Source organism: Flavivirga rizhaonensis, assembly GCF_004791695.1.
In the GTDB taxonomy this organism is placed as follows: domain Bacteria; phylum Bacteroidota; class Bacteroidia; order Flavobacteriales; family Flavobacteriaceae; genus Flavivirga; species Flavivirga rizhaonensis.
Genome location: NZ_SRSO01000008.1, coordinates 57,672 through 115,342 on the forward strand (window position 1 = coordinate 57,672; position 57,671 = coordinate 115,342).

General features: G+C 32.2%; 52 protein-coding genes (2 of these 52 cut by a window edge). 18 read left to right on the forward strand and 34 right to left on the reverse strand.

Features of this window, described 5'->3' with window-relative positions; genetic code table 11:
- The 4 genes from EM932_RS07465 to EM932_RS07480 all read right to left on the reverse strand — a co-directional run.
- Positions 1 to 44 carry the start of a pyridoxamine 5'-phosphate oxidase family protein gene (locus EM932_RS07465; protein WP_135876559.1) on the reverse strand. 583 nt of this gene lie to the left of the window's left edge, so the window shows 44 of its 627 coding nt (coding positions 1-44); its start codon is at positions 42 to 44; its stop codon lies beyond the left edge, outside the window.
- Positions 45 to 129: 85 nt separating this feature from the next.
- Entirely contained in the window at positions 130 to 1,116 is a 987-nt protein-coding gene (locus EM932_RS07470) for an alpha/beta fold hydrolase (protein WP_135876560.1), read from the reverse strand.
- A 140-nt stretch (positions 1,117 to 1,256) separates the two neighbouring features.
- Positions 1,257 to 1,664 (reverse strand): nuclear transport factor 2 family protein, encoded by a 408-nt coding sequence (locus tag EM932_RS07475; protein ID WP_135876561.1) that lies wholly within the window; start codon positions 1,662 to 1,664, stop codon positions 1,257 to 1,259.
- A gap of 313 nt (positions 1,665 to 1,977) precedes the next feature.
- Positions 1,978 to 2,532, reverse strand: a complete 555-nt coding sequence (locus EM932_RS07480; protein ID WP_135876562.1) for a TetR/AcrR family transcriptional regulator — start codon at positions 2,530 to 2,532, stop codon at positions 1,978 to 1,980.
- A 164-nt stretch (positions 2,533 to 2,696) separates the two neighbouring features.
- On the opposite strand from EM932_RS07480, the gene EM932_RS07485 reads away from it, so the two are divergent.
- Complete coding sequence (locus EM932_RS07485) at positions 2,697 to 3,113, forward strand: CBS domain-containing protein (RefSeq protein ID WP_135876563.1); 417 nt, start codon at positions 2,697 to 2,699, stop codon at positions 3,111 to 3,113.
- On the opposite strand, the gene rpe is transcribed toward EM932_RS07485, so the two are convergent.
- The 4 genes from rpe to EM932_RS07505 form a co-directional block, all read right to left on the reverse strand.
- Complete coding sequence (rpe, locus tag EM932_RS07490; protein ID WP_135876564.1) at positions 3,110 to 3,772, reverse strand: ribulose-phosphate 3-epimerase; 663 nt, start codon at positions 3,770 to 3,772, stop codon at positions 3,110 to 3,112. The two genes, EM932_RS07485 and rpe, sit on opposite strands and share 4 nt — an antisense overlap.
- Positions 3,773 to 3,808: 36 nt before the next feature.
- Positions 3,809 to 4,228, reverse strand: coding sequence for a BLUF domain-containing protein (locus EM932_RS07495; RefSeq protein ID WP_135876565.1), 420 nt, complete (start codon positions 4,226 to 4,228; stop codon positions 3,809 to 3,811).
- A gap of 371 nt (positions 4,229 to 4,599) precedes the next feature.
- The gene (locus tag EM932_RS07500) at positions 4,600 to 5,463 is read right to left on the reverse strand and encodes a sigma-70 family RNA polymerase sigma factor (RefSeq protein WP_034041378.1); all 864 of its coding nucleotides are present in this window, start codon (positions 5,461 to 5,463) and stop codon (positions 4,600 to 4,602) included.
- A gap of 220 nt (positions 5,464 to 5,683) precedes the next feature.
- Positions 5,684 to 6,652 carry a helix-turn-helix domain-containing protein gene (locus EM932_RS07505; protein ID WP_135876566.1) on the reverse strand — a complete coding sequence of 323 codons (969 nt, stop codon included), beginning with the start codon at positions 6,650 to 6,652 and terminating at the stop codon, positions 5,684 to 5,686.
- A 117-nt stretch (positions 6,653 to 6,769) separates the two neighbouring features.
- On the opposite strand from EM932_RS07505, the gene EM932_RS07510 reads away from it, so the two are divergent.
- Positions 6,770 to 7,480: an LA_2272 family surface repeat-containing protein gene (locus tag EM932_RS07510; RefSeq protein ID WP_135876567.1), complete on the forward strand. Its 711-nt coding sequence runs from the start codon at positions 6,770 to 6,772 to the stop codon at positions 7,478 to 7,480.
- A 148-nt stretch (positions 7,481 to 7,628) separates the two neighbouring features.
- On the opposite strand, the gene EM932_RS07515 is transcribed toward EM932_RS07510, so the two are convergent.
- The 7 genes from EM932_RS07515 to EM932_RS07545 all read right to left on the reverse strand — a co-directional run bounded on the left by EM932_RS07515 (position 7,629) and on the right by EM932_RS07545 (position 16,842).
- Positions 7,629 to 9,029 (reverse strand): glycosyltransferase, encoded by a 1,401-nt coding sequence (locus tag EM932_RS07515; protein WP_135876568.1) that lies wholly within the window; start codon positions 9,027 to 9,029, stop codon positions 7,629 to 7,631.
- 296 nt (positions 9,030 to 9,325) lie between these two features.
- Complete coding sequence (locus tag EM932_RS07520; protein ID WP_135876569.1) at positions 9,326 to 12,229, reverse strand: glycoside hydrolase family 2 protein; 2,904 nt, start codon at positions 12,227 to 12,229, stop codon at positions 9,326 to 9,328.
- Positions 12,230 to 12,321: 92 nt separating this feature from the next.
- Positions 12,322 to 14,577 (reverse strand): polyribonucleotide nucleotidyltransferase, encoded by a 2,256-nt coding sequence (locus EM932_RS07525; RefSeq protein ID WP_135876570.1) that lies wholly within the window; start codon positions 14,575 to 14,577, stop codon positions 12,322 to 12,324.
- Positions 14,578 to 14,782: 205 nt separating this feature from the next.
- Positions 14,783 to 15,052 carry a 30S ribosomal protein S15 gene (gene rpsO / locus EM932_RS07530; RefSeq protein ID WP_135876689.1) on the reverse strand — a complete coding sequence of 90 codons (270 nt, stop codon included), beginning with the start codon at positions 15,050 to 15,052 and terminating at the stop codon, positions 14,783 to 14,785.
- A gap of 264 nt (positions 15,053 to 15,316) precedes the next feature.
- Positions 15,317 to 15,628 (reverse strand): hypothetical protein, encoded by a 312-nt coding sequence (locus EM932_RS07535; protein WP_135876571.1) that lies wholly within the window; start codon positions 15,626 to 15,628, stop codon positions 15,317 to 15,319.
- Between the two features lie 21 nt (positions 15,629 to 15,649).
- Positions 15,650 to 16,618, reverse strand: a complete 969-nt coding sequence (locus tag EM932_RS07540) for a sodium-dependent bicarbonate transport family permease (protein WP_135876572.1) — start codon at positions 16,616 to 16,618, stop codon at positions 15,650 to 15,652.
- A gap of 20 nt (positions 16,619 to 16,638) precedes the next feature.
- Entirely contained in the window at positions 16,639 to 16,842 is a 204-nt protein-coding gene (locus EM932_RS07545) for a hypothetical protein (RefSeq protein WP_135876573.1), read from the reverse strand.
- An 83-nt stretch (positions 16,843 to 16,925) separates the two neighbouring features.
- Here EM932_RS07545 and EM932_RS07550 point away from each other — a divergent pair, with 83 nt between their 5' ends.
- The gene (locus tag EM932_RS07550) at positions 16,926 to 17,849 is read left to right on the forward strand and encodes a LysR family transcriptional regulator (protein ID WP_135876574.1); all 924 of its coding nucleotides are present in this window, start codon (positions 16,926 to 16,928) and stop codon (positions 17,847 to 17,849) included.
- A 150-nt stretch (positions 17,850 to 17,999) separates the two neighbouring features.
- On the opposite strand, the gene accD is transcribed toward EM932_RS07550, so the two are convergent.
- The 3 genes from accD to tamL form a co-directional block, all read right to left on the reverse strand.
- Complete coding sequence (accD, locus tag EM932_RS07555) at positions 18,000 to 18,857, reverse strand: acetyl-CoA carboxylase, carboxyltransferase subunit beta (RefSeq protein WP_135876575.1); 858 nt, start codon at positions 18,855 to 18,857, stop codon at positions 18,000 to 18,002.
- A gap of 317 nt (positions 18,858 to 19,174) precedes the next feature.
- A complete protein-coding gene (gene fbaA, locus EM932_RS07560) occupies positions 19,175 to 20,242 on the reverse strand; it encodes a class II fructose-bisphosphate aldolase (protein ID WP_135876576.1) in 1,068 nt (355 codons plus the stop codon).
- Between the two features lie 130 nt (positions 20,243 to 20,372).
- A complete protein-coding gene (gene tamL, locus EM932_RS07565) occupies positions 20,373 to 22,901 on the reverse strand; it encodes a translocation and assembly module lipoprotein TamL (protein WP_135876577.1) in 2,529 nt (842 codons plus the stop codon).
- A gap of 247 nt (positions 22,902 to 23,148) precedes the next feature.
- Here tamL and EM932_RS07570 point away from each other — a divergent pair, with 247 nt between their 5' ends.
- Positions 23,149 to 23,868 carry a TrmH family RNA methyltransferase gene (locus EM932_RS07570; protein WP_135876578.1) on the forward strand — a complete coding sequence of 240 codons (720 nt, stop codon included), beginning with the start codon at positions 23,149 to 23,151 and terminating at the stop codon, positions 23,866 to 23,868.
- Between the two features lie 52 nt (positions 23,869 to 23,920).
- On the opposite strand, the gene EM932_RS07575 is transcribed toward EM932_RS07570, so the two are convergent.
- The 3 genes from EM932_RS07575 to ubiE all read right to left on the reverse strand — a co-directional run bounded on the left by EM932_RS07575 (position 23,921) and on the right by ubiE (position 26,045).
- Entirely contained in the window at positions 23,921 to 24,313 is a 393-nt protein-coding gene (locus EM932_RS07575) for a hypothetical protein (protein WP_135876579.1), read from the reverse strand.
- Positions 24,314 to 24,585: 272 nt separating this feature from the next.
- Positions 24,586 to 25,314, reverse strand: coding sequence for a type IX secretion/gliding motility protein PorT/SprT (gene porT, locus EM932_RS07580; RefSeq protein ID WP_135876580.1), 729 nt, complete (start codon positions 25,312 to 25,314; stop codon positions 24,586 to 24,588).
- 5 nt (positions 25,315 to 25,319) lie between these two features.
- Positions 25,320 to 26,045 (reverse strand): bifunctional demethylmenaquinone methyltransferase/2-methoxy-6-polyprenyl-1,4-benzoquinol methylase UbiE, encoded by a 726-nt coding sequence (gene ubiE / locus EM932_RS07585; protein ID WP_135876581.1) that lies wholly within the window; start codon positions 26,043 to 26,045, stop codon positions 25,320 to 25,322.
- Between the two features lie 238 nt (positions 26,046 to 26,283).
- Here ubiE and trkA point away from each other — a divergent pair, with 238 nt between their 5' ends.
- Positions 26,284 to 27,633 (forward strand): Trk system potassium transporter TrkA, encoded by a 1,350-nt coding sequence (trkA, locus tag EM932_RS07590; protein ID WP_135876582.1) that lies wholly within the window; start codon positions 26,284 to 26,286, stop codon positions 27,631 to 27,633.
- A gap of 14 nt (positions 27,634 to 27,647) precedes the next feature.
- The gene (locus EM932_RS07595; RefSeq protein WP_135876583.1) at positions 27,648 to 29,141 is read left to right on the forward strand and encodes a TrkH family potassium uptake protein; all 1,494 of its coding nucleotides are present in this window, start codon (positions 27,648 to 27,650) and stop codon (positions 29,139 to 29,141) included.
- Positions 29,142 to 29,147: 6 nt separating this feature from the next.
- Here the strand turns inward: EM932_RS07595 and EM932_RS07600 are convergent, their stop codons facing one another.
- Positions 29,148 to 29,804: a response regulator gene (locus EM932_RS07600; RefSeq protein WP_135876584.1), complete on the reverse strand. Its 657-nt coding sequence runs from the start codon at positions 29,802 to 29,804 to the stop codon at positions 29,148 to 29,150.
- Positions 29,805 to 30,160: 356 nt separating this feature from the next.
- Between EM932_RS07600 and EM932_RS07605 the strand changes: the two genes are divergently transcribed.
- Together EM932_RS07605 and EM932_RS07610 are read left to right on the forward strand one after the other, a co-directional pair.
- Positions 30,161 to 30,418, forward strand: a complete 258-nt coding sequence (locus EM932_RS07605; protein WP_135876585.1) for a hypothetical protein — start codon at positions 30,161 to 30,163, stop codon at positions 30,416 to 30,418.
- Between the two features lie 398 nt (positions 30,419 to 30,816).
- Positions 30,817 to 31,077, forward strand: coding sequence for a hypothetical protein (locus tag EM932_RS07610; RefSeq protein WP_135876586.1), 261 nt, complete (start codon positions 30,817 to 30,819; stop codon positions 31,075 to 31,077).
- Positions 31,078 to 31,154: 77 nt separating this feature from the next.
- Here EM932_RS07610 and EM932_RS07615 read toward each other — a convergent pair whose 3' ends face one another.
- From EM932_RS07615 to EM932_RS07625, 3 genes are all read right to left on the reverse strand, one after another.
- Complete coding sequence (locus tag EM932_RS07615) at positions 31,155 to 31,604, reverse strand: hypothetical protein (RefSeq protein WP_135876587.1); 450 nt, start codon at positions 31,602 to 31,604, stop codon at positions 31,155 to 31,157.
- A gap of 158 nt (positions 31,605 to 31,762) precedes the next feature.
- Positions 31,763 to 32,947 (reverse strand): pyridoxal phosphate-dependent aminotransferase, encoded by a 1,185-nt coding sequence (locus tag EM932_RS07620; RefSeq protein WP_135876588.1) that lies wholly within the window; start codon positions 32,945 to 32,947, stop codon positions 31,763 to 31,765.
- A 34-nt stretch (positions 32,948 to 32,981) separates the two neighbouring features.
- Positions 32,982 to 34,076, reverse strand: coding sequence for a fatty acid desaturase family protein (locus EM932_RS07625; RefSeq protein ID WP_135876589.1), 1,095 nt, complete (start codon positions 34,074 to 34,076; stop codon positions 32,982 to 32,984).
- Between the two features lie 142 nt (positions 34,077 to 34,218).
- Between EM932_RS07625 and rsmG the strand changes: the two genes are divergently transcribed.
- Complete coding sequence (rsmG, locus tag EM932_RS07630; protein ID WP_135876590.1) at positions 34,219 to 34,848, forward strand: 16S rRNA (guanine(527)-N(7))-methyltransferase RsmG; 630 nt, start codon at positions 34,219 to 34,221, stop codon at positions 34,846 to 34,848.
- A gap of 7 nt (positions 34,849 to 34,855) precedes the next feature.
- On the opposite strand, the gene EM932_RS07635 is transcribed toward rsmG, so the two are convergent.
- Positions 34,856 to 35,812 carry a tetratricopeptide repeat protein gene (locus EM932_RS07635; protein WP_135876591.1) on the reverse strand — a complete coding sequence of 319 codons (957 nt, stop codon included), beginning with the start codon at positions 35,810 to 35,812 and terminating at the stop codon, positions 34,856 to 34,858.
- A gap of 226 nt (positions 35,813 to 36,038) precedes the next feature.
- On the opposite strand from EM932_RS07635, the gene EM932_RS07640 reads away from it, so the two are divergent.
- A complete protein-coding gene (locus tag EM932_RS07640; RefSeq protein ID WP_135876592.1) occupies positions 36,039 to 40,952 on the forward strand; it encodes a LamG-like jellyroll fold domain-containing protein in 4,914 nt (1,637 codons plus the stop codon).
- A gap of 30 nt (positions 40,953 to 40,982) precedes the next feature.
- Here EM932_RS07640 and EM932_RS07645 read toward each other — a convergent pair whose 3' ends face one another.
- From EM932_RS07645 to uxuA, 3 genes are all read right to left on the reverse strand, one after another.
- The gene (locus tag EM932_RS07645; RefSeq protein ID WP_135876593.1) at positions 40,983 to 42,230 is read right to left on the reverse strand and encodes an RNA polymerase sigma factor; all 1,248 of its coding nucleotides are present in this window, start codon (positions 42,228 to 42,230) and stop codon (positions 40,983 to 40,985) included.
- Entirely contained in the window at positions 42,230 to 42,565 is a 336-nt protein-coding gene (locus EM932_RS07650; RefSeq protein ID WP_246040965.1) for a YciI family protein, read from the reverse strand. The genes EM932_RS07645 and EM932_RS07650 overlap by 1 nt, the downstream gene beginning before the upstream one ends.
- 114 nt (positions 42,566 to 42,679) lie before the next feature.
- On the reverse strand, positions 42,680 to 43,846 hold the full coding sequence (gene uxuA / locus EM932_RS07655; protein WP_135876595.1) for a mannonate dehydratase: 1,167 nt from the start codon (positions 43,844 to 43,846) through the stop codon (positions 42,680 to 42,682).
- Positions 43,847 to 44,479: 633 nt separating this feature from the next.
- On the opposite strand from uxuA, the gene EM932_RS20860 reads away from it, so the two are divergent.
- Positions 44,480 to 44,647, forward strand: coding sequence for a hypothetical protein (locus tag EM932_RS20860; RefSeq protein WP_170179757.1), 168 nt, complete (start codon positions 44,480 to 44,482; stop codon positions 44,645 to 44,647).
- Between the two features lie 88 nt (positions 44,648 to 44,735).
- Here EM932_RS20860 and EM932_RS07660 read toward each other — a convergent pair whose 3' ends face one another.
- Together EM932_RS07660 and pruA are read right to left on the reverse strand one after the other, a co-directional pair.
- Entirely contained in the window at positions 44,736 to 45,272 is a 537-nt protein-coding gene (locus EM932_RS07660) for a DUF4377 domain-containing protein (RefSeq protein WP_246040966.1), read from the reverse strand.
- A gap of 264 nt (positions 45,273 to 45,536) precedes the next feature.
- Positions 45,537 to 47,165 carry an L-glutamate gamma-semialdehyde dehydrogenase gene (gene pruA, locus EM932_RS07665; RefSeq protein WP_135876597.1) on the reverse strand — a complete coding sequence of 543 codons (1,629 nt, stop codon included), beginning with the start codon at positions 47,163 to 47,165 and terminating at the stop codon, positions 45,537 to 45,539.
- A gap of 151 nt (positions 47,166 to 47,316) precedes the next feature.
- On the opposite strand from pruA, the gene EM932_RS07670 reads away from it, so the two are divergent.
- Positions 47,317 to 48,042 carry an NRDE family protein gene (locus EM932_RS07670; protein WP_135876598.1) on the forward strand — a complete coding sequence of 242 codons (726 nt, stop codon included), beginning with the start codon at positions 47,317 to 47,319 and terminating at the stop codon, positions 48,040 to 48,042.
- On the forward strand, positions 48,035 to 49,030 hold the full coding sequence (locus EM932_RS07675; protein WP_135876599.1) for a DUF6695 family protein: 996 nt from the start codon (positions 48,035 to 48,037) through the stop codon (positions 49,028 to 49,030). Before EM932_RS07670 ends, EM932_RS07675 begins: the two co-directional genes overlap by 8 nt.
- Before the next feature lie 28 nt (positions 49,031 to 49,058).
- Here the strand turns inward: EM932_RS07675 and EM932_RS07680 are convergent, their stop codons facing one another.
- From EM932_RS07680 to EM932_RS07690, 3 genes are all read right to left on the reverse strand, one after another.
- Entirely contained in the window at positions 49,059 to 50,732 is a 1,674-nt protein-coding gene (locus EM932_RS07680; RefSeq protein ID WP_135876600.1) for a CotH kinase family protein, read from the reverse strand.
- Positions 50,733 to 50,908: 176 nt separating this feature from the next.
- Positions 50,909 to 51,295: a Co2+/Mg2+ efflux protein ApaG gene (gene apaG / locus EM932_RS07685; RefSeq protein WP_135876601.1), complete on the reverse strand. Its 387-nt coding sequence runs from the start codon at positions 51,293 to 51,295 to the stop codon at positions 50,909 to 50,911.
- Between the two features lie 111 nt (positions 51,296 to 51,406).
- Positions 51,407 to 52,657 carry a type IX secretion system plug protein gene (locus EM932_RS07690; RefSeq protein WP_135876602.1) on the reverse strand — a complete coding sequence of 417 codons (1,251 nt, stop codon included), beginning with the start codon at positions 52,655 to 52,657 and terminating at the stop codon, positions 51,407 to 51,409.
- Between the two features lie 153 nt (positions 52,658 to 52,810).
- Between EM932_RS07690 and EM932_RS07695 the strand changes: the two genes are divergently transcribed.
- From EM932_RS07695 to nqrE, 5 genes are all read left to right on the forward strand, one after another.
- A complete protein-coding gene (locus EM932_RS07695) occupies positions 52,811 to 54,166 on the forward strand; it encodes a Na(+)-translocating NADH-quinone reductase subunit A (RefSeq protein WP_135876603.1) in 1,356 nt (451 codons plus the stop codon).
- 107 nt (positions 54,167 to 54,273) lie between these two features.
- Positions 54,274 to 55,500 (forward strand): NADH:ubiquinone reductase (Na(+)-transporting) subunit B, encoded by a 1,227-nt coding sequence (locus tag EM932_RS07700; RefSeq protein WP_135876604.1) that lies wholly within the window; start codon positions 54,274 to 54,276, stop codon positions 55,498 to 55,500.
- A 2-nt stretch (positions 55,501 to 55,502) separates the two neighbouring features.
- Entirely contained in the window at positions 55,503 to 56,252 is a 750-nt protein-coding gene (locus EM932_RS07705; RefSeq protein WP_135876605.1) for a Na(+)-translocating NADH-quinone reductase subunit C, read from the forward strand.
- Positions 56,253 to 56,257: 5 nt separating this feature from the next.
- Positions 56,258 to 56,902 (forward strand): NADH:ubiquinone reductase (Na(+)-transporting) subunit D, encoded by a 645-nt coding sequence (locus EM932_RS07710; RefSeq protein ID WP_135876606.1) that lies wholly within the window; start codon positions 56,258 to 56,260, stop codon positions 56,900 to 56,902.
- 73 nt (positions 56,903 to 56,975) lie between these two features.
- Positions 56,976 to 57,671, forward strand: the 5' portion of a protein-coding gene (nqrE, locus tag EM932_RS07715; RefSeq protein WP_135876607.1) for an NADH:ubiquinone reductase (Na(+)-transporting) subunit E. The gene runs 72 nt beyond the window's last position; the window shows 696 of its 768 coding nt (coding positions 1-696); the start codon lies at positions 56,976 to 56,978; the stop codon falls past the right edge of the window.

The following is a 57,671-nucleotide window of genomic DNA, read 5'->3' on the forward strand; positions in this document are numbered from 1 at the left end:
TTTTTTACTGCTGGTGTAAATGCAATATCGCTTGTATATTTCATAGTGATTTGTTGTTGAATTATAGCTAGCCAATTCGAGAAGCTAATGGCTTTTTAATGTTAAAACTCGAACTGACTACTATGGTAATTATTTAATGTTATTTTTATTTAGAAAATTCAATATGTAATTTGCTATTTCTGTGCCTTTTTCTTCAAGTGCAAAATGACCGGTATCTAATAAGTGAGTTTCTAAATTTTTCAAATCTCTTTTGTATGGGTATGCTCCTTCTGCTGGGAATATATAATCATTTTTTCCCCAAACAATTAATGTTGGTGGTTGGTAGTCTTTAAAGTATTGTTGCCACTCTGGATATAATGGAACGTTGGTTCTATAATCATAAAACAAGGCTAATTGAATGTCATTATTTTCTAGTCTTTTTAGGTGTTGCAAATCTATATTCCAATTGTCTGGACTAATTTTAGATATATCTTGTACACCGTGTGTATATTGCCATTTTAAGCCATCAATAGAGTGGAATTTTTCTAGAGGTTTACCATTTTCAATAGTATAATCATTCCAATATTTTTTAATAGGTTTCCAGAAATCTAATAGGCCTTCCTCGTAAGCATTTCCATTTTGAATGATTAATGATTCTATACGGTTTGGATATTTTGTAGCAATTCTAAAACCAACTGGGGCTCCGTAATCCATTAAGTATAGACTATATTTCTCTACATTAAGTTCATTAATAAAACCCGATATAATTTTAGACATGTTATCAAAAGTATAATCGAAATCTTTTATTAAAGGTTGATCGCTTCTTCCAAACCCTGGATAATCGGGTGCTAATACATGGTATTGTACAGACAAGTCTGTTATTAAATTACGAAACATATGAGAAGATGTAGGATAACCATGCAGTAATATGATGGTTGGTTTATCTATAGTTCCTGCTTCACGATAAAAAATGTTTAGTCCATTAATAGTCACGTTTTTGTGTAATGTTGGATGTATTACCTCTTTGGTCGCTTTACTAATCTCGGTTTCCTTATGCTTATTAAATGCTAATACACCAAAGGATACTATTGCTAATAGAGCTAAAGCCAATACTGATTTTAAAACTTTTGTTTTCATAATGTTTTGTTCTGTTAATTATTGTTTTTAATATGATACATTTATCTGTACCTCCTTTTACTGTTCCAAATACTAATTTTTGATGTTTTTACTGTACTTGTAATTTGATTACTGTTTAGTGTTCTCATAATTTTAATAGTTTATAATTTGCGATCGTTTTCTTGTATTTCTATATCGTTTGCACTCATATCTCTTATTCGCATTAACCCGTCATCATCAAATTCCCAATGTTCGTTTCCGTGTGTTCTATACCATTGTTGCGTTTTTTCGTTTAACCATTCATATTCAAAGCGAACAGAAATTCTGTTTTCAGAAAAACACCATAAATGTTTTTTCAATTTATAATAAGATTCTTTTTTCCATTTTCTGCTTAAAAACTGTTGAATGGCATCCCTACCTTGGAAAAACAAGTTTCTATTACGCCATTTAGAATTTTTAGAATAGGCTAACGATACTCTGTATGGGTCTTTGCTATTCCAGGCATCTTCTGCTGCTTGTACTTTTGCCTTTGCAGTTTCCCTATTAAAGGGAGGTATTAGTTTTTTCATAATTTTATTTTATACAGACAAGTCTGTTCTTTTTGTTGCTAACAAATATTTATTTAACCTTCTTTTATTTTAACTCTATATATTAAAACCTGATAATCAGATGTTTAATTATTTTAATAAAGAAACTATGTCATTCCGAATGCTACGGAGGGTAAAATATATTTTACTTGAACGTATATAGCGTAGCTATTGAAGAGGAATCCCATCCTTATGAGATTTCTAGTCGCTCATACTTCGCTCTGTCGAAATGACAAACACTTGAAAATCATTTCTTTAATATTATTTTTATAAAAAAAATTAAATCGAACTGACGTTATTTTAATAAACGTATGGCTGCATCTTTTGCGGCTAGAATGGGCCATTTGTTTTTTTGAATTTGAGATAATATAATGGCACCTTCAAGGAGTATTAATATTTGATCTCCTAGTTGCTCTGCTTGTTCTACTGTTTCATCACTTTTTAATAAAGTATGAATATAGTTTCTTACTTCGTTTTTATGATTTACAGCTTGATTTCTAATTTTATCATGGTCATTAGGTAAATCAGTTATAATATTTTGCCAACCACAACCTCTAAAATCTACTTCGTATAACCAATTTACTAAATAGTCAAAACAACGAATTATTTTTCCTTTAGAAGTATGCTCGGTAGATACAAAATCAAATAGTTTTCCCATCCATAGCGCATGCCTTCCTACTAAATATGCTACAGCAATATCTTCTTTAGACCTAAAATGCTGATACATACTCGCTTTAGCAACACCAGCATCAGCAATTATTTGATTGATACCAGTTTGATTATATCCATTATGATAAAATAAATCTGAAGCTGTTTTAATAATACGCTCCTTTACACCTAATCTTTTCATGGGACAAATATACACTAAAAACATCAAAAACAGACAAGTCTGTTCGTTATTAATATAACTTTAACGTTTTGGCGTATGCGTTTTTATATAGGTGACATGATTTTTATCATACTTTTTTCTCCTTTTCATGCTTAATTTTAGTATAGAATTTAAAACCTAGAGAGATGAAAAGAAGGACTCCCGTTTCGGAAATAATGAGTAAGGATATTATAGCTCTAAGAAGATCAGATACTTTAGAAAGAGCTGAAATACTTTTTAAAAGGCATAATATTAGACATATTCCTGTAGTTAGTAGAGAATCAATAATAGGTATGTTGAGCTATACAGATTTACTTAGAATTAGTTTTGCTGATGCTACAGATGATGAGAATAGTATTGATACTATAGTTTATAATATGTTTACTATTGAGCAGGTTATGACAAAAAACCTGGTAAGTGTTTCAAGTAGCACTACTATTAAAGAAGTAGCAGAAATTTTAGCTAAGAATGAGTTCCATGCTTTACCAGTTGTAGACGACTCTATATTGGTAGGTATTGTAACAACTACAGATTTAATAAACTATTTGCTAAAGCAGTACTAAGAATTTGCTAGTGATTTTAAGTCTTTAATAGTATTAATTTGATCATTACTTTTAAAAACATAGCTTCCCGCGACGAGTACATCTGCGCCAGCATCTACGAGTGTTTTAGCATTTTTATTAGTGACACCTCCGTCAATTTCTATAATTGTTGAAGCGCCTTTGCGTTTAATTAATTCTTTTAGTTGAGATACTTTATTATAGGTATTTTCAATAAAACTCTGTCCTCCAAAACCTGGATTTACACTCATAATGCAAACCAAATCAATATCATTTATAATGTCTTCTAAAAAATGAATATTAGTGTGTGGGTTTAGCGCAACACCAGCTTTCATGCCTTCGGTTTTTATAGCTTGTAATGTTCTATGTAAATGAGTACAGGCTTCATAATGAACAGTAAGTATGTCACTACCTAATTCAGCAAAAGTTTTAATGTATCTATCTGGATCAACGATCATTAAATGTACATCAATCGTTTTTTTAGCATGTTTAGCAATAGCTTGTAAAACAGGCATTCCAAAAGAAATATTTGGCACAAATACGCCATCCATAATATCAATATGAAACCAATCGGCATCACTTGTATTAACCATTTCTATATCACGTTGAAGGTTTGCGAAATCCGCAGCCAGAATTGATGGTGCAATTAGTTTAGAACTCATTGAATTTAGTTTATTCGGCAAAAATAACTGTTTTACTTATTGTTTAGCTATTTTTTGCGTAATAAAATTTTCAACCATGTTAACAACTTTGTTGGCTAACTTATTATCTGCTTTTCTTAACCATTCAAGATATTCGTTAAGTTCATTTAGTTCTTTACTACTATCTACTATTGTAAATCCAAAATTATAGTCTTCGAAAATGCGTTGTTGCGTATTAATATCGATAACTTTAAAAAGATTCCTATGCCTTGTATCTAAACTTATTCTTTTAAAAGTATCATTTACGTTAGTTTCATTACCTTCAAGAACTTGTAAGAAGTTAGCATTGGAATATATCAATATACCTGTTATGTTAAACTTTAAATTATTCTTTTTCGCTTTTGAAAATAAATTTTTGAGAGTATTTAATGACTCTTCTTGACAAGAATCACTTATATAACATATTGTCTTTAGCATTTAAAAAAGGTTGATTCAATCTAAAATACAAAAAATAAAATAATGAGCTGATTGGAGCTTAATATTTACATAAAGAACTCGTTTAAACTTTTTCTATTTCCTAAAAAATGGCTGAAATTCACCCATATTTTGTTACTTTTCTTATGCGTAGCTCTGCTATACCTTGCAAAAAGTGCCTCATCTGAATAAATTTCATCTCATTTTCGGTTAAAAACAAAAAGTTTAAACGAGTTCAAAATATAAATGCCTTAAACAAGTAAATAGAAATAAAAAACGAACCCCCGGTAATCAGCCGAGGGTTCTTTCATCAATCAAAAAACGAACAGTTATGTGTAACTGTTTGTTGTCGTAATTTAGTCGTAAAAAAATTACTAACCTAAATATGTTTTTAATATTTTACTTCTGGAAGTATGCTTAAGTCTTCTAATCGCTTTTTCTTTTATTTGTCTCACACGCTCACGTGTTAAATCAAATGTTTCACCAATTTCTTCTAAAGTCATTGGATGTTGGTTTCCTAAACCAAAGTATAAACGAATGACGTCTGCTTCACGAGGTGTAAGAGTTTCTAAAGCACGCTCAATCTCAGTACGTAAAGACTCATGTAATAGTTCTCTATCTGGATTTGGTGATTCACCACTATTAAGTACATCGTATAGATTTGAATCTTCACCTTCAACTAAAGGGGCATCCATACTTACGTGGCGACCAGAGTTTTTCATAGACTCTTTAACATCATTAATAGTCATGTCTAATTCCTTAGCAATTTCTTCTGCACTAGGCGGACGTTCATGACTTTGCTCAAGAAAAGCAAATGTTTTATTAATTTTATTAATAGATCCAATTTTGTTTAATGGTAAACGTACAATACGAGATTGTTCAGCCAATGCTTGTAAAATCGATTGACGAATCCACCAAACAGCGTATGATATAAATTTAAAACCACGTGTTTCATCAAAACGTTGTGCTGCTTTAATTAAACCTAAATTACCTTCATTAATTAAATCTGGTAATGTTAAACCTTGGTTTTGATATTGTTTTGCTACCGATACAACGAAACGTAAATTAGCTTTTGTCAACTTCTCTAAAGCTATTTGATCTCCAGCTTTAATGCGTTGTGCTAATTCTACTTCCTCGTCAGCTGTAATTAAATCAACCTTTCCTATTTCCTGTAGATATTTATCTAACGAAGCGGTTTCTCTATTAGTAACCTGCTTCGTAATTTTAAGTTGTCTCATCTAAAGTTCTCCTGTGATTTTTAATTGAATATTTGGGCATTCATTAGTTATACGTATATGTGTCGTATAATGTTACAAAAATTTTCAAATTATTTTTTGGATTCATTATTTAGACCCCAAAAGTTTAAAAAGGTCACATTGGCTCCTTATATATTATTAATAAGAGCGACAACACGTTATATTTTTTTTAAATAAATGAAAAAAGGATAGTATTGCTATTTCACTCAAAATCTAAAAGTTTAGCAGCCTCAATTAAATTATGCAAAGCATCAATTTTTGAATAGATTTTATTAAAAAAAGTATTTCGCTCTTTTTCACCAGTTGTATTTAGCAGCTTAGAATTTTGTAATTGTTTATTTAAAAAAATATCAGCTTCATTACAAGTATGTTTATCTGCTGTTTTATAATAAGATAATAAGGTAAATGGAACATAAAGCATTTGAGCTTCTGGAGTGCTAACTAAAACATTATTATTCATTAAATGCAGCTCATTATAATACAGTTTAAACTCTAGGTTTTTATTAATTAGTTTAATGGATATATCTTTAATTAGTTGTTTTAATAGTTTACAGAATTGTAAAGCAGTTTCTGTTTTTACCTGGCCAGCCTGGTGATAAAAGTGAATTTGTTTTAGTGTACTATTAACAGAAGTAATATCCCATATCTCAATAGTATTCAAATTATAATATAGGCTGCCTAATCTTTTTCCAGCTTCTATTAAAGAAGTGTTTGGTGCAAAGTTTTCAAAGCTTTTAGTGGCTAGTTTTGGATTTAATAATTTAAGCCAAACATAATATTTAAACTGACTTAGTTTATCTCCATTTAAATTATAAAATAAAGGAATGTCTTTTGCCGAATATAAAATACGACTCTCCTTTTGTTTTAACAGTGGGTAAAGAGAATCGTAAGAGTCATTAAAGTATTGTTGAAGCTGAGTTTCTGTTTCAATATGTTTTGTCTTTTCAATAGCCACAAACTCTGTGTTTGTGATTTCAAACAGCCGGTCTAAGGATATGTTATAATACTTGGCTAAAACAATAGTTTCCTCAATAGAGAATTTACTTTTTAAACTCACACGTCTATGTGCCGCATCATAGCTAATATCTAAAGCTGTAGAAATAGCTTCAATGGTCGAGGTATTTTTTGGTAATTCCTGTTTTAAATTTTGGAGAAAGACTGATTGATACATGTTCAAATGTATTCATTAATTTGTGATAATCACAAATAACAATACGAAGTTTTGCATTTTAAGTGATTTGATATGTGATTATAACAATAATTTTGAATTGAATTTAAAACTACAATTATGAAAAAATTAGTATGCATTATTACTATATTATTAGTTAATTTAAATGTTACAGGTCAAAACGATTCAATTGTAAATCGAAAATTAAGATTTCCCATTTGGACCACTCATAGTAAGAACACTGATATAGTAGGGGTGTCTTTTGGTGCTTTTCCAACGGATTATAATGATAAAGACAAGCTCACTAGAACATTTGGGGTTCGAATTGAAGCCTTTCCATTATCTCCCTTTTATTTTCTTGCTCCAAGAACGCCTCTCTCTACAAATGAAATTGCTTATAAAAAATATATGGAGGGCACTGGTATAACACAACAAATTTATGGTTTGAATATTTCGACTGGAACTTTTGAAGGTATTGACTCCTATGGTATTTCTTTAACAGGTTTTATGCATTATAGTAGAAAGAATAATGGTATTGCTATGGCAGGACTGACTAATTCTATAGAAAGAGCAAATGGAATTATAGCTAGTTTTGGAGGAAATGAAGTTTATCAAGGTAATGGCCTTATGATTACAACGGTTTGGGGTAATGCCGCAAAACATTTTAGTGGCATTCAAATTTCGGCAGAGAATTATATATTGGAAAAGGGTAGAGGTTTACAAATAGGTGTTTTTAACAAAGCAAAAAACTTTAGAGGCCTTCAATTGGGGTTATGGAATAAAAATGACAAACGTTCTTTTCCAATAATTAATTGGCAATTTAAAAGCTGAAAAACAACACCCTGGGAGCGGTTTTTAAAATGCCTGATACTTTGTTTGAAATAACAGATATTAATTAATCTAGAAATTACATATAACATTAAGATTACTTTTTTAGAGCGTCTCTTAATAACTAATTATCAAATCGAAACCTAGATTTTTAATTATTTTTTTCTGATAAACCACGTGTTAACCAACCTCTTTTGTTAGCAGTTACAATGGCATAAGGTGTAATCCAAAACAAACCAAATGTGTATAAAATACTGTATGTGTATGCCCAAAAAGACTCTTTTATTTTATATCTATTCGCATAAAATATTACTGGAAATGTAGATAATACCAGTATGCTTAGAAATGTTGAGCTTAAAAATAATATGGGGTGTGTAATCACGAAAAATAACATGAATATTAAGAAAGGATAAGCCATTATTATTTTTAATGATTGGCTTAAAAATAGAAAGCGTGTACCAATTTTAGAGCCTTCCCTAAAATTTTTAAATACGTATTTATACATTTCTATATTCTCACGAACATTACTTCTTCCCCATCTAATAAACATTTTGTATAAGCCACGATATTTTTCTGGTACGTTGGTAAATGCATAAGCATTTCTTTGGAATAGTACACTGTAGCCTTGTTTCAAGATCATGTTTGTCATGGCTCTATCTTCACCAATATCTGAAGGTTGCCCCATAAAAGTTTGGTTAATCCATTCAGGAAGGCAGGCAAAAACGGCTTCACTTCTATAAGCAGCCAAAGCCCCAGGAGTACACAATACAGAGTTTAAACTACTTTCTGCTGAGCGTACAAACTCAAAACTCAAAACAAAACTTACATCTAACATTTTAGGCAATAGAGATGTTTCTTTATTCAATACACGAATATTACCAGCGACTGCTCCACATTTTTTATTGGTAATAAATGGGCTAACTAAATTCCTTAGCGTATCTGGTTTTACAATAGAATCGCTGTCTACGGTTACAAAAATGTCCCCTGTTCCTTGATTAAAGCCTCTATAAAGAGCATGGCGTTTTCCCTTGTTTTTTGGTTGTTGATAAATTTCCAACCGGTCACCTAACTGTTTTTTGGCCTCTAACATCCATTCCCAGGTATCGTCTAAACTCCCATCATCAATTGCCAGTAATTGTAATTTTTCTTCAGGATAATCGCTCTCTGTTAAGCTCATTAAAGTATCCCAAACTTGTTTACCCTCGTTATAGGCTGGTACAATTACAGTACATGTTGGTAATTGGTCGTTGGATACGGATGTAATATGCTTATATTTAAAATAATGATATAAGCTATAGAAGAAGAAACTGCCTTTAAATAAAAATAGTAAAGCTGAGACTATCATAAATGAAAACCCTAATGCAGAACGCATACGTCCTGCATTGAACTGGATGTAATCTTCCTTTAAGACAAAGCCTAAATACACGGCATCAATCATAAGTAAAAAAGTGCATGTTAAAACCAAAATACCCCAAATGTCTGATTTTTTAAGAGATAAAATATAATTTTTCAATGTTCTTAATAGTTCAGAAGCTATCTTTTTGGTTTTCATAAATTTTTATTTTTGATTATGGCATTACTCTTTTTACGTAGTAAAAATGATTTCAGATTCTTTTTAATATTTATTTAATAAATTGAATGGAATTATTATTTAATACAGGGTGAATCTTAAAATCTTGTTAATAAGAAAAAGTCTTTAGATACCTATTAAAATAGCCCCAACCGATTATAATCGATTGAGGGATTTTAGTAATAGCTTGAGAAATTAATTCTACTTTCTTGTCTTCTAAAAGTTATTATTTCGAAAGTGAAATAGGTGAGCTTTAAGGTTAATTCGTGTTTTAGTTACTAATCATTTATAGGATGAATTTCATAGATAACTTCAGTTCCTTTAAGTCCTTCAGATTGCGCCTTAACTTTAATAGTATCTGCTTCGAAATTAGATTTAATTGCTACTCGAATTAAACCGCCCTCTGCTTGTAATTCTAAATCACCAGGCGTATGATAATGTAGCAATTTTTCTGGGGTTACATAAAAATTATAAGATCCTCTATAAGTTGCTGAGCCCTCTACACTAAATTGAATATTATTAGTTGAATTAACACACAGATTTTCGTTTTGGTCAAGAATACGTGCTGTAATAATTGCAGTATCGGTACCATTTGCTTTTATAGTAAAAGTGCCTCCGTTGGGTTTGGTTAAGTTTGGTTCTACAATAAGTTCTATACGATGTGGTTTACCTGCTGTGGTTCGTATATCAGAACAAACCTCTTTACCATTAGCGTCTAACCCTACTGCTTTTAAAGTACCAGCTGCCCATTTAATATTTTCCCATGTACATTTTTTTGAATCTTTTTCGGGATGACGTTTATCCAAGCTTTGTCCATTTAAAAATAATTCTACTTCATTACAATTGCTCCATGCACTAACGGTTTGAATTCCGGATAAATTCCAACTGGTTTGTAGTGCGACTCCCGGTTGAGTCTCAAAAGGTATCCAAAGTGCTTTTTTATATACATTGTATTTTAATTTAGGAATGCGGTTGCCATCCATGGCAGACGATCCTAATGATTTTTGTTTGCTCATACCATTAAGATAGGTTGTATAGCCTTCCCCTTGAGTTTCTGCAAGCATCCAATCTATCCAACCACATGCACGATCATTTTTATCTCTTAAATAATTGTTTACAAAATAATCAGTGAATGTGACTTCATTTTCAAAATCATGTCGTGCTATATTCCAGCTTATACCACCCCAATTGGCGCCATACACTTCTGTATTTAAAGTAGGTGACCCTTCTATTTTTCTATATCTGTTTGTGTAGCCTACCATAACTCTAAGCGAATCTGGCCAATTGGAAGGATACCCATCACGGTTATGTATAATTCGAGAATTTAACGAATCTAATTTTTGAGCTATTTTATAAGTATTGTATGCATGATATACGTCCCCTTTTTTAGGTAATCCATTATTAGACTCCCACACAGCAATTGAAGGATGATTTCTAAAAGCTGTTATCATCTCTTGATCGTATTCTGCTTTATAAGTTTTAGCAGGTTCACCTTTCAATACCCATTCATTATCGCCACTATTTTGGAAAATCATGATTCCATAAACATCACAAGCATCCACCATTGTTTTTGTAGCAGGTACATGTCCTACACGTAATGTATTTCCTCCACTAGCTGCAATTAACTGTATGTCTTTCCATTGTAATTCATCAGGAATGGCAGAGCCCAGAGCTGGATAAATATTGCGATGCCCGAAGCCTTGCATAAAATGTTTTTTATTATTTACATAGCAATAATTTTCATCCCAGGTTATGGTACGAATACCAACTTTGTCTTCACGTTTATCAATAAGGTTTTTTCCTTTATATATTTTAGTCTGTAAAGTATATAAATAGGGGGTGCCATGCGGACTATTATTAGGAAACCATAAAGTAGGGTTGGTAATAGTTTGTTTGAAATCAAATACTGCCGTGTTATTAGCCAATATGTCTTTTTCTGCACTGTCTTCTTTTACTAATTCATTTTTGGAATTATAAAGTTCTGTTACCAGGGTAATAGACTCATTTATAGAACTATTATTTTCGACATTGGTTATAATTCTGATGTCTGCAGACTCACTTGATACGTTAGTCGTTGCTATATAATTACCCCAATTATGGCCTGGAGCACTAGCATTAACGGGAATATGGACAGGGTTAACTTCATGAAGAAATACAGGGCTTACAATACCGCCCCAACCCATACCAAAGCCTTCGTAAATACCAAATCCCGGATTGGTAAAGAAACCATCTGTTTCATTTGAAACTCTTACAGCAATGATATTTTCAGCTCCAAATACTAATTTTGACGTAATATTTAAGGCAAAGGGAAGAAACCCGCCTACATGAGTCACTTCATCTGTTTGCTTAACAGCTGTATTGCCTTTTATAAACTGACCATTTACATAAATTGCGGCTCCTACATTTACGCCTTGAAATTCAAGTATGAAATTTTTATCTTTTTGTGCTTCTGATAAAAAAAGATGTTTGCGATACCATACTTCTCCTCTCCACATATACGAATCGGTAGAATTGAGATAAGTGTCATTATCGTTAAAACAATGTGGAATACCTACTGATTGCCAATTGGAGTCATCAAAGTCTGCAGTAGCAAAATTTTTGGTTGTGGATGTTGTTTTTAATAGCTCAATTTGAGGTTCTTCAATAATAATTTTATTGGCCCAACGGTTTTTTGTTACTAAATGACTAATTCGGATAGCTTGAAAATTATTACCGATTTTGGTATTGAAGTAAACACCTTTTTGCTTGTTGATTAAACCAACTGTATCGCCAGTCTCATCTACCGTTGCAAATGACTTAGGGGTTGCAATTTTACTATTAATTAAGTGATCACTAATAACCTCCCAGCTTCCGTCTGTTTTTTGTCCTTCTAATAAGTAAAATATTTGAACTATTTTATTATTCGTAAAACTCACTTTTAAATTAGATTCACTCATTTCTTCTTTTAAATTGAAATGAACCTTATAGCCCTCTTCGTCTTCTTTTTTTAGATCAATATTGAGGTCTGATGTGAAATTTTTGATATTTAAACTATCAACTTTATGGTATTTCCAAGGTGTTTCACCCAGATTAGTTGTTTTGTTTGGAGTGTCACTGTTAGTATTTTGACATCGTACAAAAAGAAAGTTTATCAATAATAAAAAGGCTATTGAGCTTAGTGTTTTTTTAGGTAATAAGGACATTTTATATATTAAAAAATAGTAGGCTTAAATATAATAAAAAAACCCTCTCAAATTTACATTAAGAGGGTTTGAATTTATAGATTTAAAAGATATTAATCTTCTTTCTTATCTTCTCTAGGTTTTCTGTCGTCACGACGATTATCACGTCCGCGATTATCTCTACCTCTATTATCACGTCTGTTATCTCGACCATTATTTTCTCTTGGTGGTCTTGCTACATAACCTTCTGGTTTTGGTAAAATAGCTTTACGAGATACTTTTTCTTTACGTGTTCTGGAATCAATTCCAAAGTATTTCACATCAAAAACATCTCCCATGTTTACAACATCAGATACATTTTCTGTACGTTCCCAAGCTAATTCACTTACGTGTAATAATACTTCATTTCCTGGTGCATCCATATATTCTACAACAGCACCAAAATCAAGCATTTTAATAACTTTTACTTCGTAAACACTACCAACTTCCGGTTTAAACATTAAAGAATCTATTTTTGCTAATACAGCATCAATACCTTCTTGCCCAGTTCCAAGGATTTCAACAATACCCTCTTCTGTTACAGGATCTTCGTTTATAACGATAGTTGTATTGGTTTCTTTTTGCAATTCTTGAATTACTTTTCCACCAGGTCCAATTAAAGCGCCGATAAATTCATTTGGAATTGTACGAGTTACCATTTTAGGAGCATGAGATTTCACATCATCATTAGGTGCCGAAATGGTATCTGTTAACTTTTCTAGGATATGCAAACGTCCATCACGTGCTTGTTTTAGTGCGTTTACAAGAATCTCATAAGATAATCCTTTTACTTTAATATCCATTTGGCAAGCTGTAATACCATCTGCAGTACCTGTAACTTTAAAATCCATATCTCCTAAGTGATCTTCATCCCCTAAGATGTCAGATAAAACGGCATACTTTCCAGAATCTGCATCAGAAATTAACCCCATAGCAATACCGGAAACAGGTTTCTTTAATTGTACACCTGCATCCATAAGTGCCATAGTTCCAGAACAAACGGTTGCCATAGAAGACGAGCCGTTACTTTCTAATACTTCAGACACCACACGAACCGTGTAAGGACAATCTTCAGGAACCATACCTTTTAAAGCACGTTGTGCTAAGTTACCATGTCCAACCTCTCTACGTGATGTTCCACGAATAGGTCTTGCTTCACCCGTTGAGAAAGGAGGGAAGTTATAGTGTAAATAGAAACGCTCTTCACCTTCAAAAGATGGCATATCTATTTGGTTGGCTTCTCTGGAAGTTCCTAAAGTAACTGTAGCCAGCGCTTGAGTTTCTCCACGTGTAAAGATGGCTGAACCATGTGTTGATGGTAAATAATCTACCTCGCACCAAATTGGTCTAATTTCATCAGTCTTACGACCATCTAAACGTAAACCTTCGTTTAATGTTAAATCACGAACAGCTGCTTTTTCTGCTTTACTATAATATTTAGAGACTAAACCTCCAATATCTTCTAATTCTTCTTCAGAGAAGGTTGCTTTTATTTCTTCTTTAATTTCTGCAAAGGCAGCACCTCTTTCATGTTTAGAAGATCCTGCTTTTGCTACGGCATATACTTTATCGTATGCCATATCGTGAATTTTTTGAGCTAAATCTGCATCTTCACGTTCTGGTTCGTACTCACGAGTTTCTTTTTTACCAAACGCTTCAGCTAATTTTAACTGGGCAGCACACTGTATTTTAATAGCTTCATGAGCAAACTTGATAGCTTCAGTCATTTCTTCTTCAGAAATTTCATCCATCTCACCTTCAACCATCATTACTGAGTCCGCAGAAGCACCAATCATCATATCGATGTCAGATTCTTCTAATTGAGCTCTAGTTGGGTTGATGATAAATTCACCGTTTACACGACCAACTCTAGCCTCAGAAATAGCACACTCAAAAGGAAAGTCAGATAACATGATTGCAGCCGAAGCAGCTAATCCTGCCATAGCATCAGGCATAACTTCATCGTCATGAGACATTAACTGAATCATCACTTGTGTTTCACTGTGATAATCTTTTGGGAATAACGGACGTAAAACACGGTCTACAAGACGCATTGTTAATACTTCTCCATCACTTGGTCTTGCTTCTCTTTTAAAGAAACCTCCTGGATAACGTCCAGCCGCAGCAAATTTTTCTCTATAATCAACTGTTAACGGTAAGAAATCTACATCTGCTTGTTTGTAGTTGGAAACAACTGTACACAAAAGCATACATTTTCCGGATTGCACCACAACGCTACCATGCGCTTGTTTTGCTAATTTTCCAGTTTCGATAGAAATTTCTCTACCCTCACCTAGGTCTATGACCTCTTTAAAAACTTTTGGAATCATAAATTTTTTTAATTCTAATTAAACAATGGTCGTTGTGTTGTTGTAGTGTTGTGGACCAATGAAAAACTATATATCCTGAATTCTTTCAGGATCTGCTTAATCATAAAATGCGTAATTTATACTCTTACGTTTGAGTTATATTATTTGCCAATTTTATCTTAATAGTGGCATAAAAACAAAAAAGAGGCTGATAAGCCTCTTTTAATTATTTTCTTAATCCTAATTCTTTTACTATCGCACGATATCTTAAGATATCCTTCTTAGTTAAGTAATCTAGTAAAGCACGACGCTTTCCTACTAGTTTTACTAATGAACGCTCTGTGTTAAAATCTTTACGATTATTTTTTAAGTGTTCTGTTAAGTGATTAATTCTGTAAGTAAACAATGCAATTTGCCCTTCTGCAGAACCTGTGTCTTTTGCACCTTTACCGTGTTTTTTAAAGATGGCTTCTTTTTCTTTTTGATCTAAGTACATGCTAATATTATTGTAAATAATTGTTATGTAAACGAAAGTTTCTCTTTCGATCGGCAAATATAGTAATTTTAAATGATTTACAAGATTTTCTATTGTAAAGAAAAAGATTAAGTAACAAATATGTTTTTAACTGGTATATACTATTTGATTTCCTAAAATTAAGAAAAGGAAAATAAAACTAAAAAGCCCATCAAATAACAAGTTGATGGGCTTTCTAACTAACTAACTAACTAACTAACTCAAAAAAACTAACTATTAACTAACTCATTCTTTTACTTTTATTGTTACGGTGCTTTCTATTTCCAACTTTTTACCATTTAATCTGGCATCGGTTAAAAATGATTTAGTATCATGCTTTGAATCAATAAGTTCAACTATTCTACTGCTATCATATTCGCATGCGTCATTTACATTTCCTTCTGTTCGAGATAACCTTTGTATTTTGTGAAAGTTAATTTTCACGTCTAGAATGTTGTTTATTATATCTGCTGCTTCTGATGGTGTGAAGTTGCCATCAATAAGTTTAATTTTCTGTTCTAATTTTGAATCGATTGGAGTTTTTAATGATGTTTCCATAATGTAGTTTTAAATTTATTTTTAATTAAAATTTTGAATTATATATAAGTAAAAAGGCATTCCCAAGGTTATGTTGAAAGGGAATGTGATCGCTAATGCCATAGGTATATATAGGCTGGGGCTCGCTTTAGGTGCTGCTATTTTCATCGCTGCTGGTACCGCAATATATGAGGCACTAGCCGCGAGAATTGCAAATAATAATCTGTTACCGATATCAGAAATAAATGCGCCGCTTATAATGGCAACTAGTAAGCCATTTATAATTGGTATAACGATGGCGAATAGTAAGGCAAACTTTCCTTTTTTTATGAATTCTGAAAGTTTTTTTCCGCTAGTTATTCCCATATCTAGTAAAAAAACAGCCAGAAATCCTTTGAAAATATCTGTGGTAAATGGCTTGATACCTTGTGCTTGAACATCACTGGCTAAAAAACCAACCATTAAACTTCCAACTATGAGTAAGACACTACCGTTAAATAAGGCATGACGTAGCGTTGTTTTTAAAGGGATATCGGATTTTCTTTTATTACCTTTAAAAATCATAATTAAAAAAAGGCCTACCATAATAGAAGGGGCTTCCATTAGGGCCATGACAGCAACCATGTGACCGCTGAAGGGGATGTGCTCTATTTCTAAGAAAGATATAGCGGTCACGAAAGTTACTGCGCTAACCGATCCGTATGATGCAGCTATCGCACCAGCATTTTCAATGCTAAATTTTTTTCTAAGGATAAAATATGTGTAAACTGGAACGGCAACTGCCAAAAAAATGCCAAATAATAAAGACCAAATAATTTCCATGCTAAAATCGCTATGAGATAGTTCTTGCCCTCCTTTAAAACCTATCGCTAGTAATAAATAGAGAGATATGAACTTCGACGAATTTTCCGGTATTTTGAGATCGCTCTTTAATTGGACCGCAATAATACCTAGAAAAAAGAAAAGTAATGCAGGATTAGTAAGGTTGTCTATAAGTAAATGTAAATCCATAAAAGATTTTATTGTAATTGTTATTTGTTAATATTTTTGTTTTTTGCACTTAGTAGCGTCATTCCAATAATCAAACCGCATAACAATATCTCTTCTAAAAATAAATTGTTATTTATTATGGACAGAGAAACGACGGTTGCATAAATTAATGCAATGATAACGTCATTAATAGTTGCTGATTTTTGATGTAATCTTTTAAAGCTGTTTAATAGTTTTTCTTTCATGGTTTTTATATTTAGTGCAAAGTTTAATTATTTTATTCATATATTTTTATTTATATTTATTATAAAATATATAATATTTATTTATGAATTATACATTGCATCAATTAGAGGTTTTTCTTAAAACATATGAATTGCAGAGTGTTACAAAGGCTTCTGAAGCACTTTATCTTACCCAGCCAGCTGTTTCAATTCAGTTAAAAAAGTTTCAAGAACAGTTTAAAATTCCTCTTTTTGAGGTTGTTGGAAGAAAAATATATATTACTGAGTTTGGAGTTGAAGTTGCACAAGCTGTAAAAAAAATAATGGAAGAGGTAAAGGCTATAGATTACAAGGCATTATCATTTCAAGGGGAGTTAGCGGGCAAATTAAAAATAGCCATTGTGTCTACTGCCAAATATGTGATGCCTTATTTTATATCAGATTTTATTAATGAAAATAGGGGCGTGGATTTGATCATGGATGTTACTAATAAAGCTAATGTTGTTAGGGCTTTGGAGAATAATGAAGTTGATTTTGCTATGATTTCAACGATTCCTAAAAAACTTAAAATAGATAGAATTGAGCTTATGAAAAATGAATTGTTTATGGTAGGAGGAAAGAATTATAAGCATAAGGGGAAATATTTATCTAAAACTGAGTTTCAAAAATTACCGCTGATATATAGAGAACAAGGGTCTGCCACTCGATTGGCAATGGAAAACTTTATAGATTCTAGAAAAATATCTACGTATAAAAAAATGGAATTAACCTCGAATGAAGCATTAAAACAAGCTGTTATTTCTGGTTTGGGATACTCCATTATGCCCTTAATTGGTATAAAGAATGCTATTAGTATGGGGGAATTACAGATTATCCCAGTAAAAGGGCTTCCAATTGTTACTAATTGGAATTTGGTTTGGCTGAGTTCAAAAAATATGTCAAACATCTCCAAAAAACTTATAGAACATATTAACACAAATAAACAGGTGCTAATTGATAAGCACTTTGGATGGTTGGATAAGTATTAATCGTATTTAACATAGAAACTGACGTTATTTAAAGTAAACATAGGATGTTATACAGGACTCACGAAATTAAAAAAGCCTTATCGAAATAATTCTGATAAGGCTTTTTTTGTATTATAACAAAATAGGGGTATTTTTCTCCCTTCTTTTCTTCTATGCTCTTAAAGGCTGATTTGTTATTAAATCGAGGTATTTATTAACCTGGTTTTTCAGCTCTTTTCTTACTGTGATAAAATCTAAGAAACCGTGTTCTAATAAAAATTCAGCTGTTTGAAAACCTTCTGGTAATTCTTTTCCTGTAGTATCTCTTACAATTCGAGGTCCTGCAAACCCAATTAAAGCACCAGGTTCACTGATGTTAATATCGCCTAGCATAGCAAACGAAGCTGTAGTGCCTCCTGTAGTTGGATCTGTACATAAAGAAATATACGGAATTTGAGCATCGGCTAATTGTGCTAGTTTTACAGACGTTTTAGCTAATTGCATTAAAGATAAAGCGGCTTCCATCATTCGTGCTCCTCCAGATTTAGATATCACCATTAAAGGGATTTTTTTCTTTAATGCATAATCTGCGGCACGTGCAATTTTTTCACCTACAACGCTTCCCATAGAACCACCAATAAAAGCAAAATCCATACAGGCAACGACTAAATCTTTTCCTTTAGATTTTCCAACACCCGTGCGAACAGCATCTTTTAAATTGGTTTTATCTTGAGCAGCTTTTAAACGTTCTGGATATTTTTTTGTATCAACGAATTTAAGTGGGTCTTTAGATTCTAAATTAGCATCTAACTCTTTAAATTTATTATCGTCGAATAATATTTCGAAATATTCTTTACTCCCTATGCGTACATGGTAGCCATCTTCTGGGCTTACATAGAAGTTTTTTTCCAATTCTTCTGCATCAACAACTTTACCGGTAGGAGATTTATACCAAAGCCCTTTAGGAGTATCTTTTTTCTCCTCGGTTGTTGTTGTGATTCCTTTTGTTTTTCTTTTAAACCAAGACATAGTGATTTACGATTTTAGATTTTTAATCTTAGCAAACGTTATTCGTGTTAAGGATTATTTGTCCTTTTAGTTTTATTAAATATGAAATCATTAATATTTCATATATGAAGCGTTTATTAAAGTCTTTCTAATTTTATTAAGAAGCGACTACCAAAAGCCAGATTACAAAATTAAGCCTTTTTTTAATTTTGAGGTAATACCCTAATGTTTTTTTAATTCAATACCTGTAATGCGTTGTTTAATAGGTGTGTAAATGAAAAAGACCCTGTTTTATACAGAGTCTTTAATACATATTGTTGTAGTAAATTTACCTATAATTATAAGGTGTTTACATTGTTTAAATCTTCGAAAGCCTTTTTTAGACGTTCAACAAAAGTAACTTCTCCTGCGCGTAACCATACACGTGGGTCGTAGTACTTTTTATTTGGAACATCATCTCCATCAGGATTTCCTATTTGGGCTTTTAAGTATGCTGCTTTATCACCCATATAATCACGAATACCACTCATGAAAGCATACTGTAAATCGGTATCGATATTCATTTTTATAACACCGTAGCTGATACCTTCGCGAATTTCTTCAACTGTAGAACCAGAACCACCATGGAAAACAAAATCGATATGATTTTCTCCAACACCATATTTTTTACTAATATATTCTTGAGAATTTTTTAAGATTTTTGGAGTTAATTTTACATTTCCTGGTTTGTAAACACCATGAACATTACCAAAGGCAGCAGCAATAGTGAATTGATCACTTACTTTACTTAATTCTTCGTAAGCATAAGCTACTTCTTCTGGTTGTGTGTATAATTTTGAATCATCTACATCAGTGTTATCTACACCATCTTCTTCACCGCCTGTAATTCCAAGCTCTATTTCTAATGTCATCCCCATTTTGCTCATGCGCTCTAAATAGGTTTTACATATTTCAATATTCTCTTCGATTGGTTCTTCAGAAAGATCAATCATATGAGAACTAAAAAGCGATTTTCCAGTTTCTGCGTAATGTTTTTCACTAGCATCTAATAAACCATCAATCCAAGGTAATAGTTTTTTAGCACAGTGATCTGTATGTAAGATTACGGGAACACCATAAGCTTCAGCCATAGTGTGTACATGTTTTGCACCTGCAATGGCACCGGCAATAGCAGATTTTTGACCGTCGTTACTTAAGCCTTTACCTGCGTTAAATTGAGCACCGCCATTAGAAAATTGTATAATTACGGGAGCATTTAAAGCTGCAGCAGTCTCTAATACACCATTAATTGTGTCTGAACCTATTACATTAACAGCTGGTAAAGCAAACCCTTTTTCTTTTGCAAGTTTAAAAATTGCTTGTACTTCATGACCTGTAGCAACTCCTGGTTTAATATTGTGTCCCATTTTAAATAATTTGATTAGTTATTAATTGATGCCAAAAGTAATCATTTTTTGAATAAATAGACATGATTTAGTAGAGCGAAAACACTAAAAAATGACTAAAACGTTATAGTATATATAATTAAAATTAAAACTAAAAAGGATAGTTAATACCTATATTATAAACAGCATTTGAGAAGTTATAATCATTAAACCATCTGTTTTTCTCTCTGTAAAAAGGATCGTAGGTTTTAAAGCCTATATCGAAACGAAATACAAAAAAGCTAAAATCATAGCGTAGTCCAAAACCAGAGCCAATGGCAATATCTTTCAGCGAATCAAAGTCTGTAAATGTAGCACTATCGTCTTCTACATTATCTAATACATTCCAGATATTTCCTGTATCAATAAAGATGGCTCCATTTAAATCTTCGAAAATATTAAAGCGCTGCTCTACATTTAGGGCTATTTTTAAATTGGCTTCATTAAACTCATTAATAGTTTCTGAACTACCAGGACCTAAACTATAAGCTGTCCAAGCACGATTGTCGTTGGGCCCACCTGCAAAGAAACTTTTTGAAAACGGTATACTGGTAGAATTTCCGTAAGGGATGGCAATACCTAAAAAGCTTCTCATGGCCAATACATTCTTTTTTCCTAAGTCCCAATGCTTAGTATAATCGAATTCAGTTTTAATATATTGAGAATATGCAACATTAAAAATTTCATAACGATCATTACTATTTCTCTTTAAACCCAATAATCTTGATGCACTTGTTAATAAATTACCAGCAGACTCTAGCTTGAAACGAAAGATAGAAAAGTCATCATCAAATAAGTTAGTACGTTCGTCATTAATAAAACTAAAACTGGAAGAAAGAATTAAGTTGTCTTCTGTTAATCTATTTTTGCGTTCGTCAATGCTATTTATTATTGCTAATTGGCTATTAGAAATTTCGTTAGGGGTTATTGGATTTAAAGCGTAAGCTATAAACGCATCTGTTTGATTATTAGGAATACTTAAATCACTATTTGAATCTATATAATTAACATCTTTTGCAATTTGATTCAAAGAGTTATAGGAGCTTTGATAGATTCCAAAATAGTTATTAACATTAAGGTTTTTAACGTATTGTGCATTAAATAAATCTAATCTGTTACTTACTTTTTTATTTGGATACCAATTATAATTAAATGTACCGCTAAAGGTTTGTTTGTCTAATCCAATATTAGTCTGGCTAGTTGCAGATAAACTCATACGTGTAGATGGAGACATATATTTAGGGATTATTTTCTCTGTATTAAATGGTGAAAATAATCTGGGAATAGTTAGTTTAAAATCAATACCAATTTCATTGATGTCGAAAAAGGGATCGTCTAAATTATTTTTGTCTTTTGAAGCACCAATAGATCCAATTGCAGAAATTTCAAGTGTTTCTGCACCTCTAAAAATATTTCTAATTAAAAGGCTAGGGTTTAATGAAAACCCGAATGTTTGAATATTACTCTGGGACACATCGCCATTAAATCCTAAACTAAACTTTTTTAAAGGTGTTAATCTAATAGTATCTGTAAGTGTATTGTCAGGGTTTTCTATGTATTCAATATTTGGATATTTAAAGGAACGTAATTCATTTAGATGTCTATAGGTTCGTGTTCTGTCTAGATCTTTAAAAACCGAACCAGGGTTTATGAATACAGCATCCGTGAGTGCTTCTGGTCTATAACGCATTTTGTTATAACTATAAAGTTTATAACCATCGTAATTTATTGAATCCTGGAATGGTTTCCCTCTATTTTCAAATGTATAATCTGTAATAATATTAACCTCTCTAATTTTGAAAATCTTAAAGGGCTCACGTCTTATAGAGTCTTGATTTCTAATGGCTCTATCTTGAATTTGAATTCCGACATTCACTTTTTTATTGGTGCCTACTGTGTCTATTTCAAAAGTGATATAATCCTGATCAAAATGAAATACACCAGAATTACGTAATTCATTAGAAATTCTATCACGCTCTTGTTCAAAATTGGTGGTTTTGTATTGTTCTTTTGGTTTAATCAACGCATTTTTTTTAATTTTTTGGTATAAAGAATCTACCACGGGAGATTTTATTTTTTCTGAAATAGAATCGAGAATAAAAGGGTCGCCAGTTTTTACGTGATATTTAATACTGGCACGTTTGTCTTCATTCTTTTTTGTATCATAAGTTGTTTTAACATTAAACCAACCATTGTTTATATAATAATCTTGAAGGCGTTTTACAGATTTTTTAGTCTTTTCTTCATCAAGAATAATAGGAATTTCGCCAGTTTTTCGTAACCAATTATTAAACCCTACAGAAGAGTTCTTTAATCGGTCTAATTGTTTTTTTGATAGTCTTTTGGTTAGTCGAGCTCTGCGTTTGGGATTTTTATCTAACCATTCTTCAAATAAAGAATCTCTATTATTACGTGCTAAATTGTAAATATGTAAGCGTAAAGGGATGCCTGCAATTTTTCTATTTGGCTTTTGGTATAATAAATTATTTATGGTTTCTGTATTATCTTTTCTTTCATTTACATATACAGTTGTATTAGTTAGTAAATATTCATTTTCGGCAACTCTTTTTACGCTGTCGCAAGACAAAATGTATCCTGTTAATACAATGAAGATTAATATTTTTGAGAGCTGTTTTTTCAAATGAAATTAATTCAAATTATAATTTTGACCAATAGACTTTAATTAAAGAAATATAATACTGTTTATTACGGACTCAAAAGTACATTTTTTCAAGTGTTTATTTGTATTTTTTTTCAAAGGTCAAATACAACATCCTAAAATTTTGGTCTTTAGTGTTTGCTTAAAAAAATATTTAGACATTTTTGGTCTTGAACAGCGGTATTTTTCATTTCTTTATAAAATAAAATATCACGTTAATGTAGATTACATGCTCTCTAAAAGTCATATAAAATTAATAACGAGTTTAAAGCAAAAAAAATATAGACTACAACATGGTTTTTTTGTTGTTGAAGGTGTTAAAACAATAAAAGAACTATTACAATCTAAATTAATACTTTATGCCTTATATACGACTGAGTCTTTCAATATTGATGCCAAAGATGAAATTTTAATTACTGAGGCAGAATTAAAACGAATAAGCTTTTTAACCACCCCGAATAAAGCACTGGCCATTTTTAAAATTCCAGAAGTAAAACCAATTGAACAAAACGGACTTGTTTTAGCATTAGATGCCGTTAGAGATCCAGGAAACTTAGGAACCATTATTAGGCTTTGCGATTGGTTTGGGATTAAAGATTTGATTTGTAGTAAAGAAACGGTAGATTGTTTTAACCCTAAAGTAATACAAGCAACAATGGGGTCTATTATCAGAGTGAATATTAGTTATGTAGATTTAGAACTTTTTTTAAAAGAAATAAACGTACCGGTTTATGGTGCTTTTATGGAGGGAGAAACAGTTTATAATATGCATTTGCCAAATAAAGGGATTTTAGTAATGGGTAATGAAGCTAATGGTGTTTCGAAAGACATTGAAGCGCTTATAAGGAAAAAGGTCTCTATTCCCAGATTTGGTGATTTGCAGGCTACGGAAAGTTTAAATGTGGCTACAGCGACCGCTATTTTGTTGAGTGAGTTTAGGAGGTTTTAGTGTTCAGTGTTCAGTGTTTAGTGTTTAGTGTTCAGTCTGCCCAATACAAGTATTAAGTTTTGTCTTGATATGTATTAATTATAAAATCGTCCCAGACTTGTGCTTCGATATATCTGTCATATGTCATGTTTTCTTGAGATTTCCATTTTTCCTCGGTCGGAAGCCCATATTTGTCTAATAGATCTTTCAATTCGTTTAGTAAGTATACTTGCCCGTTATATGCTTTTCTATATTTTGCAAGTTTAGGTTCATCGTAAAATTGAAATGACACCATGCTATCTGGGTATGTGAAGCTTATATGCTCTGGTTTTATATCTGTCAAAGGAATTTTTACAACATCAGGGTTTTCATAGCAAGATTTTACCCATTCACATTCGCCTAAGGTAAAATAAAATGGGTCATTTCTATTTGGTTTACCTCCTTTGACTATGAATGCTTTTTTCAATCTTTTTCTAAGGCAAATCGTAATTCGATATAACTAGGTGGTCTTTTACTATTAAAACCGATTGATATATTGTTTTGAATTTTTATTGCTTCTTCAAATTTATTTTGAGTAATATTTAGAAATGGACCTTGTTCAATTTCATAGTAGTGGTACAAAAAAATCAGGAATTTTCATTAAGTGTTTATAGTTGATTGAAGCTTAGCCAAAGTTATTAAGAAAACATATAAATGACAAACAAGTTTGTTAACTGCTCACTGAATACCGAACACTGCTTACTGAAACGTAAAATTAACAAACAAACCTCTGGTTTTCATACTGGCAATATTGCTGGTCCAAGGGCTATTAGGGTCTTTATCTCTAACAAGTTCGTCTCCTATACCAAAAAGTCCACGAATAGAAGGAGTAAACTTAAAGTTATATAGATATAAATCTATACCAAACCCAAGTTCATAAAACAAGGAGCTTTTTTTGGTTCTAAATTGTCCATTGCTATTGTCTTCAGGGTTATTCTCGTTGCTAGATAGGTTTAAAGCCGTTGAAAATCCGCCTACAATAAAAGGTTTAAAATTGTTGACGCGTTTGGTGGATATTTTTACTAAAAGTGGTAAATGCACATAGGTTGATTTAACCTCTCTAATTAAATCCGAACTCTTAAAGCTTGTACCGTTGAAATGTGTTTGACTATAATGTAACTCTCGAGTTGTAATTAATAAACCAGGTTCAAAACGTAAATCAATAAAACTATTAATACGCAAATTCCCAATTAAACCAACACTAAAACCCGGGCTCTTTTTTACATAAATATCACGTAAATCTTCTTTATAATCAAAATTAAAATCATAGCTATTGATTCCTAAAAAATAGCCCCAGCGTAATAATCGATTATCAGTAGAGCCTCTTCCTTGGTTTGCATCATATGTTACTTTTTCTTTGCTAAAAAGTTGTGCATTAGATGCTTGTATGATGAATAAAAATGATATTAATACAAAAAACCGCTTCATACTTATTACTTAGATGATTTATAAATTGTTGCCACACCAAAAGTTTGTGGAAAATCCTCAACATTAATAAACCCAATTTTACGTAAAATATTGTTCAAAGCTTCACCGTAAGGAAAAACAGAAGCAGATTCACATAAATATTTATAAGCACTTCTGTCTTTTGAAAATAGCTTTCCAATAAGTGGTAAAATATTTTTTGTGTAAAATTTATAACCTTGTTTGTATGGCATTTTAGAAGGAATAGATGTTTCTAATATTACGAATGTACCATTAGGTTTTAACACTCTAAAGATTTCTTTTAAGCCATTTTCCAAGGTTTCAAAATTCCTTACACCAAAGGCTACTGTAATAGCATCAAAAGAATTATCTTCAAAAGGCATATTTTCACTATCACCTAAAACCATATCTATTTTAGACTCTAAAGATTTTTTCTTTATTTTTTCTTTACCAATTTCTAGCATACCACTACTAATATCTAAGCCAACAATTTTTGAGGCATTAGTTTCAGCTAGATTAATGGCTAAATCTCCAGTACCTGTAGCAATATCTAAAATAGTTTCAGGAGTACTTTCTTTAACAATTTTCACTACTTTTTTTCGCCATTTAATATCTATTCCAAAAGAAATAACACGGTTTAAGCCGTCATAATCTTCAGAGATAGTATCAAACATTTTAGTGACTTGTTCTTTTTTGCCTAAATCACTGTTTTTGTAGGGTTTAATTTTTGACAATGCTGTTATTTTTTGGCAAACCTACATAATTTATTTTTACTTTAATATAATAATTTAAGGCAAAATAAATTATGAAGGGCATCCCAGTCAAAATTATAGAGACAAATATTGTTTGGAAGAATATAAGCTTTTAGAAAAGCAATAACCAAAGAGATAACAAATATTAATATTTATAATATCTCATGTGGCAATATGTATTTTATAGTATATTTGCTCTACTTTATATGATAATTGAATAATGAAAATAATCATAGCTGGTGCTGGTGAAGTTGGATTTCATTTGGCAAAATTGTTGTCTTACGAGTCTCAAGAAATAACATTAATAGATATAGACAAAGAGAGTTTAGCTTATGCTGATACCCATTTGGATATCAAAGTTATTAGAGGAGATACTACTTCAATCTCTATTTTAAAAGAAGCTCGCATAAATAATTGTGATCTGTTTATTGCTGTTACAGCTATTGAGACAACTAATATCACTGTATGTGTATTAGCAAAGCAATTGGGAGCTAAACGAACCATTGCTAGAATCTCTAATACTGAATTTATAACTTACAAAGATGAAGTAGGTTTTACTAAGTTTGGTATTGATGAGTTAATTTCTCCTGAAGCTTTAGCTGCTGCAGAAATAAAAGTGTCTTTAAAACAATCGTCTTTTAATGATACTTACGAGTTTGAAGGAGGTGCCCTTACTATGGTTGGTTTAACATTGTCCAGATCGGCTTCATTTGTTGGCAAGACTGTTAAAGAAGCTGCAAAAATTTTCCCGGAAATCCATTTTGTTCCTATTGCAATTCAACGATTTGGAACCCAATATACAATCATACCGAGGGGAAGCACAGAGTTTAAAAGAGGTGATAATGTTGTATTTGTAACATCAGAAGGAGGCGGTGAAGAACTTTGTAGACTAACAGGAAAATCGAACAGAGAGATAAAGAATGTGATGATTTTGGGAGGTAGTCAAATTGGTTATAAATCGGCAAGAGATTTAAGTGACAAAGGATTTAAAGTAAAACTATTTGAAGAAGATAAAGAGCGTGCATTTGAAATTGCTGATGACTTACCAAATGTTTTAGTGATTCATAGTGATGGTCGTAATGTAGATTTGCTTGATGAAGAGAATATTGGTGAAATGGATGCTTTTATAGCTGTAGCAGGTAATTCTGAAACGAACATTATGTCTTGTTTGGTAGCGAAATCCAAGGGCGTTAAAAAAACGGTTGCTTTGGTTGAAAACATGGATTATTTTGAATTATCTCATTCCATTGGTATTGAAACACTAATAAATAAAAAATTATTAGCTGCAAACAATATATTTAGATATATAAGAAAAGGAGAGGTTGTTGCTATGACAAAACTTAGCAATATGAATGCTGAATTACTAGAGTTTGAAGTAAAGCCTACTTCGGCTATTTGCAATAAGTATATCAAGGATGTCGATTTTCCAAGGTCAGCCATTATTGGAGGAGTTATTAGAAACGGTTTAGGCGTTATAGCTCTTGGAGATTTTAAAATTCGAGAAGGCGATAGGGTGGTAGTTTGTAGTCTCCTTAAATCGATAAAAGGTGTCGAAAAATTATTTCGCTAAGATGTGCTTATAAGATGAAGTTAAATTATAAAATAATTTTCCATTTCTTAGGATTACTACTGCTATTTAATGGTGGTTTTATGCTGGTATCTGCTCTTGTTAGCTTTTTTTACAAAGATGGGGTTACATTTCAATTATTCTTATCGGGTATATTTACATTAATAGCAGGTCTTTTAGCAATGGTGTTTACAAGACATCATAAAAAAGAAATGAATAAGCGTGAAGGCTACATTGTGGTTTCTTTTGGTTGGATAATTATGGCCCTTTCAGGTACTTTACCTTATGTGTTAACGCAGAGTATTCCAAGCTTTACAAACGCTTTTTTTGAAACTATGTCTGGTTTTACTACTACAGGAGCTTCTATTTTAAACGATATTGAAGCTGTACCTAAAGGTGTTTTATTTTGGCGTAGTTTAACGCATTGGATAGGAGGTATGGGAATTATTGTTTTAGCGATTGCTATACTGCCTTTATTAGGAATTGGTGGTATGCAGCTATTCGCAGCAGAAGCACCAGGTCCTAGTGCCGATAAACTACACCCTAGAATTACAGATACAGCCAAGCGTTTATGGCTTATTTATTTTGGATATACAGCCGCAGAAACATTGCTGTTAAGTGTGGCGGGCATGTCTTTTTTTGATGCTATAAATCATTCGCTGTGTACTTTGTCTACAGGTGGTTTTTCAACTAAAAATGCTAGTGTAGCTTATTGGAATGGAGAGCCCGTAATTCAATATATTATTATATTATTCATGTTTTTGGCCGGTACTAATTTTGTTTTAAGTTATTTTGCTTTTAAGGGAAAAATTCAGAAAATAATTAAAGATGAAGAGTTTAAATTGTACTTCAAATTCGTAGGGGTTTTTACAATAATAGCAGCTATAATTATATATTTTAGAGCAGATATATCTGTATCTTCTATTGCACACCCTATGGTTTGGGGTGAAGCTGAAAGTGCATTTAGACATTCCTTGTTTCAAGTATTAGCTATTATTACTACTACAGGTTTTGTAACTGCAGATTATACCATGTGGACGCCATTCTTAATGGTTTTCTTTTTTGGTCTTATGTTTTTAGGAGGATCGGCAGGAAGTACTTCGGGAGGGGTAAAGGTCGTGCGTCATTTAATATTGATAAAAAATGGTTTTTTAGAATTTAAGCGGACACTACATCCAAATGCTATTTTGCCGGTACGTTATAATAAAAGAGCCATTTCTGGGGATATTGTATTTAATATTTTAGGATTTTTTATTCTTTATATGCTATCGTTTATTATTGGATCCTTAGGGTTTTCCATGTTTGAAATAGATTTTAAATCGGCAATAGGTTTAGCGGCTTCCAGTTTAGGAAACGTAGGGCCTGCACTTGGAGAATTTGGACCAGTAAATAACTATTCTGCATTACCTCTTCTGGCACAATGGTGGGCTTCTTTTTTAATGCTTATTGGCCGTTTGGAACTTTTTACAGTACTTATTTTGCTTACACCTTTCTTTTGGCGTAACAGGTAGGGGAATTTAGATAAAACCTAATTTTTTAGCTTCTTTTACTAAATTGAAGTTTTCTTTGTTTTTAGTATCTAATAAGGTTTTTAATTTCGTTTTTCTTACCTCAATAGCTCGAGTTGATAACGGAATAAAATTTGACAAATCTTTAGTTTTTTCTCCCATGGATAAATGATACAATATCTGTCTGTCAAAATCATCAATCGTTATTCTGTTAGCATATGTTTTGCGAGTATACCCCTCAATAGTTTTACTATAATATACTCTACCTTTTAAAGTATATATAATCGCATTTTTTAAATCAATACCATCAATATCAGATTTAATCATAAAACCTTCTGGATGAATTTCATTGATAACGTTTTGAATTCTAGTCTGATCTGTAATCGATGTTAAAACTAATATTTTGGTGTCAGGAGATTCTTTTCTTATTAAGAGGCCTAAGTCTTCCCCGCAAATAAAACGTTCGTTTTTTGAAATAGGAAGTTGGAGATCTAGAAGTACTGTTTGTGTTTTTATTCGTTGAATTTTATGTATGGCCTCATCGCAATTCTTAGCGAAAGAGACATTAAAGGTAACGTTTTCAATTTCATTAAGTATATTTTTATAAGCATTTGCTATGATAGCAGAATCTTCTATAATAAGTAGGTTAATGCTTATCTTATTCATGTTAGAGGGTATTTCTTTTTAATTCAATATTCAAAAATATAGATTGTTTTCACTAGTATTATTAATGTAATAAAAATTTGTGGAAAAACCGCAATGAATTTATAAATAAAAAACATTCATTTGTGGTTTGCTTATTACATGGCAATAAGGGCTATTATATTGATTTCCATAATTTAAGCAAAAGTTTTTATGTAAGCCACTAATGTACATTAGTGGCTTTTCGTGCTAAAGGGCTTCACTAGATTGTAATTTAAGCGTTTTTAATAAATACTTGTAGTTGAGGGGTATTAGTAATACGATGTAACAATTTTGAGCTTCAGACGTCGTCTTTGTATAACCAATTAAATAAAAGTATTATGGAATTATTATTAACTGAACAAGATTTAGAGCCATTACCTGAACCCAAAGAGTTTGTACAACACGCTAAGCCAGAAGGCATATTAAATTCTAACTATAAGAAACTAGTAAAAAAGAATTTAAGTAATATAACTTCACAATCTCTTTTTGGGGTTAAACAACGTTTAAAAAGTAGTCGATATAGATTTACTTCAGGTGCAGAAACTATTTTAGTAGTATCTGTTTATATGGCTATTATCATTGTTATCTTTTCCTAGGTAAATAAGAACTTATCTTGACTTTTTCTATTTCCTAAAAAACGGCTAAAATTCGCTCATATTTCATTATTTTTTTATACATAGTGATACTATGCCTTTCAAAAAGTGCTTAATTTGAGCAAATTTCAACTCATTTTCGGTTAAAAACAAAAAGTCAAGATGAGTTCATGATGTTTTTATAAAAGTTGTAACATTTTCACAAAAAATACTACATATATTAAAGCCGCTTTTTTACGATTGTTAACTGATGATCTTTTGAGCTAATCTCAAAATAATCTTTTATATTTTTTTGAATTGAATTTCGATAGACTTGTTTTATTGAACAGTCAATTTATTGCAAAAACTTTAAAATGTGTTGAATGTATTTCAATACAATGTTATTATAAATACTAGAAACCATGGGGGGAGAAGGATCAATGCTGGCAGCTATTAATTCTTTAAAAAATAATAGAAGCCTTTTATCAAAAAGAAAAGAAAGAAGTGCTTTAGGAGGTAGTTACAGCAATGTTAAATTAGCAAAGTTTCCAAAAGCAACTCCAGAACAATTAAAAGAAATTAGAAATAGAACCATAAAAGAGAACAGAAAAACTAGAACTAAAATTATGTTATGCTTTGTATTATTTCTAGTTCTAACATCAATTTTTCTATACTTGATATAGCAAAAAAGCAGCTCATAAGCTGCTTTTTTGCTACCTGTATAAGATTGATTATTATAGCCTAAATTTTTACATTCTAGTTACTCTTTCAACAAACATTCTTGTATTTTATGAAATATTTCTGTTTGAATAATAATATTTCCTTTTTTAGAAACCTCCATTCTTTTTGGAGCTTCATCAAATTTTAAGTTTTGAAATTTATTATTTCCAATGTATTTGCTCACATTACCCCCACGAGTGAAAATCCATATAAAACCTGCGTTGTCCCTTTCTAATTTAACTATATAGTTGCCAGGGATTGAAGTGTTATCGTTAACGTCATGTTTATAAATTGTAAATTCGTAGCCATCATAATAGTTTAAACCGTCCCAAGTGGCAATCCAAAGCCCTCCATCTAGGTCGTTTTCAATATCTATTACCGAATTATTGGACAGCCCAGAACTCGTTTCAAAACTTTCAAACTTAATATGTTGCGACCACCCGAATACACATGAAATGGATATAATGAATGAAATGACGTTTTTTAGCATCTAGACTATTTTAACCTACAATAGTATAATTCTTGTTTTAACTTAATATGACTATAGGATTAAATTATAAGTAAGAAATAATATGCTCAATTTTTAGCATAAAAAAAACCATGAATTTAATTCATGGCTTTAATAATATTTTTGAAATTGTAGGCTATTTAACTCACAACTTCTTCAACACGTTTTATAGCTTCAATAATCTGTTCTTGAGATGCCGCATAAGAAATACGAATACAATTCGGATTACCAAAAGCGTCACCAGTTACAGTAGCAACTAATGCTTCTTCTAATAAATATAAAGAAAAATCTGTTGCGTTATTTATTGTTTTGCCACGTAATGTTTTTCCAAAGTAATAAGAAATATCTGGGAATACATAAAAGGCACCTTCAGGAGTGTTTGAATTAAACCCTTTAATGTCACCTAAAAGACCAAGTACTAAATCACGACGAATTTTAAATTCATCAATCATATACTTTACTTTACTTGGAGATGCATTAAGCGCAGTAATTACAGCTTGTTGCGCAATACAGTTAGCACCACTAGTAGTTTGACCTTGCATTTTATTACAAGCACGTGCTATTTTTTCTGGAGCACCAATAAACCCAATACGCCACCCCGTCATAGCAAATGCTTTTGAGACACCGTTTACGGTAATAGTGCGATCGTACATATCGTCAAATTCAGCCATACTTGCATGTCCTTTTCCGTAGTTTATATGCTCATATATTTCATCGGAAACAACATAAATATTTGGATATTTAACCAGTACATCGGCTAATGCTCTTAATTCATCTTTGCTATATACAGATCCACTTGGATTACAAGGCGAGCTAAACCACATCATTTTAGTGTTTGGGGTTATGGCTGCTTCAAGCTGCTCGGGTGTCATTTTAAAATCGGTTTCAATAGATGTTTTAACCTCTACAGGAACCCCATCATTTAATTTTACAATATCAGAATAACTAACCCAATAAGGACAAGGTAAAAGAACTTCATCACCTTTATTTAACATCACGGCAGCTATATTTGCTAAACATTGTTTAGCACCTGTAGAAACAACTATTTGAGGTAAGGTATATGTTAAGTTATTATCACGTTTAAATTTTGTAATAATAGCTTGTTTTAATTCTACATATCCATCAACGGGAGAGTATGAATTGTAATTGTCGTTTATAGCTTGAATAGCAGCATCTTTAATAAAATCTGGAGTATTAAAGTCTGGTTCTCCAAGGCTTAAGCCAATTATATCTTTTCCTTCACCTCTAAGTTCTCTTGCCTTTGCGGCCATAGCTAGAGTGGCAGATGTAGACATGTTTAAAATTCTATCTGATAATAAGTTCATTTTTTTATGTGTTGTTGTATGTAAAATGTGAATTTTAGGCTAAACTAGGTTTTCTTCCTAATACTTTTAATTGGTTGTAATGTTCAGAAATAGCTTTCCAAATAGTATCATATTCATTGTAAGGTAAGCTAAACTCTTTAGCTGTTTCTTTAACTATTTTCGCTATTCTGTTATAATGAATGTGACTAATTTGAGCAAATAAGTGATGCTCAACTTGTCGGTTTAACCCACCAGTATAGAATTCTACCAACCAACTTTTTGGTGAAAAATTTGATGTTGTAAATAATTGATGAATAGCCCAGGTGTTTTTCATGTTGCCGTTTTCGTCTGGTAAGGGCATGTCTGTATTAGGCATAACATGTGCTAATTGGAAAATAACACTTAAAATAATTCCAGCAGTATAATGCATAATAAAGAATCCTATTAGAACTTGCCACCAGGCAAAACCTAATGCTAATGGTAAAACAACCCAAATGGCATAATATATAATTTTACCAACGATTAATTTAGTCCACTGCGTTGCAGGGTTAGGAAATTTGCCGTAAGATAATTTCCTTTTTAAATATACAAATGTCTGTTTGAAATCTGTTGTGATGGCCCAATTTACAGTCAGTAAACCGTATAAAAAAAAGGCATAATACTTTTGGTATTTATGAATTTTAAGCCATTTTGTATGTTTAGAAAAGCGTATAATTCTACCAGCATCTATGTCCTCATCATGACCTTGAATGTTTGTGTAAGTATGATGCAAAACGTTGTGCTGTACTTTCCAGTTATAATCATTTCCGGCTAAAATGTAGATGCTACTTCCCATTAATTTATTAACCCATTTCTTACTTGAAAAAGAGCCGTGATTTGCATCGTGCATAACATTCATGCCAACGCCAGCCATACCTACTCCTACAACCATCATACAAATAACTTGAACCCAGCCTGGTAAATCAACTGTGAAAATCAATACCACAGGTACTATAAGTAATGAAAACATCACTATGGCCTTCGTGTATAATTTCCAATTTCCTGTGCGTTTTATATTATTCTCTTTAAAGTAATTGTTAACACGTTTATTAAGTGTTTTAAAAAACTTAGCAGAATCATTTCTTGAGAAAGTTAATGCTTGTTTGCTCATGCTACTAATTTAAAATATAAGAAGGAATAAATTCCAATTGTTATATACCGTACAAAGATAAGTATAAACCAACTTAAGTAATAACGTTTTTTTGTAAAAATATGCACAGAAAAAGTATATTTTTGTTGAAAATTTAACACCAATGGAGCTAATTTTAAAATATTTCCCAGAGCTTACAGGCGATCAGATTTCAAAGTTTAAAAAGTTAGAAACGCTTTATCAGGATTGGAATTTAAAGATTAATGTGGTGTCTCGTAAAGATATTGATGAGCTTTATTTGCGCCATGTATTACATGCTTTGGCTATAGCAAAGGTTTTAAAGTTTAAAACAGGGAGTAAAATCCTTGATGTTGGTACTGGCGGTGGGTTTCCAGGTGTGCCTTTGGCTATTTTGTTTCCTGAATGTTCTTTTCATTTGGTAGATAGTATTGCTAAAAAATTGAAAGTGGTTAATGAGGTTGTTGAAGGTTTGGGATTGACTAATATAAAAACCACACACAGTCGTGTAGAAGATATTAAAGATACCTATGATTTTATTGTAAGTCGTGCAGTGGCAGCCATGCCAACTTTTGTACATTGGGTTAAAGGGAAAATTACGAAACCACAAAATCACGACCTAAAAAACGGTATTTTATACTTAAAAGGTGGCGATTTAAGAGAAGAACTTCAGGATTATAAAACAGCAACTATTTATAATATAAGTGATTTTTATACTGAGGATTTTTTTGAAACTAAGAAAGTGGTACACCTGCCACTAAAATACAGAGGATAGCCCTGAACTATAATTTTAATATGGGGTTGATATTATTATTAAAATAAAAATACTGATTTTGATACCAATAGGTATTAGCAAATAAATCTATAGAGTCTATACTTTTTTCTGGAGATAGTATAGATTTTGCCTTTTGTAAATTTAATTTAGCATTAGGAATGTCTCCAATTTTGTAATAAGCTAATGACAGTCCAAGGAGTGCATCAAAATCTGTAGCATCAAATTTCAACGCTGTAGAAAAATCTGAAATAGCATTATTAAATTTACCTAACAATAAATAAGATACCCCTCTATAAAAGTATGCATATGTATTATTTTTATTGATTCTTAATGCAGTAGACAGATCGGTGTTAGCTTTTTGGTAATAATTAATCTCCATATAAAATACACCTCTGTTATAGAAGTTATGAGAACTTGGTTCTGCTATAATAGCTAAAGAATAATCTTTTAATGCTTTTTTGTACGCTTTCAAAGCTTTATGTGCAGCAGCTCTTAATGTGTATGTCTTTGGCTGATTAGGAACAGCTTTTATAACCTTGCTAAAATCTTTTATAGCGTCTTTATATTCTCCTAAATCGTATTTTACACAGCCAAGGCTATACAAGGCATCAATAAAAGTAGAGTCCATTTCGAAAGATTTACTATAATCATTTTTGGCACCAACAAAATCTTTTAAACTGTATCTGGAATTTCCTCTATTATAATAAGTATCAGCATCAGGTTTCAGTACAATGATCTTAGAATAATCAACGATGGCGCCATGATAATCCCCTAAATCGTTTTTTGCAATGCCACGATAGAAATAAGCATCCAAATTTTTGGAATCCAATTCTAAAGCTTTGGTAAAGAGGTTTATCTTTTTGTTTAAATCGGTTTCTCTTATAGCTTTTCTGTAAAACTTATTGGCCTGAGAATATGTGAGTAACGGAATTAAACTTAAAATTAAAATAATGTATTTTTTCATGTTCAATTTAGTCAACAAATAATATGCCGCTTTTTTTAAGAATAAATGTAATATAATTTTCAATGAAAAGAGAATCTTTTTCTAAACCATCGCAATTTTTGGGTACAAAAAAAATGACAAAAATCAGTTTATGTAAGATTTTATTTGTTTTTAAATGATAAAACATTACATTTGTCGGGTAAATATGTCATTTCATCGATAAAACCTCGGGCTTAAATTTTAAGAAATGAAAAATATTCAAACTTGTAACTTGGCTACTATAAAGCTTAAACTTGTTATGTTGTTTTGCTTACTAAGTTTTATTAGTAATGCTCAAGTCATACAAGTTGAAATTATTGGTGGTTCTGCGGTATCAGACGGATCTACTGTTACCATTAATGCAGGAAATAGCCTTGATTTCAGAATTACGAATATTGAAGGAGGGAATTGTGATAATTTAAAAATCAATGGTGTAGATATAGCAAATACCACAGATTTTAGCATAAATCCTGGAGATCCTAAAAATAATATTAAACCGGCAGGCTGTCCAGGAGGGAAAAAGGAGTTGGACTTTGAAATAGAGAACATAAGCCCTAATTGTACTACAACAAGTACATTGATTACTATTGAAATTAAAAACCAATCTGATTTTACATTTACATTACAGGTAAATTCTGCTCCAGAAATATTTGTTTTGGGAGGGACGCCTTATGCCGATATTTATCATGGAGATACAATAACCTCAGACACTAATGGTACTTATTTTGGTGTTGTAGATGAAGGGGCAACTATAACCAGAAGATATGCTATTTCAAATATTGGTAGTTGTGATTTAAATATAAGCTCACTTACTAGTTCTAATGTAGATTTTGTGACGTCTTCACCATTTCCAATACCTTATGATATAGGACCTTACGGGGGCATTGTTTTTGATGTTACTTTTACGGCTCCAGTTGGTGGGACTGGTATTCAAAGTGCAACGATTAGCATTGGCAATAGTGATAATACAGTATTTACTTTTGTGGTTGATTCAGAAATGTTTAATGAGAATATTCCTGGTCCTGGAGGTATCACTGCAGATTTTAGGCTGTGGTTAAAATCAACGAGAGGAATCGTTGAATCAAGTTCCAAAGTTTCAGAATGGCATGATTTAGGAACCAATGGGAAAGATGCTATTCAACCAGTTGCAGTAAACCAACCTACTTATTTAGATACAGAAGCAGACAATATAAATTTTAATCCGGTTATTGAGTTTGAAAATAACGGAACTACTATTGAACAATATTTGTACAATACTACGAATGGTTTTTACAGCCAGGATATTTTTATTGTTATGATTCCTGATGCGACTATGACAAGTGCATCGACAAGAAATACCATCTTTGCAGGAACATCATCAGGAAATGCAGGGGATATGACCGGTGTTGGATTTGGTGATTATTCAACCGAATTTACCAATGAAACTTTATCATATAATCAAGATATTCCAGGAGGAGGAAGTTATAATGGAGAGGCAGAAATAAGTGCTTCGTATTCTAACGCAGGGATTATAAATGTAAGAAATAATGCGGCTGTTTCTCCAACAGGACAGGATATTTTATATAATTCTAATTTATTAACAACATCTTCTGTAAATGATATTGCTTTTGCAAATGTAGGAGCACCAGGACCTCCAATATTAGGTACAGAGTATTGGATTGGTAGAAATTTTGATGTACAAGGAAGTTTAAATGGTAGGATTGCAGAAATTTTTACGTTTGCAGAACGTGTAACGGATGCCGATAGACAAAAAATAGAATCGTATTTAGCTATAAAATATGGTATTACTCTGGGAGCAGCAACCGAAGCTCAGAAAGATTATATTAATTCATTTGATACTAAAGTATGGGATATCGTAGCGAATGCTGGTTATAATTATGATGTAGCTGGTATTGGTCGAGATTCTATATCCGATTTAAATCAAAAACAATCAAAAACATTAAATACCTTAAATGAGGTATGTATAGGTTTAGGAGGTCTTTTTTCAACTAACAGTGCAAATAATAATGAGTTTAAAGAAGATGGCGATTTTTTGGTATGGGGAAATAATAATGGTCCATTTACAGGAACTAGCACAAATACTGTAACTATTGCTTCTGGAATTACAACATCTCTAACACGAATAGATAGAAAATGGAAAATTATAGAATCGAATGAAGATGTTAACGGAGATGTAGAAACCGTATATGTATCTATTCCGATTGCAGCGTTTAGTGGTTTTTCTAAAACAGCAACCGAAGAATATGCTTTAATTGTTGCCGATGATCCGAATTTTGCAAATACAGATATTATTGATGTGATTCCTTTAAGATCGGACGGAGGTTCTAATCTTGAAACTTGGTACGATTTTGATGGAACCAAGTATTTTACTTTTGGAAAGGTGCCTAATTTGGCAGAAAATCACTCAGTGAATATTGGGTCGGGCGATTATTTAGTAGGTGAATTTAGTCTTAATTTAAGTGTGGATTCTTTTTCAATTTCGGCATGGATTAAATGTGCTGCAAATGCCAGTAACAGAACGGTTATGGCAAAAGGAGAAAAATTGCAAATACGTCTTAATACTTCTGGAAATATAGAAGTTTATATTGATGATGCAGTCACTCCAAAGTTTACTTCTAATATGGATGTTGATGATGGGAAATGGCACCATACGGCTTTTATATATGATAGTGGAACTGTTTTGATGTATATAGATGGTGTTTTAGATAAATCGGTACAAGATGTAGTACACCCATCTCCAAACTTTAACAATTATGCTATAGGAGCTGTTTATATTGATAAAGATAATGTGGTCAATCCGCTTTTAGGGGATATTGATGAGGTATATGTGTGGGATTTGGCACTTTCTCAAGATCAAGTACGTTACTTGATGAATCAAGAGTTAGAACGATTTGACATTAGTGGTACGGATTATACCAGTGGCAAAATAGTGCCTCATGCAGCAGCGAGTAATGAGGTTGTATCCATATCATGGAGTCATTTAAGGGTCTATTATGATTTTAATTCATTTTATGGATCGACTGTTGAAGGGTTAACGGATGATCGTTTCTTTTTACGCTTAAAATATTTAAACAAAAGTAAATCCATCGTTGGTACACAAAGCGCACCATTACCATATATTTCTGCTGCAGATGGCGCATGGGATACACCAGGAACTTGGAGTAATAATGCAGATCAAGTCATTCCAAATTCTTTAAGCTTGAATGGTTCAACAGTGATAGATTGGAATATTGTTGAAACGTCTCATGATATTACTTCGGGCAATAGAGATATTTCTCTTTTAGGGTTGATACAAACTGCGGGAACTATAACTATTGCAGATCCCGGTGAAGCCCAAAATGAAACAAATTCAGGACAAGGATTAACTATTTCTCATTATTTAGAATTAGATGGTGTTATAGATTTGGTAGGAGAGTCTCAATTAGTACAAACAGAAGGTAGTATTATTGATGCAGATAGCGGTGGCTATATAGAACGAGATCAACAAGGAACAGCCAATGGGTTTAATTATAATTATTGGTCATCCTCAGTAGGTCCTATTGCCGGTAATACAGTAACAAGAGGGACAGGTGTATCTAGTACCAATAGTAATTATACTATCTCAGGTGTTTTAAATGATGGAACAAATTCTGGAATTTATCAAAATCTTTTATATACTTCGTCACCTAATGGAAGTGGTACTATACCGCCACCAGGTTCTCCAAGAACCATCAGTAATTATTGGTTATATAAATTTTATGGACCCGAGGACGATTATGATGCTTGGGCAAAAATAGACGAAACATCATCCTTGCTTCCAGGAGAAGGATATACAATGAAAGGAACCTCGGGTGCAGTTTCACTTTCATTACAACAAAATTATGTGTTTGAAGGCTTGCCTAATAATGGGGACATCACTTTAGAATTGAATAAAATATCAGGAACAGGTGATGTAGAACGTTTAATAGGAAACCCGTATCCATCTGCTATAGACGCTACTGAATTTATTTTGGATAATTTAAGTGTTGCAGATGGCGGTAATAATGCTACGGGAACTGTTATTAATGGCGCATTGTATTTTTGGGATCATTTTGGAGAAGAAAACTCACATAATTTGAGAGATTATGTTGGTGGTTACGCTACACGAAATTTAACAGGAGGGGCTGCAGCTATTTCTAATGATGCCCGAATCAATAATAATTTATCTACAGGTACTAAAGTTCCGGGACAATACATTCCAGTAAATCAAGGCTTCTTTGTTTCAACTAAGATTGATGGGTTTAATAATGATAATGACCCAGCCATACCAATAGCCACTGTAGACGGAGGTGATATTGTATTTAAGAATAGTCAACGTGTATTTGTTACAGAAGCTTTGAGTAGCAACTCGGTATTTTTAAAATCCTCTTCAAAAAGTAAAGGAATTGTCAGTCGTACAGAAAATAATGTAGATACCACACCTACTATTCGATTAATGTACGATTCTCCTTTAGGCTATCACAGGCAAATAGTTTTAGGTTTTAATATTGATGCTTCCTATGGTTTTGATTTTGGATACGATGCCTTTATGGTTGATGTCAATGAAGAGGATATGTATTGGGATTTCAATAACAATAAATTTGTAATACAGGGTGTCAATAATTTTGATGTAACAAAAGAATTTCCATTAGGTTTAATTGTTAAAGAATCAGGATTGGTAAATATTAAGGTGGATGCTATTGAAAATTTAGATTCAGATATTTCCATTTATATTAATGATAAGCTAACAAGTGAGATTTATAAAATTAATAATTCACCATTTGAAATTTATTTGGAAGCTGGAGAATATAAAGATAGGTTCCAATTAGTTTTTCAAGAAAACGATTCAAATCAGTTATTGTCTACAGACGATATTCCAGAGAATACATATGGACTGATTGTTTATCATGATTCGAAAACTTCTGAAATAAAAATAGTTAATAAAGATAACGTATATGTCTCAAGTATATCATTGTATAACATGCTTGGTCAGAACATAAAAACTTTAAATCTGAAAACAAATAAAAAATATCTATCCATACCAGTGATTGGAAATCACGGAACATATATTATTAGGTTGAATACGGAAAAAGGTACTACCAACAAAAAGGTTGTGCTGGAATAGTATTGTATTAATTTGTTAAGTATAGATAGGTTAGTTTTTGGAAAATAATAAATCCGATTTCTTTTTCTGTAAATAATTTTTTTCAAATTTATTAGTGACCATATTTATAGCATAATCAATATGTTTAATGGCTTTTTCAAGATTGTTTGTTGCGTAATAGTAATCAGATAAAGTGCCATGATATAAGTAAGCTCTTTGAACAAAATCTTTAGGTTTAATTTGGTCAAGATATTTTTTAGACGCTTTGTAGTCTTTATTTTGTAGGCAAACAACTGCCATCGTTAGCAGATGAATTGGCATAGGTTGAATAGCATGAAGACATTCGTACCAATGAAGTATTTTGCTCCAGTTAGTATCTTCAAAACGGCGTGCACGTATATGCTCGGCAGCAATAGCAGCTTCGTAGTGATAGCAAGAGAATGTTGATGTATTAACAGCTTTATTCATCATAGTATTGCCTAATGTGACTAAAGGAAAATGCCACTGACTTCTATCTTGGGTTTTTAAATCAAGAAGTTCATCATCAGCATTGGTTTTGGTTTCAATACGAGCTGAATGAAAACACATTAAAGCAAACAAGGCATAAACCTCGGGAGTACGTGTGTGTTTATTTTTGAGAAGCATTTTACTCAAGCGCATAGCTTCTCCGCATAATTCTTTACGTATAAGTGTATCTTTTCTATTAGAATGAAATCCCTCATTAAAAATGAGATATAGCACTTCCATAACACTTTCTAATCGTTGAGGTAATGAAGTTCCTTGTGGGATTTGGAATTTTAATTGAGATTGTAATATGGCCTTACGAGCACGAGTAAGCCTTTTTTTAACACTATCTTCTTTAGTTAATAAGGCAGAAGATATTTCTTTAATACTGAATCCAGAAACAGTTTTTAATGCAAAAGAAATACGGTCTCTGGGATCTAATTTGGGATGACAAGCTGTAAAGATCATACGGAGCTGTGAGTCTTCAATCTCGGTGTCTAAGAAAAGCTCGTTTATAGCAATGGCATTGGTGCCATGAATAATGTTGGGAAGGTGTTTTTTTTCAGTATTTAGTTTCCTGAAAATATCTAAAATTCTATTTTTTGCGGCTTGAGTTAACCATGCTTCAGGGTTGTCAGGCTGTTTGGTGCGCCAAGAAATACTTGCTTTTATAAACGTATCCTGAACCGCATCTTCAATTATTTCAAGATTTGAAAGTCCAAAAACCCGAGTTAAAACAGAAACCATTTTTCCGCTATGGTAGCGGAATAAATGGTCTATAAGTTTTTTTCCCATTAACGATCAAATACCATGATTTCACGAATTTCAACAGTACCACCAAGATCATAATCAGGATAATCTTCAGCAATTTTTTGAACGGCATCAAAATCGGTAGTCTCAACAATATAATAACCACCAACAATTTCTTTAACTTCAGCTGAAGTAAGATCTGTTACCGTTCTATTTGCGCCAACAACACGACGGATAGCAGGAGTTAAAGCATTCCCGCCTCGAAGAATACCAGCCTTTTCCATTTTGTCATTCCACGCAAACCATTTGCCCATTCTGTTTTGAAGTTCCTCTGGAGATAAACCAAGATCCGTGTAATCAGCTCCAATGAAAATCATCATAAATTCTTTCATAATTATAATATTTTATATTGTTTATATATAGTTAAGACGTTTACTAAATTAGAAAGGGGACACTATTTACAAATTTATAATGATTTTTTTGAATCTATTTATTTAGCATACATTACTTTTAGAAATCCCAAGCGCCAAACCCCTTAATTCTGCTAAACCTTTTAATCTCCCAATAGCAGAATAACCTGGATAACTATTATTGGTGTTTAAATCATCAAGCATTTGGTGCCCATGATCTGGTCGCATAGGTAAAGACCTATTAAGTTCCTTTTCGATTTTTAAAACAGTTTTTACAATTTCATACATGTCGGAAGAGCCATCTAAATGATTGTCTTCAAAAAAACTACCATCATCTTCACGTTTTACGTTGCGTAAATGAAGAAAATGAATTCTATTTTTAAATTTTTCAATCATTTTAGGAAGGTCATTATCAGGATTTGCACCTAATGATCCTGTACAAAAAGTGATACCGTTTGAAGGGCTGTCTATAAAACTCACTAAATCTTCTAAATCTTTTTCAGATTTTATAATCCTTGGAAGCCCCATAATATCGAAGGGAGGGTCGTCTGGATGTATGGCCATTTTAATACCGAGTTCTTCAGCAACAGGAATGATTTCATTTAAAAAATATGAAAGATTTGATTTTAAATCTGCATGTGTTATATTTCTATATTGGGCGATCATTTCTTTAAAAACAGGTATTGTTAGGTCGTCTACGGTCCCAGGTAAACCTTTTAAAATAGTGTCTTCTAATTGTTGTTTGTCTTCGATAGACATTTTTGAAAACCGCATGGCAGCCTTTTCTAATATATCTTTTGTATAGGCATTTTCAATAGCTTCTCGCTGTATAAAATACTTTTCAAAAATAGCCATGTCTATTTTGTCAAATCGTAAAGCTGTTTTGCCATTATCTAATTTCCAGAACAGATGTGTACGTGTCCAATCTAATACAGGCATAAAATTGTAACATACATTTTTAATACCGCATTGGGCAATGTTTTTCAAGCTCTGTTTGTAATTTTCAATGCGATATTGGTAATCATCAATACGTAGTTTGATGTTTTCATGAATGGGAATGCTCTCAATAAAAGACCATTTTAAGCCAGCTGCTTCAATACTGTTTTTAACTTTTTGTATCTCAGCTATTTCCCAAACTTCGCCATTTGCTATATTGTGTAAGGCTGTTACAACGCCTGTAGCACCTGTTTGTTTGATATCTGATAATGTTACAGGGTCGTTTACTCCAAACCATCTAAATGTTTCTTGCATTTTATATTGTTAGTATTATGTTTGTTATATTATATTAGAAAAAGGGATATTATTTTCAAATTTAATGAATTCTTGGCTTTCGAGTCTCTTTCAAGATAAACTTTGGTAGGGGGATGTTTAGCCTTAACATAACCGATACAAGTTGAAGAATCCTCTTTCTTAAATACAGAAAAAGTAATGCTAGATGATTTTGGGTAGAAAATAATTTTTTATTTGTTTTTTAACTCAGTCTCAAGATAAGGATTAACTAATTCTTAATAAATTAACGTCAGTTCGATATATTATAAATTGATAATCAAATACTTAAAAGGTTTTAAAGAAGAAATCATGTCATTCAGGACAAGGAACGAGGAGGAATCTCATCATGATGAGATATCTCGTCACTCATGCTTCGCTCCGTCGACATGACAAACAGCTGTATTTCATTGGATTATATAAGATGTTTTTAATAAAGTTTACGTCTCAGGTTAAATTAAAATTAATTCGTAAAAGAATAATTGGCAAATTAGGGAAACATAATTAATTTAAAAGAATAAAATGAGTAGACATAGAGTCAGGTATTTAAAAATCTGATAGATACGATTTGCAAAATAAAATTGAATTTATAGGTAGGAAAAATTATAATAGAACACAGTGGAAAATAACTGTAGAAAGAGCAATTTTATTAGTGAGATTCTTTCAGATACCGAATTACTTTTGAATGATAAGTTTGCTATCGGGGTTAGTTTATGGTCAGAATTAAAAACCGAATTAGCTGGAATAGTAAGATTTGACAAGTTTGGAATTATTGATGTTAGATGACAACCTGATAATCTAGCACTACTTATTAATAAGCAACTTAAATATTTCTCGAATAACAATGACATTGGGCTAGAACTAGCAACAGTTTTTATTTAAGTTCAATCAATTGTATTTCATTATTAGGAAGTCGTTTAAAAGTTCCTACTACAAAGTCTTGATTTTGTATTGTTACATCCAGTTCATCACAAAGAGTATTACAATTAATCTCAATTTGGTTTAGAAGTTCGTAACCTGAATTTGTGGTAACAAAACTTTGACCATTTATTTTTAAATCTATATCGAATAGAGTTTCATTATCTACTGCTTGAGTTGATTTTATTTCCTTCAGAATATATTTTAATGAACTACCATCAGCAAGAGGATTGTCTGTCGATTCTATTATTACAGAAAGATTATATATGTTTCCTGGTTCATAATTAAATCCTTCAATTTCCCCATAAAGTTTAGTCCAATTATTTGTTCCAATATTATTCCCTTCCTGTACAAGAAAAGTCAAAAACAGACCTTCTCCTATACCTGTATTCTGATAATGGTTAATTCGCATGTCAATAGTTTGAGTTTGATTCTCATTATCGCTGGAACACGAGAATAGAATCACAATAATCATTAAAAATAAAATTTTCATTTTCATATTTTTTTAGATTTATGTTGTTAATTTTTAGATGCTTAATTATGTAAATGGTTGCGTCAAATTGTTGCCAACGACATGATATGAAGTTGTTTTAATGTTTTATATCTAAATAGTAAACAAAATGCACTAATTTTTCTGACAAAGCCAACAACCTCAAATACAAAAGTTTACAAAACAAAAAAGAGGCTATCTTAACTTTTAGATAGCCTCTTTTTTATATAAGTTTCCGATTATAAGATTCCTGCCTCCGCAGGAATTTTATTTCCCTAAAAAAGGATAACGATAATCCGTAGGAGTTACAAACGTTTCTTTTATCATTCTAGGAGATACCCAACGTAATAAGTTTTGTGCACTTCCTGCTTTATCGTTTGTTCCAGAAGCTCTGGCACCACCAAAAGGTTGTTGTCCAACAACAGCACCTGTTGGTTTATCATTAATATAGAAGTTTCCAGCAGCATTTTGTAAGGCTTCGGTAGCTTGAGTTACTGCATATCTATCGGTAGATAATATAGCACCGGTTAAAGCATATTCACTGGTTTCATCTACTAATTTTAAAGTTTCCGCGTAAGCGTCATCTTCGTATACATAAATAGTAATCACAGGACCAAATAACTCAGTACACATGGTGGTGTATTTAGGGTCTTTAGTCACAATAACGGTAGGTTCTATAAAATATCCTTTGCTTTTGTCGTAATTTCCACCAACAATAATTTCAGCATCAGTGTCAGCTTTCGCTTGATCAATATATTTCGCTAGCTTATCAAAAGAACCTTCATGTATCACAGCGGTGATAAAGTTACTCATATCTTCCGGAGATCCCATTTTAAAAGACTTCACATCTTCTATAACCATGTTTTTTACATCGCCCCATAAGCTTTGTGGAATGTAGGCTCTTGAAGCAGCGCTACATTTTTGTCCTTGAAATTCAAAAGCACCACGTACAATAGCTGTAGCCACTTGTTTTGCTTTCGCTGATTTATGAGCAACAATAAAATCTTTACCACCTGTTTCTCCAACAATTCTAGGGTACGTTTTATAGTTATGTATATTATTTCCTATTTGTTTCCAAAGTTCTTTAAAAATAAAGGTAGAACCCGTAAAGTGTAGACCGGAAAAATCAGGACTAGCCATAACGGTATTCGTTATCATTACAGGATCACCAAAAACAACATTGATAACACCTGGAGGTACACCAGCTTCTTCAAAAACATCCATAATCACTTTAGCAGAATATACTTGGCTATCACTAGGTTTCCAAACAACAACGTTACCCATTAAAGCCATACAAGCAGGTAAATTTCCAGCAATAGCTGTAAAGTTAAAAGGAGTCACAGCATAGGTAAATCCTTCAAGTGGTCTGTATTCAATTCTATTCCAAGCGTCGCTTGTGCTTTCTGGTTGTTCCATATAAATGTCAGTCATAAACTGTACATTAAAACGTAAGAAATCTATAAACTCACAAGCTGCGTCAATTTCTGCCTGATGAATCGTTTTAGATTGTGCAATCATAGTTGCAGCATTGATTTTCGCTCTGTAAGGACCGGCAATTAATTCAGCAGCCTTTAAGAAAATCCCGGCACGTTGTTCCCATGGCATTTGAGACCAGTTCTTTCTTGCTTCTAAGGCTGTAGAAATAGCGGCATCTATATGTGATTTCTCAGCTAGATGATACGTCCCAACAGCATGTTTATGGTCATGCGGAGGAGACATGGTTCTGGTATTACCAGTTTCTATGTCTTTTCCGTTTATATATAATGGAACGTCAATTTGACTATTAAACATTTCTTTGTATGCTTTTAGTACTGCTTCTCGTTCTGGAGACCCAGGAGCATAACTTTTTACAGGTTCGTTAATAGCTACAGGTACGTTAAAAAAGCCTTTCCCCATGATTTTTATATTTTTATTATTAAATTTTCATTAAATGCGGTGCAAATTTACGAATTATTTAATGACTACAATTACTAACAGTGTTTAAAAACAAGTTAAAATTTATTTATTTTTTTGTAAGTTGCCTAACCGTATTTAGACTACAAATTTTATGTGTACAGTTACAATTATTCCGAAGGCTGGTAATGGATTTGTTTTAACTTCTAATAGAGATGAAGCACCAGATAGAATATCTATCGAGCCAGATTTTTATATGACTTATGGTGTTAAAACGTTATTTCCTAAAGATAAAGTGGCTGGAGGTACATGGATTGGTTTGAGCGAAAAAAACAGAGTGGTTTGTGTATTAAACGGTGGGTTTAAATTACACGAACGTAAATCGAGTTATAGGAAGAGTAGGGGCGTAGTTGCAAAAGACTTTATGATCTCTGATGATATAGAAGCTACAATTGAAACTTATGACCTTCGAAATATAGAACCATTTACCATAATTATTGTAGATTGGAGTACTACTTTGAAATTTTATGAATTGGTTTGGGATGGAGAAAATAAGTATTTTAAGCAATTACCAAACGCTCCAAAGATTTGGTCTTCTTCCACATTGTATACTGATGAGATGAAGAGAGAAAGGTTAAGCTGGTTTGAGTCATTTATAAATGATAATGAATTAGATGAAGTTTCTTTATTGAAATTTCATAAAACTGCAGGGGGAGATAATGAAGATTTTGGAGTTATAATGAATCGTGGGTTTGTTAAGACAACTAGTGTTACACAGGTAGTAAAAGAAATCGATTCCGTAACGATGCAATATGAAAGCCTTCATAATAAAACAATTACAACTAAAACATTGAATCTTCCAGAAGTTGTAAATGGATAGCACAGGTATTATTTTAACGTTAGCGTATCCAGATACTATTGTTATGGTTTCTGAAGAATGGTTTTCTCCTTACTTAAGGTTTCTGGGTGTTGGTAAAAAGAATTATTTGAGGGCAGGTCATGCTGCTTTAGTATTGATTGATAAAAAAACAGGTGTTTTAGAATATCATGATTTTGGGCGATATATTACATCAGAACCTAATGGGCGAGTAAGAGGAAAAGATACGGACAATGAATTAAATTTTCCTATAAGAGCAAAGATTGAAAATGATAGTATTAAAAACTTAAATGAGATTTTAGAGTTTTTAGGAACACATCCTAAATTAACACATGGGGATGGAAAACTTGTGGCTTCTGTTTGTAATGCGGTTGATTATAAAAAAGCGAGAACACATATTACCAGAATGCAAAAACGGGAATTTATCTATTATGCTGCTTTTAAAAAAAATACATGTAATTGTGCTCGTTTTGTAACAGATAGCTTAATAGCTTCAGTTACCGATCTGGATATTAAAAAGAAGTTGGAGAACTCCAAATGGTTTACGCCTAGTACTGTTGGTAATGTCCTTTTGGCAAATACAGAAAACCATGCTTTTGAAGTGTCTGAAACAGGTAATATTTCAGAGTTTAGAGGCTCTCAAATGAGTGAAAATATTCGTTGCTTTTTAGATAAATTAAAAGATCATGAACCGTCTTTTATTGGGACTTTAGAGCCTAGATTTGTTGATAGGGTGCATGAAAAAGCGCAATGGTTGTCCGGGATTGCTGCTGGCGCTTGGTTTGAATTGCATCCAACAGAGAGTGACATTGAATACAGGTTTAGACGTATTTCTCCTTATGGGAACATTGATGTTGATGCTGTTTTTGTAGTTGATGATGCGACTTTTAATTATAATTTAGAGTATGCGTTTGTGCATTATTCTAATTGTAGATTCTTTAATGTGAAGCAGGGCGAGGTGGTTTTTAGGTTTGAGAAATTGAAGCGTTAGCGTATTGGTTAAATATATCACAGATTTATTACTTTACTATTAATTTGTAATAATTATTATTTAAAGTTATAATGTAATTTCCTTGTTGTAGTGTTTCTATGTTTATAGAATGGCTCTTTAATTCACCTTTTTTGACTAATTGTCCTAAAAAATTATGTATTGCATATTTTTTGTTTGCTAAGTTTTTTTTGTACTTAATGTTGATCTTATTGGTTGCTGGATTTGGATATAATATTGATTTCGTTGAATCAATATGGTTAAGAGATAATGTTTGGAAGTAATTATCAAGGTAAGAAAGTCTATTTTGAATCCAAGTTTTCATGTATAGTAAATCAACTTCATTAAAGTCATAATTTGGATATATTAAAGACTCCCTTTCGTATATCTTATTTTCAGAAAGGAATAGGTATTGCTTATCAATACTATCAATAAGGACATTAGTTTTTAGATTATTATTTCTATGATTAAGCCATTTATTGGATACATCGGTTAAGTAGTTTTGTGGGTTTAATTCAATAACTCTGTTATGAAAACCATTTATTAATATGTCTCCTGTTATATTCTGGTTTGTTCCATTCCATATGGTTCCAAAGCAGCCATCAAGATCCCACGGAACATAGAAGTAAGGTTCATTCGTATTGTATTTTGCAATGTAAATATTTTTACCAGTGTTATCCGTTGCTCGTAAAACGTTAAGGAATAAGAAATAATCTAGATAGTTATCGTAATTAAATTTGCTCCAGATATTATTTACAAAGTCTGAGTCTGTCGAATTGATTACAAAATCAGTGAAATCATAAAGGTTATTCCAGTCTGTTACATCATCTTCTTTAGGGTATTTCATTTCATGTCCGCCCCAAATTCTACTGTTATTATCAAAGTCTGGTAAGCTAGCAAAGACAGCTGGCCCCCATGCTATTCCTTTGTAGAGTTCTCCTCTAATGTCATCTTTATAGCTTTTTAGTTTTAACTGTTTCTTATCTACTTGCTCAGACAGATTGTAAATGCCATTATATTCTCCATTTAAAAATATCTCAGTGTAGTCTACATTAGCTCCAGCTTTTGCTTCGGGTTCTACAGGTAAATAATAAGGTGTGTGCAATTTTAACCACAATTTATTAGCAATGTAACTCCTTAATCTTAAGGGTTCGTTGTAGAGGGCATCTAAAATCCAGTCATCATCAGACCTTAAAGATCCAAATTCAACATTATGTGTGTCTTCTCCATTGTTATCTTCCCAAAATTCAAGGTCATAAGTTTTTTTAGGATAACTTTGAGAAGAGCCTCCTCTTATTTCTATTCCAATTTTAGAAGTTACGATTTGTTCGCTATCAGCGTAAACAAAATTGGCTAATACTTTTGGTTCATCTACAATAGTGTTAGCTGTTTCTATAGAAATAATAGGTAAAGATGTGAAGTATAATGTAAATTGATTAGAGTTATTACTTATGGTGTAAGATTGTTTGTAAGTTACGCTATCGGGGAGCGTGTTAAAAGAATATGCAACTTGATCTAAAAATAGGATTACTTCAGTGTAACTTGTTAAATCTGCAAAAGATTCTATGTTCTCTATGTGTGATATAATTAATGAACGCGTCTGATCAATTTTAAAATGATCTTTAGAAATATTAATGTTTAAAGTTTGAGAGACACAAAACAAGGTGCTAATTAAAAACGAAACTGTAAATAAATTCTTTTTCATCAAAAGTAGGTGTGATATGCTGTTGCGAGCATTAGTAGTTTATAACTAATCTAGTATTAGGTTTGGCTATAAATGTAGTAAAAAAAGGTTTGTCTGTTATTTTATTTTTAGCTTTAACAAGCTAAAGTCGATTGAAGGAAGTTGTAAAAAATGATATGTTTTTTTGTTGATGAGCCTTAATTTATAGCAAAAGGAGCACTTAGCTTAAAAGTAGGGATGGTTACCTGAAACTTTTTTGTAGTTGTAAAGTTTACCATACTATAATGCCCTTGCATGGCACCAAAAGGAGAGGTTAGCAAACATCCAGAAGTATAAGTATGAGACTCGCCAGGTTTCAATACTGGTTTTTTACCTATAACACCCTCGCCAGAAACTATTTCAATATTATTTAAAGCATCTAAAATTTCCCAATGGCGAGCGTTAAGCTGCACAGAATCTTTACTCTGGTTTTCAATAGTTATGGTATATCCAAAAGCATACTGCATTTTATAATTTTTATAAAATGAGCCTTCAAAAGTGGTGACCACCGATATTTTTATGCCTCTTGTTATTTGTTGAACCATGCTAACTATTAGTATACAAAGTGTTTAATGGGCGCTAAAATAGTAAATATTAAGTGGTTAGTAGTAATTTTTAATGCCTTTGGTTAAAAAACTAGTTAAAAAGCACAATTATTAGTTCGAAATGTTGACTGAGCTTCCTTCCCCAAGGCCAATAATTTTATCGTATCGCCCTCCTAAATCTCTATAATATACAATGACTTTATAATTGTTTTCTGTTTGATAAAAGTTCCCGCTAATAGCTCCTTCATCAATACTATTGTCACTATTTGCAACAATATATTTGTAATTATAAAAGCCTTGTTTTAAAAGTATGGCATTTGTGTAAACGTTGTGAGATTCATCAAAAATCATTTTAGTACTTTCGTCGATAACATAGTTGTTAAAATTACCATAAACATGAATGTCTTTGTTTTTTAAAGACTCTATAGGAAGTAATGAAAAATGTATCCACACGTAATCTGCCTCGATACTGGGGTTTTCTGCATCAATATTTAGAATCACATAATTACCATTAATATCAGGATTGTAGGTATATGGTCTGGTTGCTCTCTCAAAGTTTGTAAATAAATAATTGTGATACAAATCTTTTAAATCGATACTTTGTATACCTGTATTTGCCGCTCTAACATCCTTGTTTTCAAAAAACAAATACTCATTACCACCCCAAAAACTGGTTTCTGTATCGTATTTGTAAATTAACTGATTGCCAACGGTGTATTGCGGTTTTATGTTTGAAATAGCAGTATTCAGATTGTTATTTTGAACAATAACAGCTTTTACATTTTGGGTAGGATTATTAAATTGCATGGTGTTAGAATCAATTATGATTTCTATGCGTTGTTTTTCTTCAATAAACTGTACATCGCGTGAACGTTTAACGTTAACACCAACAGTAGCAGTGTTTTCATAAATCATGAATTTCCTTGAAAAAACAAGCTCGTCATCATTATTAAAAACGGAAAGCATATAATTGCCAGAAACTCTTAAGCCTCTGGTTTGTGCGTTAGGAATAGTAAGGGTGTAATGTGAATAAATTTGATAAGAGTTAAATGAGTTTTCGTAGTTTCTAATACGTTGGTTGTCAAAACCATCCATGTATTCCGATTTTACCAAAACAGATGGTGTCCAATCAAAATTAAAATGTTCAACTTTATAATAATAATCATCTTCCTCACCGTTTAAAACATCAAATTCTAAAATGACATACTCACCAAGCCTTAAAATTGGTAATTGTGTTTCAGGTGTATTGCCTTTAAAATTGATTGTTTTAATGTAATCTGGAGGTGCAACTTCTTCAACTTGGCTAAAAGCAATATAAGATACTAGAAGAATAGACAATAAAGCGGTAAATTTTAACGGCATTGTAGGACAATTTTTGTAAATATAAACAAATTTAATGCCGAAAATAAAACTTATTCCAAATGGGTTAAAATTCTATTCAATTTATTATGAAAACTGTATTTTAAATTTGTATTTTTGCACCGATTTTTAGACAACTAATTACAATAAAAAAATATGTCAAACGACATTCGCATTAAAAAAGGTCTAGACATTAAACTTAAGGGTGAAGCTGAAAAAACCTCTGAAAAGGCAATAGTAAGCAACTTTTATACTTTAAGACCTGAGGACTTCCACGGCGTTATACCTAAATTAATTTCTAAAGTTGGAACTAAAGTAAAAGCAGGTGAAACTGTTTTTTTCGATAAATCTAACGAAGCTATCAAATTTGCTTCTCCAGTTTCTGGTGAAGTTTTAGAAATTTCTCGTGGTGAAAAACGTAAAATATTAGCAATTAAAATCCAAGCGGATAAAGAGCAAGCCTATCAGGATTATGGTAAGTTTGATGTAGATGCTGCAGATTCTGAAGCTATCAAATCGCATTTACTAGCATCTGGTTGTTGGCCGTTTGTAAAACAACGCCCATATGATGTTATTGCAAATCCTGATAAAGCGCCAAAAGCTATTTTTATATCAGGGTATGCTAGTGCACCATTAGCAGCAGATTTGGATTTTACATTACAAGGAAAAGAAGCCGAATTACAAGCAGCTGTTACAGCTTTAGGAAAACTTACCGAAGGTAAAGTACATGTTTCTGTAGGTAAAAATGGAAACTCTCCATTAGTAGGATTAACGGGTATTACATTGCACCATGTTTCTGGACCACACCCATCGGGGAATGTAGGAACACAAATAAATAAAATAGACCCGATAAACAAAGGAGAAGTTGTTTGGACTGTTAATGCTCAAGACTTGATTATTATAGGTGAGTTGTTATTAACAGGAAAGTTTAATGCTGAGCGTATTGTAGCTTTAGTTGGTTCTTCAGTTGAGAAACCAAGATACTTTGTTACTAAGATAGGAAGCGAAGTAGCGACTATGGTTTATGATAAAGGCATTACTAAAGATTCTCATGATCGTATTATTTCGGGGAATGTTTTAAGTGGGAAACAAGTAAAACCAGATGGATATTTAGATTATTACAGTAATGTAATTTCTATAATTCCTGAAGGCGATGATTACGAGTTTTTTGGATGGAATAAACCTATTTTTAATAAAATATCAACATCCAGAGCATTTACCTTTTCATGGTTAAGCCCTAAGAAGTCATACGACTTAAATACAAATACAAATGGGGAGCATCGTGCTTTTGTAACTACTGGAACTTACGAAGAAGTATTTCCTTTAGATATATATCCAATGCAAATATTAAAGGCATGTATGTATAAGGATTTAGATGAAATGGAAGCTTTAGGAATGTATGAAGTAGCTCCTGAAGATTTTGCATTAACTGAATTTGTTTGTGTGTCTAAACAACCACATCAAAAAATTATAAGAGAAGGTTTAGACTTAATGCTTAAAGAAATTGGATAATTATTCATTTCGCTAAGTGAAATTTAAATATAATGAATGACTCAAAAAACAGTGATGACTCAAAATAATAATCACGTTTTATATATAGACGAAATGAAAAATATAACATGGGTTTAAAAGAAAGTTTACATAATTTTAAGGAAAAGAACAAAGACAAGAAGTGGCTACCTGCATTTTCTGCAATCCATACGTTTTTATACTTACCAAACGAGACCACACATAATGGGACTCATATAAAAGTTGCCGACGATTTAAAACGTACCATGAATACTGTTATTATGGCTATGGTACCATGTTTAATTTTCGGAATGTTTAATGCCGGTTACCAACATAATTTACAAGTTGGAGAGGTGCAAGCCGTTGCAGGAAGTTTCTTTAGTTCAGAATTTTGGACTATGGCTAACTTTATGATTGGTTTCTGGAAAATTATACCATTAGTTATTGTGTCTTATGGTGTTGGTTTAGGAATTGAATTCATATTTGCTATTATTAAAGGACACGAAGTTGAAGAAGGGTACTTAGTAACAGGAATGTTAGTACCGTTAATTGTCCCAGTAGATATTCCACTTTGGATGCTGGCTGTTGCAGTTGTGTTTGGTGTTGTTATAGGTAAAGAAGTTTTTGGGGGTACAGGAATGAATATCCTTAATCCTGCATTAACTATTCGTGCATTCCTATTCTTCGCTTATCCTACTTGGATGTCTGGAGATAAAGTTTGGGTTGAAGGTGCTGTTGAAAGAACTAAAGAGATTGCAGCAGGAGCAAATCTAGATGCTATTTCTGGTGAAACCATATTAGGAAGTTTAGCACAAGGAAAAGAAGCAGGGTATGAAGTGATGGATATGTTCTTAGGATTTATTCCTGGTTCGGTTGGTGAAACATCTGCTTTATTAATATTACTGGGAGGTTTGTTCTTAATCTTCGCAAAAATAGGGAGTTGGAGAATCATGTTATCTTCAGTTATTGGAGCTTTAGTCATGGGATTGATCTTTAATCAAGTAGTTGATTCTGGATGGATAACAGAAAGCAGTAAGTTTTACGGATTAATGAGTACAACTTGGTGGCACCACTTACTTATTGGAGGTTTTGCTTTTGGTACCGTATTTATGGCTACAGATCCTGTAACAGCTTCTCAAACCAATAAAGGGAAATGGATTTATGGTTTCTTTGTAGGGTTTATTTCTATTATGATTCGTGTATTTAACCCTGCATATCCTGAAGGTGTAATGTTAGCCATTTTATTAATGAATGTATTTGCACCAACTATCGATCATTATGTTGTTCAAGGTAATGTTAAGAAAAGAAAGAAACGTTTAAACGCAAAAGTTGCATAACGATGGAAAATAGAACAGATAAAAATTCATATACTATCCTATTCGCCATAGGAATGGTATTGATTGTTGGAGCATTATTAGCCTTTGTTGCTTCATCATTAAAACCAAACATAACAGAGAACAAGCGTATCGAAAAGCAACAAAATATCTTGTATGCTATGGGCGTAAATGAAAATGAAGAAGGTAGCGCTAATTTTATTTCTACAGATAAAGTAGCTGATGAGTTTACAAAATATATCACTAAACAGATAGTAATCACTAACGGAACTCAAGCTGAAGAAAATAGTGAAGCTTATTTAATCGATGTTAAAAAAGAGCAATCTAAAGCTAAAAGCGGAGGAGAAAGACGTTTACCATTGTTTATTGGAGAAAAAGAAGGCAAAACCTATTATATAGCGCCTATTAGAGGAAAAGGACTTTGGGATGCCGTTTGGGCTTATGTTGCTATGGATAAAAATATGGTTGTACAAGGGGCGTATTTTGATCACCAAGGAGAAACAGCTGGTCTTGGAGCAAATATTAAAGAACGTTTTTTCATGGATGATTTTATAGGAGAACATTTATTAGATGCTTCAGGAAATTTTGTTGGGATTAACATTTCAAAAAGTAATGCAGATCCTCTAAATAAAGATAAAACTGATAATGAGGTTGATGCTATTGCAGGTGCTACTATTACAGGGGATGGTGTATCAGCAATGTTGAGAAGCGACTTGAAGTTGTATGTGCCTTATTTTAAAACTTTAAAAAACTAGTATTTATGGGACTTTTATCAAGAAAAGACAGCAAACTAATATTAGACCCTTTAGCAGACGATAATCCAATTACAATTCAAGTTCTTGGAATTTGTTCAGCTTTAGCGATTACTGCTCAATTGAAGGCTTCCATAGTTATGGCCATTTCGGTATTGTTTGTTTTAGGTGCAGGTAATGTAGTGATCTCATTAATTAGAAATATTATTCCGTCTAAAATTAGAATTATAGTACAGCTTACTGTTGTAGCTGCTTTGGTTATTATTGTAGATCAAGTATTAAAAGCATTCTCTTATCAATTAAGTAAGGAGCTAGGTGCTTTTATTGGACTTATAATTACGAACTGTATTATTATGGGGCGTTTTGAAGCTTTTGCTTTAGGAAATGGTCCATGGCGTTCATTCCTTGATGGAATTGGTAATGCACTTGGATACGGTGTTATTCTAATAATAGTTGGTTTCTTTAGAGAATTGTTAGGCTCTGGAACATTATTAGGTTTTAAAGTACTAGGAGACCCTATTGCAAAAACAGGATTGTATAGTATTGGTTATGAGAATAACGGTTTTATGTTATTAGCACCAATGGCTTTAATAGTTGTAGGCGTTATTATTTGGGTACAAAGAACTAGAAACAAAGCATTAATCGAAGACTAATCAGTAAGCAGTATACGGTCACAGTAAACAGCAAAAACTGCAAACTGAGACTGATACTGAAAACTAAAAGAATATGGAACATATAGAATTATTTTTCAAATCAATATTTATAGATAACATGGTATTTGCTACATTCTTAGGGATGTGTTCTTACCTGGCTGTATCTAAAAAAGTAAGTACAGCTGTTGGTCTTGGTGCCGCAGTAATATTTGTATTAGCTATTACAGTACCATTAAACTGGTTATTAGATCAGTATATTCTACAAGAAGGCGCTTTATCTTGGTTAGGTGAAGAATATGCATCTTACGATTTAAGTTTCTTATCATTCATCATGTTTATTGCAACTATTGCGACCATGGTACAATTAGTAGAAATTGTTGTAGAAAAGTTTTCACCATCATTATATAACTCATTAGGAATCTTTTTACCGCTAATAGCAGTAAACTGTGCCATTTTAGGAGGTTCTTTATTTATGCAATCTCGTGAAATTCCCACATTAGGATTAGCAACAACTTATGGTGTTGGTTCTGGTATTGGATGGTTTTTAGCGATTTTAGCAATTGCAGCTATTCGTGAAAAAATTAGATATTCAAATGTACCACCAGCATTAAGAGGTTTAGGAATCACATTTATTATAACAGGTTTAATGGCAATTGGTTTTATGAGTTTTGGAGGTATGCTAACTGGAGGAGATGAAGCTTCTAAAGAAGAAAAAACAGCTTCTATAGAGAAACATGAAGATAATGAAAATGTCGCGTTGAGCACTTCG

Bases quoted from the DNA above. Each gene is read 5' to 3' on its own strand.
- uxuA (WP_135876595.1), bottom strand. From the start codon at position 43,846: ATGCAAGAAACATTTAGATGGTTTGGAGTAAACGACCCTGTAACATTA.
- EM932_RS07550 (WP_135876574.1), top strand. From the start codon at position 16,926: ATGAATTATACATTGCATCAATTAGAGGTTTTTCTTAAAACATATGAA.
- fbaA (WP_135876576.1), bottom strand. From the start codon at position 20,242: ATGGGACACAATATTAAACCAGGAGTTGCTACAGGTCATGAAGTACAA.
- EM932_RS07570 (WP_135876578.1), top strand. From the start codon at position 23,149: ATGCTCTCTAAAAGTCATATAAAATTAATAACGAGTTTAAAGCAAAAA.
- EM932_RS07680 (WP_135876600.1), bottom strand. From the start codon at position 50,732: ATGAAAAAGAATTTATTTACAGTTTCGTTTTTAATTAGCACCTTGTTT.
- EM932_RS07700 (WP_135876604.1), top strand. From the start codon at position 54,274: ATGGGTTTAAAAGAAAGTTTACATAATTTTAAGGAAAAGAACAAAGAC.
- pruA (WP_135876597.1), bottom strand. From the start codon at position 47,165: ATGGGGAAAGGCTTTTTTAACGTACCTGTAGCTATTAACGAACCTGTA.
- EM932_RS07670 (WP_135876598.1), top strand. From the start codon at position 47,317: ATGTGTACAGTTACAATTATTCCGAAGGCTGGTAATGGATTTGTTTTA.
- EM932_RS07480 (WP_135876562.1), bottom strand. From the start codon at position 2,532: ATGAAAAGATTAGGTGTAAAGGAGCGTATTATTAAAACAGCTTCAGAT.
- EM932_RS07710 (WP_135876606.1), top strand. From the start codon at position 56,258: ATGGGACTTTTATCAAGAAAAGACAGCAAACTAATATTAGACCCTTTA.
- EM932_RS07660 (WP_246040966.1), bottom strand. From the start codon at position 45,272: ATGAAAATTTTATTTTTAATGATTATTGTGATTCTATTCTCGTGTTCC.
- porT (WP_135876580.1), bottom strand. From the start codon at position 25,314: ATGAAGCGGTTTTTTGTATTAATATCATTTTTATTCATCATACAAGCA.
- EM932_RS07600 (WP_135876584.1), bottom strand. From the start codon at position 29,804: ATGAATAAGATAAGCATTAACCTACTTATTATAGAAGATTCTGCTATC.
- EM932_RS07610 (WP_135876586.1), top strand. From the start codon at position 30,817: ATGGGGGGAGAAGGATCAATGCTGGCAGCTATTAATTCTTTAAAAAAT.
- EM932_RS07690 (WP_135876602.1), bottom strand. From the start codon at position 52,657: ATGCCGTTAAAATTTACCGCTTTATTGTCTATTCTTCTAGTATCTTAT.
- EM932_RS07595 (WP_135876583.1), top strand. From the start codon at position 27,648: ATGAAGTTAAATTATAAAATAATTTTCCATTTCTTAGGATTACTACTG.
- EM932_RS07470 (WP_135876560.1), bottom strand. From the start codon at position 1,116: ATGAAAACAAAAGTTTTAAAATCAGTATTGGCTTTAGCTCTATTAGCA.
- EM932_RS07475 (WP_135876561.1), bottom strand. From the start codon at position 1,664: ATGAAAAAACTAATACCTCCCTTTAATAGGGAAACTGCAAAGGCAAAA.
- EM932_RS07510 (WP_135876567.1), top strand. From the start codon at position 6,770: ATGAAAAAATTAGTATGCATTATTACTATATTATTAGTTAATTTAAAT.
- EM932_RS07625 (WP_135876589.1), bottom strand. From the start codon at position 34,076: ATGAGCAAACAAGCATTAACTTTCTCAAGAAATGATTCTGCTAAGTTT.
- EM932_RS07615 (WP_135876587.1), bottom strand. From the start codon at position 31,604: ATGCTAAAAAACGTCATTTCATTCATTATATCCATTTCATGTGTATTC.
- EM932_RS07515 (WP_135876568.1), bottom strand. From the start codon at position 9,029: ATGAAAACCAAAAAGATAGCTTCTGAACTATTAAGAACATTGAAAAAT.
- EM932_RS07485 (WP_135876563.1), top strand. From the start codon at position 2,697: ATGAAAAGAAGGACTCCCGTTTCGGAAATAATGAGTAAGGATATTATA.
- EM932_RS07505 (WP_135876566.1), bottom strand. From the start codon at position 6,652: ATGTATCAATCAGTCTTTCTCCAAAATTTAAAACAGGAATTACCAAAA.
- rpe (WP_135876564.1), bottom strand. From the start codon at position 3,772: ATGAGTTCTAAACTAATTGCACCATCAATTCTGGCTGCGGATTTCGCA.
- EM932_RS07540 (WP_135876572.1), bottom strand. From the start codon at position 16,618: ATGGATTTACATTTACTTATAGACAACCTTACTAATCCTGCATTACTT.
- EM932_RS07645 (WP_135876593.1), bottom strand. From the start codon at position 42,230: ATGGGAAAAAAACTTATAGACCATTTATTCCGCTACCATAGCGGAAAA.
- accD (WP_135876575.1), bottom strand. From the start codon at position 18,857: ATGTCTTGGTTTAAAAGAAAAACAAAAGGAATCACAACAACAACCGAG.
- EM932_RS07495 (WP_135876565.1), bottom strand. From the start codon at position 4,228: ATGCTAAAGACAATATGTTATATAAGTGATTCTTGTCAAGAAGAGTCA.
- EM932_RS07545 (WP_135876573.1), bottom strand. From the start codon at position 16,842: ATGAAAGAAAAACTATTAAACAGCTTTAAAAGATTACATCAAAAATCA.
- rpsO (WP_135876689.1), bottom strand. From the start codon at position 15,052: ATGTACTTAGATCAAAAAGAAAAAGAAGCCATCTTTAAAAAACACGGT.
- EM932_RS07675 (WP_135876599.1), top strand. From the start codon at position 48,035: ATGGATAGCACAGGTATTATTTTAACGTTAGCGTATCCAGATACTATT.
- trkA (WP_135876582.1), top strand. From the start codon at position 26,284: ATGAAAATAATCATAGCTGGTGCTGGTGAAGTTGGATTTCATTTGGCA.
- EM932_RS07650 (WP_246040965.1), bottom strand. From the start codon at position 42,565: ATGATGATTTTCATTGGAGCTGATTACACGGATCTTGGTTTATCTCCA.
- EM932_RS07535 (WP_135876571.1), bottom strand. From the start codon at position 15,628: ATGGAAACATCATTAAAAACTCCAATCGATTCAAAATTAGAACAGAAA.
- EM932_RS07640 (WP_135876592.1), top strand. From the start codon at position 36,039: ATGAAAAATATTCAAACTTGTAACTTGGCTACTATAAAGCTTAAACTT.
- EM932_RS07695 (WP_135876603.1), top strand. From the start codon at position 52,811: ATGTCAAACGACATTCGCATTAAAAAAGGTCTAGACATTAAACTTAAG.
- EM932_RS07500 (WP_034041378.1), bottom strand. From the start codon at position 5,463: ATGAGACAACTTAAAATTACGAAGCAGGTTACTAATAGAGAAACCGCT.
- EM932_RS07605 (WP_135876585.1), top strand. From the start codon at position 30,161: ATGGAATTATTATTAACTGAACAAGATTTAGAGCCATTACCTGAACCC.
- EM932_RS07525 (WP_135876570.1), bottom strand. From the start codon at position 14,577: ATGATTCCAAAAGTTTTTAAAGAGGTCATAGACCTAGGTGAGGGTAGA.
- apaG (WP_135876601.1), bottom strand. From the start codon at position 51,295: ATGGTTCAACAAATAACAAGAGGCATAAAAATATCGGTGGTCACCACT.
- EM932_RS07520 (WP_135876569.1), bottom strand. From the start codon at position 12,229: ATGTCCTTATTACCTAAAAAAACACTAAGCTCAATAGCCTTTTTATTA.
- rsmG (WP_135876590.1), top strand. From the start codon at position 34,219: ATGGAGCTAATTTTAAAATATTTCCCAGAGCTTACAGGCGATCAGATT.
- EM932_RS07620 (WP_135876588.1), bottom strand. From the start codon at position 32,947: ATGAACTTATTATCAGATAGAATTTTAAACATGTCTACATCTGCCACT.
- EM932_RS07635 (WP_135876591.1), bottom strand. From the start codon at position 35,812: ATGAAAAAATACATTATTTTAATTTTAAGTTTAATTCCGTTACTCACA.
- EM932_RS07705 (WP_135876605.1), top strand. From the start codon at position 55,503: ATGGAAAATAGAACAGATAAAAATTCATATACTATCCTATTCGCCATA.